Genomic DNA, 57671 nt, shown 5'->3' on the forward strand with positions numbered 1-57671 from the left:
AGCTGGAAGAGATACTCAAAAGGATATTGAATATGTAAACGCTCTCTTGCCTAATATTATACAGAAAAGTTCTGGAATTAAGACTAAAGTTTATTTACAGTATTCAAACCAGGAATACACCTACAAAGCCCATATAAAAGATTTGGTCAAGGATTTGGAGCAAAATAACATAGATGCAACTTTCGAAGTTCTAGATTATAAAAACCACTCGGATGTAGCGCTTTATTTTCCTGCATTTTTATTAAAGACTTTAAAAGATTTATTATAATTCATTATTCATTTGGATAAGTAAAAAATCAAGTCTAGGATCCGGATCCTAGACTTGATTTTTTATTTATAGCTATTTTCATAACATAAAATGCGGTTTTGTACACTTAAATTATTAATCCCGAATTACGGGCAGGATCCACTTCAAGAGTTGGGGAGCCAAAGATAATTCTAAGTAGGGGATGAAAATAACCACAATTGATGGAAGTTTCACTTTATCTTTTCTGCAGTGTGTAAATATGCAGCAATACTAAATAAGTTTCCATTAGTAGGATTTCCTCTTAAATATAACTCTATATAAACATTATTTAATTCATTAAATACTTCCCTATTATAAAGACCCAAAAAGGACAATCTTAAAATATCATAATAATAAGGGTTTTCGTCTTCATTAAAGTAAAGCTTTTTTTCATGGGGTCTATTATGAATGTTTTTTCTTATTTGAGGCGGATTACCATCCTTTATCATTTTTTCAATAATTTTTGATATTCTCCTAAAGTCCTTATCAGATAAAATATTAAAGTCAGCTTCTTCATGGAGGATAAATAAACTATAAATAGTTAATGTGGCATGACTAATATCCTCCCAAGGAAAATTACCCTTTTCATTTTCCCAATAACTCCAATAATAAGAGTCATAATAAGAGTCATATTTCAACAAGGTATTTTTAAAATAGTTCAAGCTCATTTCGATTTTTTGTGTATATTGCTTATCATTAGTCAGTTTATCATAAAGCCCGCACGCTGCCAGATATGTTAAAATCCTATTTGGAACCCCTATTTTATTTGCCTCAGATACGTAAGGTTCCCCGTATGGATGCCCTTTATAAAATCCTTCATCTTCGGAAAAATTTACCCATAAATCTTTGTTATTGTGAATGGCTAAAGCCTTTCCGCTTTCTAATAAGAAACTGGTTGCTACCTTATTATATTTAATTAAATTGTACTTCTCTACTATATCTACAAATCTTAAGATTGGGAGAACAATCATTCCAGTGTGGACAGGGTAAGTATAATTGAATCTTCCTGATGTATAACGAGCACGGTCTGACCAAGCGGGTAAGGATAGTCCTGAATATGAAAAGCTCTCAATTCCCAGTTTTTCATCTGTATGATTCAGAATATACTGTGCCTGTGGAATAAACAACTCTAAATATTTTTCCTGTCCAGTTGCGTGATACATGTCAATTAGAGAATTGGCAGTATAGCCCCATCCCCATGCATATTCATTAGCGCTAAATTTTCTTTTTTCATTAGGAGGGAATTCTTCTATTGACCAATTTGATTGTTGAAAATACCATTCATCGTATAACCCTTTGGTGATAATTTCGTTTGGGTTTAATCCATCTGTTGCCTTTATTTGAAACAATCCTAAATGCATAATTAAAGTGATCGAAAATACTAGGATGAATTTTCTTAATATCATGGTTGCTCCTTTTATTATTTATACTTTGCTAAGTGAATAATGAGGAGTTTAGTGTTGTTAGTGAAAAAATATTAGTAAAGTCTAAATACTTACTGCTACTGTTTCTCTTTCTCTTCCTGGAAACCCGTAGGGGAGTTTATGTATTTCTTAACCGTTTTAGTGTCCACTCCCTCCCATTTGGTACATATCCTTGATCATAAAGTATTCCTCTCTAGTCTTCACGAACCATAGCTCATCTCAACAACTATGGTTCTATTTTAGATGAGGAATTTTATTCCGGCTATAATGGGGATTTAACATCCACTTTCACAATATTATTTATGGATTAAGTTTTTTTTCGTTTCCTAATTACTGCTTTTACATCCATCTCTTTCATCAAACGATACACCATAATGGAACTGACAAGAATGTTGTATTGGTTTTCCTCTCGATTGTAATTCTGCGGCAACCAAAAACGCCTTTTCGGTTATTTTAAATCTCCTTAATTAACTTTTTTAATCTTACTAATTTTTCTGCTTCAACTTGCTTTTTTGATCCCTTTTATTTTATTTATAATAACTAAAAGGCACTACACTTAGTATACGGCATGATTTTACAAAAGAATATTTATCCTTTAATTTCATTGATGGTCAGATATTTACATATAACTCCCTGTTTAGATTGTTTAAATACTTTTTTAAATTTTATTCTCCATTTCTAGTTCTTTGATCCGTGCGTCTTTGTCCATAGCAGTTAAAAATATAGCCACCTGCCAACAGTATATCTAGTTCTGTAATAAAGATTCTTTATAGCGATAACTATCGCCGTTGAAAACTACCAGATGAGAATGATGGATCAGTCGGTCAATGACTGCTTCCGTCAAGATGGGATCGCCAAAAACATGGTTCCATTGACCGAACTGAAGATTAGTGGTAATAATGATGCTTTTTGCCTCATAACACATTGAAATATCTTGGAATAATAACTCTCCACCTTGTTTATGTAGAGGAATGTAACCCGGCTCATCGAGAATTAATAAATCCAGCTTTTCAAGTTGCTTGAATAATTTCGGCAGAGTGCCTTTTTCATTCGCCTCAAGAAGCCTATTTACTAATCCTGCCACTGTGTAGAACTTTACCGATTTGCCAAACTTATGTATGGCATTCAAGCCGATTAGCGTAGCTAGGTAGGTTGTTTGCCGACTCCTACTCCTCCGTAGAAAATAAAATTCTCTTGCTTTTCCATGAACTCTCCATTTAAAAGGTTGTCCTTTGTCATTCCTGGCGGAACCTGAACCTCATTCCAATCAAACGGTTTTCCTTTCAGCGTTGGAAGGGTAGCCTGGGTTAACAGGAGATTTAGCCTGCGCTCTTCACGCTGCCGGATTTCGGCTTCAAAAAGTTTGAGTAAATACTCTTGGTTACTCGACGCTTCTACTTCATCAAAATGCTCTTTGATCCAACTCAGCTTTAACCGTTTAGCATAAGACTTTATTTGGTCATTCATTATGCATCCACCTCTTTATGGAGTTGGTCATAATCATCTAAGCCTCGCGTTGCTTCCGGCAGTTGAGGCAGCGACCTTTTAGACCTTAGGTCACTTCTGATTCCACGGCCGTTAATAAGTTGATAGAATACTTGTTTAATCGCATCTACGGAAGGATGCCCATGTTCAGAAGCGATGACCAGGGCTTTGGTAATAACGCTGAAATCGTGATCCTTTAAGATCGTCGATAATAGTTTCAGTGCCTCTGGCTTTTCAGCTACAGTACAGGATCCAAAATAGTTCTTCAGGAAGTCGGGTGCCTGCCCCCACATACTTTAAAGTATTAAAGGGTAGGAAAAATAGTAAAATACGGTGCTGGTTTTAATAATGGCACCGTATTTCCCTTGGTGTATGAAATTTAATTCAAAAGATCTTCATAGAAAAAAGGAAATCCTTTTGCTATTTCTTTGTATGTGCCTGCTGTTATTAGTAAATCTTCGTTACTATCATAGCATTCTTGATGTGAAAGGGTATAACTGAAATCTAATAGCACGTATTCAGATTCTTTAATTCTTCTTTTACATGTAGGACATAAAACTTCAGAAAGCTGGATTGACATTTATAAAGTACCTCCTTTCAGCTATATATAATAGTCTAAAAGGAAGGTGCCAGCTACCTGTATTCTTTAAGATTGCCTTTATTGACAAATGTGAACGCTAAACTAGAATCAACAGTTTTCAACAATTAACTACTTGACGGTTACATAGGGTTATTAACTAAAAGAAAAAGCCTTTTTTCTTTTTTAGAAAAGAATAGCGTGAATAGACTATTGACTCATAAATTGGATGGTAGTGACCCAATCCAGTGAATACTTATTCGCTTTTGAACTCTACTTAAAAAGATCTTTTTTACTCATTCCAGTAGATTCCCTATTATCATATATTACATGGTAACGCTGGTAGTCTCTTTCTCTTCTTTCTTCACAGCTATTGGCCCACTATTTTGAGATCCTAATATCACCCCAGAACCAATGAAGAGAAACCCTATAATTTGTAAAACCAAGATAGGCTCATCCAATACCAATACTGAAGTAATGGCTGCAACTAGGGGAATTCCGTTCATAAAAATGGCGCATTGACCGGGACCAAGGATGCTAATTCCTCGATTCCACAGCATATTTCCTATCCCTGTAGGAAATACACCGACATAGATCAGCATTACCCAGAGTAATAAACTCGTAGGCAACTCACTCCAACCTTTCATCGTTTGTTCCCAGATCACCATGGGGAAGTAACAGATTGAAGAAAGGGAGTAGGCGTACAAACTGATGATTGCCGGTGGAAACTTTATGTCAGTTGCTTTTTTTATAAATATGAAGCTAACACTAAAAGTTAGTAAGGCTCCAACGATATACAAATCACCAATGTTAAAAGATAAATTAATTAAGTTTGTGATTGCCCCTTCCAAGACTACCAGCGAAACACCAAAAAAGCCAAGACTAATACCAAGCATTTGCTTCCAGTGTAAAGGAACACTAAAGATCAAATACGAAATCAAGGCAGTTGCTAAAGGGGTTAATCCCATGATGAGTGAGGCATTGGTGGCTAACGTATATTTTAGCCCCATTTGAAAGAAAGCATTGTTAATAACAACACCAATAACAGAAGCACCTAAAACATAACCCCACACCTTCTTATTTCCTGGCACAATAAAAAGGAATTTTCGAACAACCCAAATCAGCGCAATAGCAGCAAAAAGGTTCCGAAAGAATAATAAAGTCCAAAAAGAGAAACTTTCAAGCAATATTTTTGTAATGACGAAATTGCTTCCCCACATTAAGATTACGAGTAACAAAATCCATTTTATGCGTGTTTGATTCAAATTTTCATCTTCTTTCAACGTTAGTCTATTTACATCTATTTCACCCAACATCAATACTTTTTAGACATTTTTAAGAATTATTAAATCACAGTAATTTAGCTGGCGCTAAATCTCTTGGCAAAAGTGATTGTTCTTCTAATATTAATACTTGTTGTAATGGAAATAAACAATAAATTTAGAATATAGGTGGTTCTACGCCAGGAATGAATAAGTTTAATTGGCAAGATAGGGGGGAAATAATATCCTTCCTATTTTTACAACCATAAGAAAAAGAGAAGAAGCAGCCAGAAAAAGGCAGTACGAGCGGTATGGAAGAGAAATAGGCAACAGCAGAGTATCCTATGACACACTATTGAAAACAAGCCCCTTAACACCTGAATAGCAGCGGACTCTGGAGCAGTTCTCCTATAAAAAGGAGTTGAGCAATCGCACCCAGATTAAAATTATTCGTTTAGCACGGACCATATCGGATTTGCAGGAGAGTGTAGGGATTACAGATCAAAGTTTATGGGAGGCCGTTAAGTTGAATAGTTTGGTTGAGAAGAATGTAACTCGAAAAAAGGTGAATGGCAGTTAACTAAAATAAAATCAAGAATAATAAATAAGTAATTAAAAGCCAAGGGAATGAATCCCTTGACTTTCAACATTACTTGCTCGGAATAATTGGTAATATGATATGTGATGGGTGTTCCGAGTCGTGATAGATCATATTTTCTGCAATGATGGTTTCAGAGTCCGTTCCCCACTTGTTTCCTGTATTAGGGTTATTATCAAAGCGTGGGTAATTACTGCTTGAAACGTCAACACGAATACGGTTGCCTTTGTTAAATATATTACTGGTGGTGCCTAAATCAATGGTAAATTCATAGATTTCACCAGGATTTAATAGTGTCTCTTTTTCCCGGGATTCACGGTATCTCGCCCGGATAATGCTATCCTGAATAATAATGGATTTTCCATCCGGGGAGACCTCGGTTAGTTTTACAGCAAAATCTGTATCTTTTGCAGAAGAGGATGCCCATAGCTTCACTTCAATTGGGCCCGTTACTTCCGTATCCTCTTTAAGTGCATCAGTTGTAAAGGTTAATACACCCTGCTCAATTTCCTGCTGGTCTTGTGGGCCGCGTTTTGGAGCTGGAGTTGTTCCAGATAAATTTCCTCCGACTGTTTCAACAGGGTTATCAGGATCATAAGTATAGGCATCAGGTTTTTCGTTTGCTTTAGGTTTTTCAGGAGACAGTACCCCGTCATTTAAGGAATCAATGGTTCCTGACTTCCCATCTCGCAGGTAATACTTCGTGTACTCAGTACGCGCTAATGGCCACTCCTTCTCTGTGCGCCAGTATCCGCTATTTTCTTCATCCATCACATACAATTTTACAGGGTCTTCGTTCATGACACCGTTTTCAATTCCTTTTAGCCAATAATCAAACCAGCGCAGCTGCTCCAGGCGCCAATTTTCAGTTCCATTTGCTCCACTATGAACATCGCTTAAATCTGCTTCTGGAAATACATCTTCTCCTACGTCTTTAGTCGGATATCCATGTGTCCAAGGGCCAATCATCAGCTTCTGGCTTTCACGGATATTAACTGGTTTTCCTATTGTTTTTAACTTTCTTTTCTCAGGACCATTTTCAGTGATTCCTATATAGTTGTTTGAGGTTCCGCTAAGTAAAATATCATACCAGCCGCCAACATGGTAAGTCGGCACTGGCCAGGAATCATGCCACTCCTGGGGAGAAATCTGTTTCCAATAAGGTCCATACTCAGGGTTTTGGAGTGCTTCTTGCCACCAGCCCTGGAGTTCATTTAATAGGGTGATTCCGTTTCTTGGGGTATAATTTAACAGCTCCTGGTAGTTTACATTTGTCAATTGCTCCTGATAATAAGTATTTCCATTTTGTTCATCCATGCGTCTTGCTGTATCGTGCGATTGCCCTAAAGTCCAAGAGAGATAGCGGTCCAGCTGCATGGCTCCGCCTGTAAAGAATACTTCCTCGGCGAAATTGCTCGCTCCTTCCAGTGGAATCATAGTAACAAGGTGCGGCGGTTTTGATTTAGCTAATACGTATTGGGTATAAGCCATATACGAAAGACCCATTGTCCCGACTTTCCCATTGCTAAACTCTTGTGCTGCAGCCCATTCGATAAGATCATACCCATCATTTGCGTCATCAAAGATAAAATCCCATTCTCCTTCTGATTTGAACCTTCCTCTAGTATCCTGTACAACAACAGCATAACCCTTTTGGGCAAAGAAAGGTCCCTCTGCCCCGCCATAAGTATCCTTGTTATAAGGAGTCCTTAAAACAAGAGTGGGAAAACCTTGCTTCTCCTCTTTTTTGCTCGTAGGAGCTGGTAAGTATAGATCTGTTGAAAGCTTCACTCCGTCTCTCATCTCAACCATAACATCTCTCACTACTTGATAATCATAATCCTCGCCATTTTTCACTTGCTTACCTGATACTAATCCTGTAAAAAGAGACATGACCAGGACAGTAGTCAGCAGCAAAGAAAAAAGTACCCTTAACTTCCCTTTCATTCACAACCCTCCAGATAATTTAGAATATTCAAACATTTATAATTGTATCCATGCAGGAATTTTTTGTAAATGGACTGAATTTCCTATATACGCTATCGTTTCTGTGAGATATGCCTTAATCCTATATCAAATTTGCTGGGGATGTTGGGGAATTCAGATTTAAATATATGGGTGGCAAGGAAGTGGAATAGTTTTTTGCAAGGCAAGTTGTATGTGGAGAATGAATATAGAATGCTTGTAAACGATCATTTCAAATACCCTTTACCAGAATTCAACTAATCGTAATAATTTTCAAATATATATTGAAATTTCTGAATATATATATTATTCTAATTATGTTGATTGTCGACAAAAGACATTTGATTCCATGAAAAGTGAGGAAAAAGGAGGGGTTCTAGTTGGATGTATATAAAAATTTAGAAGAATTAGAAATTACACTTCCAGATGCTTATAAACCTGTAGCAGAATATGTTCCTGCCAAGACTTTTTTAGGTAAGCTTGTTTATACTTCAGGACAAGATGCCAGAAAAGATGGGGTGCTACTCTACAAAGGTAAAGTAGGAGGAGAAATTGGTCTTACAATTGAACAAGGTTATGATGCTGCAAGACAAACGATGATAAATTGTCTAGCAGTATTACATCAAGAGATTGGAAATTTAAATAAAGTGAAGCAAGTTGTAAAAGTATTAGGATTTGTAAATTCTGCGGATGGTTTTGTGGAACAGCCGTATGTCATGAATGGAGCTTCTGAATTACTTGTACAGGTGTTTGGTGAAAAAGGTAGACATGCCCGGAGTGCATTGTCTTCAAACGAATTACCATTTGATACTCCAGTGGAAATTGAAATGATTGTGGAACTAGAATAGTAAATTAAAAGAATAATATATTGGAGTAGAAAATATCAATGAGTAAAGTACAATCCGTTGATAGAGCATTAGATATACTTAATATACTTACACAATATCCAAATGGAATTGGAGTTACTGAACTTTCACATAAGTTAGGTGTTGCGAAAAGCACTACCTTCAGATTACTTCATACATTACTAAAACAAAATTTCGTTATGAAGGACGCACTAACAGATAATTATAAGTTAGGTACTCAAATTCTATATATTTCAAATTTTGTACTTGAAAACTTTAATATCAGAGATATTGCTAAGAAGAAAATCGAAGAACTATCACGTGTAACAAATGAAGCAGTACACTTATGTGTTCATGATCGTAGTGAGGTTGTTTATGCTGACAAAGTTGAGTCAAACCAGACAATAAGAATGCATTCTAGGATTGGGAAAAGAGCACTCATGCATTGTACAGCAGTAGGTAAAGCAATCCTGGCATTTTTGGATGAAAAAGATGTAGTAGACATTTTAATATCCAAAGGAATGGAAGCATATACAAAAAACACTATTACGGACATCGAACATATGAAAAGGGAATTAGAGACGATTCGAAAAAATGGCTATTCTATTGATAATGTAGAGAATGAAGATGGAATCAGATGTATAGCTTCACCAGTTTTTAATCACAATCAAGTGCCAATTGCTGCAATCAGTATATCTGGACCTGAATCTAGAATTACAATGGATAGAATTAATTCTGAATTAATCGATTTCATTACGAAAACATCTCAACAGATTTCAAAAGAATTAGGCGCTTAAAGTAGGCCTGATTGTTATCTTATACCAAATATGCGGAACATCGTTCCACTATAAGAAACAGGAATTTTTATTAGTTAAAAGTTATAACAATATTCCTCAAAAAGGGAACCTATTTATTAATATCAAAGTTGAAACCGTACCTACATTAAAGTAACCAATATATTTTTTTATAAAAAACACATGGAACAGTGTTCCGTATTCAGGAACAAAGGGGAGGAAATACAATGAAAAAGTTTTTATTGCTAATAATAACGATGTTCGTAGTAGTGTTTGCTGCAGCTTGTAGTAGTAATACAAGTAGTTCAGATAATACAGATAAGTCAGATGGTAAAGCATCAAGCTCGGGGTCAGGCTACCAAGGTGAATCCTATGAATGGAAAATTGGATTTAACACACCTGAAGATTCTGTGCGTGGGGTAGCAGCTCAAAAGTTTAAAGAAGTTTTAGAAGAAAAGACGGATGGAAAAGTTACAGTAAAACTATTTGCTGGTGAAATTTTAGGTTCTGAGCAAGAAATGCTAGAGCAAGTTCGTTCAGGAGCATTAGATATGCAGCTTTCTGGTGGTGGCGGTATGCAAAATATTGTCCCAGAATATGCAGTTTTAGCTCTTCCCTTTATGGTTGAAAACTACGAAGAAGCATATGCAGTTTTAGATGGCGAAATTGGAGATGAGCTCAAAGAAAAGGCAGCAGCGAAAGGATATAAAGTATTAGCACATACAGACCTGGGTTTTGCCCAAATTACAAATAGTAAACGTCCAGTAAAATCACCAGAGGATTTAGAAGGATTAAAGATTCGAAGCCCACAAGAACCAACTTCTGTAGAAACCTTCACTCAGCTTGGCGCTTCTGTTACAACAATGGCATTTACTGAGGTTTACATGGGATTACAGCAAAATGTAATTGATGGTCAATTCAACCCATTAGATGCAATCTATGAAAACAAATTCCATGAAGTTCAAGAACACCTGACAATGACAAACCATTTTTATTACCATGTTAACTTTATTATGAATAATAGCTTATATGAGGGGTTAGATCCTGAGCTGCAAGCAATTGTAGATGAAGCAGCGAAAGCAGCACAGGAGGCATCTCGCGAATATACACAAAAGAAAAACGGCGAAATGCTGGATGTTTTATCATCTGAACTAGAAATTGTTAAGGAGCCAGATTTAGAAGCATTTAGATCAAAAATTGATTATGCACCATTCTACGAATTTGTTGGTCAAGAATTCTTGGAAAAAACACAAAAATTTATTGAAGATTACCGAAATAAGTAAAGCTTGTTTTAGCCGGGTGGATGTTTCATCCGGTTAAGCACTTTTTTAGGGGGGAAGAAGATGGGTTTAAAAAAACTTCAAGATTATGCACTTAAATCTATCACCGGCGTATCTAATGTCTTTCTAGTGACCTTGACAATTATTGTAACAATGGAAGTAATTGCGAGAAAACTCTTTGATCATTCATTTACATTTGTTAGTGCATTAACAGCATTTGTTTTCCCGTGGCTGGTGTTCTTGGCCATTATCAGTGTTACAAAATACAATGATCATATTGGCGTTCAGTTTTTTCTTGAAAAGTTCAAGGATCCTTATAAAAAAATAGCCCTTATTTTTAATAGGGTTATCATGCTATTTTTTTCATTATTTATGCTTATGTCAAGCTATGAATTGACAGAAGGTGTCGTGGATATACTGGTTCCGATTTTAAACATATCACGTGCATGGTTATATGGCTCTATGGTCGTATCTTTTCTTGGAACTTCTATCGTATTGATTTTTCAAATTATTTCGATAATAAAAAATGGTTATGTCATAAAAAGTGAGTATGAAGGAGTTGATAATAATGATTTGGGTCATGGTGCTTAGCTTTTTTGTCTTAATAATTCTGGGAACTCCCATAGCCTTTGCGATGGGTGCATCCTCTCTCTTTTTTATATTAGTCGAAGGTATTCCTCTTTCGACAATGGCTCAACGGTTCTTCTCAAATACTCAATCCTTTGCATTTTTAGCAGTACCCTTCTTCATTCTTGCAGGAAACTTGATGGTGCATGGGGATATTGCTAGAAGACTAATTAATGTTGCAAATTCGATGGTAAGGCATCTGCCTGGTGGACTAGGCTGCGTATCTGTTGTAACGAGTATGGGAATGGCCGGGGTTTCAGGATCTTCAGTAGCAGATGCGGCTTCAGTTGGAAGTGTCTTAATCCCAGAAATGAAAAAGAAAGGGTATCCTTCTTCTTTTGCTGTAGCGATTAATGCGACAAGTTCTGTGGTCGGAATTATTATTCCTCCAAGTAGTACGATGATTATCATTGCCTGGTTAGCGAATCTCTCGGTTGCAGAAATGTTTTTGGCAGGTATTATTCCTGGTATTCTTATCGGACTTACATATCTAGCAACAACGATCATTATTTCGTTAAAAAAAGAGTACCCTCGTGAAGAAAGACCAACGATTATGGAGTTGGTTAAGAGCATCACAAGTGCATTTTGGGCATTAATGCTTCCAATCGTTTTATTATCAGTAATTGTTTTTGGTATTGCGACAGCAACTGAAGCGGCAGCGGTAGCAGCAGTTTATGCGTTTATCATTGCATTACTTGTTTATAGAACGTTGAGTTGGAAGGGCTTTTTAGCGGCACTAAAAGAAAGTGTTTATTCAACTACATCTGTTATGATGATCGTTTGCTCTGCTTCTATATTTACTTGGGTTTTAATACAAGAAGGAGTGCCGCAACAATTATCTGAACTATTATTAAGTTTTGGTTTACCAAATTGGGCACTTTTACTGCTTATGGTTTTAGTGATGTTCTTTTTCGGTATGGTAATGGATTTAGTTCCAAACCTGTTTATCTTTATTCCGATTTTCCTGCCAATGGCTATTAATATGGGGATGGATCCTATCCATTTCTGTCTAGTTATGTTATGTACGCTTGCACTTGGGTTATTTACACCTCCTGTAGGTACAACTCTATTTATTTCATGTTATATCGCAAAATTAGATATGGATAAAACTATTAAAGATTTGATCCCATTTGCAATTACTGGGGTTGCAGTGGTTTTACTTATTGCCTATATCCCGGCATTAACGATGTGGATTCCAAGTTTACTTAAATAGGATGAAGGGAATGTGATCTGACTTGATAACACCATACGTAAAGATAGATTTTAACCAAGTTAAAAAAAATATCCATTCAATGGCCGGTTCTTTATCTGAATTTAATATTTCACACCGACCACATGTAAAGCCACATAAAAATGTAGAGTTCGCAAAGCTGCAAATTGAAAGTGGAGCCGTTGGTATAACATGTGCGACGCTAACCGAACTTGAAATCATGGCACAGGGCGGCATTGAAAATATTCTACTGGCAATGCCATTGATTGGAGAAGATCAGTGGGATCGTTTAGGGGATATCTTAAGTAAATATAGCTTTACATTTACGACTTTGGTAGATAGTGAAACAGGACTAAATGGGTTGGCTAAAATAGGTAAAAGAATCAATAAACCAATAAATGTTCTAGTAGACATAGATAGTGGAGGCCACCGGGAAGGGGTGCAGCCTGAAGAAGCAGTCAAATTTGCAAAGAAGGTTCATCAAAATGAGTGGTTAAATTTAAAAGGCTTGTTTACGTATTATGGCCATATCTATCAATATGAGCTAGCAGAACATCCAGAAAAGGCGGCGGAAGAAGCAGCTATTTTACTAGAACAAAAACAGAAATTAGAGCAAGAAGGTATCTCTGTTGAAGTTCTTTCTGGAGGCTCCACTGTTTCTTCCATGCATCCCCGACAATTATCAGGAATTACAGAATCTAGAGCAGGTAACTATATTTTTTACGATATGAATGCTGTTCATTTAGGGATTGTGGATATCGAACAATGTGCATTACGAGTTGTTGCGAAAGTCATTAGTATTCCAACGAAGGGCAGAGCGACAATTGATGCAGGATCAAAGGCAATGACAACAGACGGACCCCTCAGCGGTAATCAGTTTGGATATATTGTGAATAATCCAGAATTAAAGATTACGAAATTAAATGAAGAGCACGGATTTGTCGAATATGACCCGGAGAAAGTGGACGTGAAAATTGGTGATATTGTTGAAATTATTCCGAACCATGCCTGCGTCGTTCCAAATCTATTTAATCAGGTTTTCTTATTCGATGGAGATCGCTTATTGAGATCAATCAATGTGGATGCAAGAGGTCGAAATTATAAATAGGGGATGAAGTGAGATGAGTAAAGTACTTGATCAATTACAAGAAGTGTTTCAAGAGGAAGAGCAGATTGCTATTTTTAGAGAATTGATAAAGGTTCCCAGCGAAAACCCTGGAAATTACGAAGAAGATATAGCTTTGAAAATTCAGGAAATCTTAAAAAATGAAGGGATCGCTTCTCGTTTAGAGTATGTCGATCAAAAGAGGCCAAATCTATATGCAATCCTTGAAGGAGAAAAAGAAGGGAAAACCCTTTTATATAATGGTCATCTAGATACAGTGCCTGCTGGTGAAGGCTGGGAACATAGTCCATTTAGCGCCTACGAGGATGAAGAAGGGTATATTTACGGACGAGGTACTTCCGATATGAAAGCTGGAGTTGCCTCTATGCTGTATGCTGCCATTTGCTTGAAAAGAATGGGGTATCCCAATGAGGGGAAAATCATCCTCTTTTTCAATGCAGATGAGGAGATTGCCAATTTAGGTATGAAACAGTTTTTAACAGAGGAGATTACGGCTGATTTTGCAATTATTAGTGAACCGACTGATCTAGATATTGCCATTGGGCACAGAGGGTCCTCAAGATATTATGTGAAAACAACAGGTGTAGCTGGTCATGCTTGTTATATAAAAGAGCCAGACAACGCAATTGAAAAAATGAATAAATTGCTTCCGTCCCTATTCAACTGGGGAGTAGAAATCAAAAAACAGAAAACAAATGACTTCCTTGGAAGTGCATTAAGTAACGTGACGACTATTAAAGGTGGCATTGCCGGAAATATCATTCCGGATGAATGTGTTGTTGAAATAGACCGCAGATTATTACCAGGAGAAACAAAGGAACAAGTGTTACAGGAATATAAAGAATTGCTTTCAAGTACTGATATTGAGTATGAAATTGAGAACTATACGTTTTTACCTGCTAGTTTAATAGAAAAAGACCACTTTCTTGTGGAGTCTGTGAAAGAAGTTAGTCAAAAGTATAAAGAAGGCTCTCAAATTAAATCCTTTGAGGCTACTTGTGAAGCAACATTTTTCTCTGTAAACAAAGGGATTCCAACGATTATCTTTGGACCGGGAACATTGGATCAAGCACATGTGAAAAACGAGCGTGTTCACAGATCGCAGGTTGTTAAGGCAGGGAAAATCTTTGTAGAGGTAGGCTTAAAACTATTAAGTGAGTAAGGATTTGATCATATGGCAACTCAATATTCTTTAAAGTGCATTAATTGTGAAGCTGCTTTTGAAGCAAAACCAGCATACAAATGTCCGAAATGTAAAGGGATTCTACAAATTGAATATACTTTTGACGGAACAGACTTTAGGTCTGATCAGGATGTAAATCAATTAAAGGAAAAATTAATCTTTCACGATGATGAAACGAATAGTCTGCTAGGTGAGGGAAACACCCCTTCTATAGAGCTTAAAAAGAGTGCAATCAAGCTCGGACTTAGGGGGCTGTATGGCAAAAGTGAATTTTTAAATCCAACAGGATCTTTTAAGGACCGGCCTGTTGCGGCAGGAATTAAAAAGGCAATAGATTTCGGATACAACAAGGTAATTGTGGCTTCTAGCGGAAATGGAGCTGCAGCAGTAGCTGCCTATTCTGCTAGACATAATTTGGAATCAATTATTCTTGTACCGGAAAGTACTCCAGCGGAAAAAGTGAAACAATCACAGTTCTTTGGAAGTAAGGTTATTAAAGTGAAGGGCCCTTACAGTAATAGCTTCGATCTAGCGTTAAAAATGAGTGAAATGGGGGAGTTATACAACCTCACAACGACCTTTATTAATCCTTATACAATTGAAGGCGATAAAGGGGTAGCTTTTGAAATTCACAGCCAGCTTGATGAATGGCCAGATTATATAGTTGTTCCGATTGGCGCTGGTCCTTTATTAGTAGGAATCTACAAAGGGTTTAAAGAGCTAAATGAACTCTTCAGACTTGAACGCAAGCTTCCGAGAATGATCGGCGTGCAAGCAACAGGCTGTTCGCCAATCGCTAAAGCGTTTAAAGAAAATGCTCGTCATGTATTCGCAGAAGAAAATCCTGAAACGATAGCGGGAGGAATTGGCGACGGACTTAACGGGTATTCAGAGGATGGTACATTCACGTTGGATATCATTCGAAAATCGGATGGGGTATGTGTAGATGTAACTGACGAAGAAATTTTGTTAGCGCAAAAGGAGTTAGCTGCAGATGAGGGATTATTTGTTGAACCATCATCGTCATCGGCACTGGCAGGATTAAAGAAAATTATTAAAGATAAACCATTAGAAGACCAATCAGTCATGCTCCTATTAACTGGTCATGGACTAAAAGATATGAAAAGTATTTCCACAACTGAGGAAGAAATTCCATGTATCAACCCAAGTGTTGATGAGCTAAGGAAATTACTTTAGGAGGATCTATCATTGCTGGGTCAAAACTTAACGATTCCTAATCTTGAAGATATTAAGAGAGCAAAAGCTCGAATGCAAAAAAATATAAATTTGGAAACCAAAGTGGTCAACCAGGAAACCCTTAACAACAAATATGGATTTAATATTTATATAAAGCCAGAAGGTTTACAGCCAACAGGGTCATTTAAAATTCGCGGGGCATTTAACAAAATGCTCGCTTTAAAGGATAGTAAATCAGTAAAGCAATTTATTACAGCTTCAGCTGGAAATCATGCGATTGGAGTGGCTTATTCGGGCCAATTTATTGGAGTTCCTGTGACAGTTGTCGTTTCGGAAAAAACGCCTCAAATTAAAATTGATACGTGCAGAAACATGGGGGCGAATGTCGTTATTCATGGTCAAAATTATGACGAAGCCTATGAAGAGGCGAGACGACTTTCAGAAAAGCATCAATACGTATACATTCACCCCGTAGCAGATTGTGAAGTGGTTGCAGGTCAGGGGACAATCGGTTTGGAGATTCTTGAGGAAATTCCGGATGTAGAACAAGTCATTGTTCCAATCGGAGGGGGCGGACTTATTTCTGGTATTGCCATCGCGATAAAATCGGTAAAACCCGATGTGAGAATCATTGGTGTACAGCCTGAAGGGTCGAAAGCTTATTATGAGAGCTGGAAGAAAGGGACATTAACCAAGATTGCAAGTTCGACTACGATCGCGGATGGCTTATCCTTAAAAAATCCAGAGCCTTATTTGTTCGAGTTAATGAAAACATGGGTAGATGACGTTATTTATGTTAAGGAATCAACGATAAAAGAAGCAATAAATGATTTTCTGTTTTTCGGAAAGCTCTTAGTAGAAGGTTCAGGAGCTGTAACGCTTGCTAGCATCATTGAAAATCAAGTTGATAAACAGAAAAAAACGGTTATTCTTGCAAGCGGATCTAACATTGATAAAAGTAGGTTAATGGAATCAATTGAAGGGGAGTAGCAACAGTTTATGGGGGTGTAAATATGAAAAAATTAGACGTGGTTACAATTGGAGAAACAATGGTGATACTTAACCCGATACAAGATATGCCTTTTACAGACTCACATTTTTTTATGAAACAAATCGGTGGAGCTGAATCCAATTTTGCGATTGGACTAAGTCGTTTAGGGCATAAAGTTGGCTGGATCAGCAGATTGAGTGATAATTCGCTGGGGTATTATATCCACAATCTATTACGAGGAAACGGTGTCGATACTAGTTTAGTCGAATTTGATGAAGAAAACCCAACAGGATTATTAATTAAGGAACGTCTTTTCCAAAGTCAAGTGAATATCCACTATTATCGTCATAAAACTGCAGCAAGTTTTATGACGAAAGACATTATAGATGAAGACTATATCTCCCAGTCTAAATACTTGTTTATTACAGGAATCACGCCAGCATTAAGTGAATCGTGCAGGGAAATGATTTTCGAAGCCATTAAGGTTTCAAAACAAAATGGACTAAAAGTAATCTTTGACCCTAATCTTCGATTTAAATTGTGTAGTGATAAAACTAAATATAAAGAGATGATAAACGAGATTGCAAGTTTATCAGATTATTTTTTACCCGGAGAGCAGGAAGCAAAGTTCCTATGTGACTATGATGCTCCTGAAGATATCGCAAACGCTTATTTAACGATGAATCCATCTTTAACATTAATTTTAAAGCTTGGCAGTGAAGGCTGTTTTTATGCAAACAGTAAGCAGCAGGGATATGTGAAAGGAATCAAAGCAGAAAAAATAATTGATCCAATTGGTGCTGGGGATGCATTTGCAGCTGGATTTGTAGGTGGGTTGCTAGAAGGGAAAAACATAGAGGAAGCATTGCATCAAGCCAATATACTTGGTGCTATTATTGTTCAAACGAATGGCGACATCGAAGGCTTTCCATACCGGAAGCAATTATATGAGTTTAAAGATTACCTGCTAGAGCCTTCGCAAGAAGAGGTGAATCGTTAATGAGAAATCAGTTACAACGAATTGCAGATAATCCAATTATTGCAGTAATCAGAAATGTACCAGAAGAAAAAGCAATAAAGGTAATAGAAGCCTTATTTTTAGGTGGCATTAAAGTGATGGAAGTAACCTTTGGCAGTCCAAATACAGAAGGTGTTATTAAAAAGGCAAAAGATACGTTTGGGGACGAGGTTTTAGTTGGAGCTGGGACCGTCCTAACCGAGAAGCATGTCAATAGCGCTGTTCATGCTGGTGCAGAATTTATCTTTTCACCTAATTTTGATGAAAAGGTTGTTAAATTATCACTTCAACATGATGTTATCTCTATACCTGGTGTAATGACACCCTCGGAAATTTATAAAGCATATGAAGCAGGAGCACATGCTGTTAAGATTTTCCCTGCAAATGTAGTAGGACCAGGATTTATTAAGGATATTAAAGGTCCAATGCCTTTTATTGATATCATCCCAACTGGCGGCATTAATAAAGAAAATATCACTAGCTTTTTAGAAGTGGGATCCTTAGCTGTGGGGATGGGTGGATCACTTATAGATAAACAATTGATTCAAGAAGGAAATTATAAGCAACTGACTCAGAATGCAAGTGAATTAGTGCAAAAAGTAGAAGCAATGAAGATTATTTAGGGGGTGTAATAATGGTACATATCAGTCAGAGGGATATAATTAAAAGAAACGGTATAAGAGAAATTATGGAGTTAGCCATGGAAATGGAAGATGTGATTCAGCTGCAAGTCGGAGAACCGGTTGTTGATACACCAGCTTTTATTAAAGAAGCTGCCGTTCAAGCCATTCATAATAATTATTCACGTTATACGGCAAATGCCGGGTTGCCATCTTTAAGACAGGCAATTATCAACCGAATGAAGGCTAAATATGATGTTGAACTAGGCTTGAAAAATGTGATCGTTTCACCTGGTGCAGTGGCTGCTATAAATATTGCACTGCTTTCTACTGTTGATGTTGGTGAAGAAGTGCTAATTCCTGACCCATCTTATCCAAATTATGACGCCTTAATTCGAATCCAAGATGCTGTTCCAAAGTATTATCCGACTGATCCTAAAAATGAATACTTACCCGATGTGGGTAAACTGCGAGAATGCATTACTGAAAAAACGAGAGTCATTATCCTTAATTCTCCTAACAACCCAACAGGGGCTGTCTTAACGAGGGAAAAGTATCAGGAAATTATTGAAGTTGCAAAGGAAAATAATATTTATATTATTTCAGATGAAATCTACGATGACCTCATATATGACCGCGAGCACATCAGTGCCTTATCCGTAGACCCAGACTATAACGACCATATCATTGCAATTTATGGATTCTCCAAATCTTTTGCAATGACTGGTTGGAGATTAGGATATGCCATCATCCCAGAACACTTATATGGAATCACAACTAAATTGCAAGAACCAGTCACTACATGTGCCTCTTCTATTTCGCAAAAGGCAGGTGAAGCGGCATTAACTTCCCCCCACTCTGAACCATTTATTGAAGAGATGAAGGAATTGTATAAACAAAAACGTGACCTAGCTTGTCAGCTTCTAACGAAATATGAAATGGATTATGTGAAGCCAAACGGAGCCTTTTATATCACGATTGATATCTCTAAAACAAATATGAATTCAATGGACTTTGCAAAGCAATTATTAGTAGAGGAGAAAGTGGCTATAGCTCCGTGCACAACATTTGGTCCTTCAGGAGAAAAAATGATCAGGCTATGTTTTGCTGGAGATGATGAAAGATTAAAGAAGGGTATCGAAATACTTGGCATGTTTTATAAGAAAAGGTTGATAAAAGATGGTCAACATGAACAAGCACGCTTATAGTGATTATACGTCTTATGAGCTAAAGGAAATGATTAATAAAGAGAACCCGATTGTCATAATTCCTGTTGGTGCAACAGAACAACATGGTCCACATCTGCCGTTAAATACAGATGCGGACATAGGATACAGTGTTGCTATAGAAATGGCGAAAAATTGTAAAGAAAAAGTAATCGTAACCCCTCCAGTATGGACGGGTTTTTCACCACATCATATGGATTTCTGCGGAACGATTACCCTAAAACAGTCAACATTATTTCACTTAACTGTTGATATTATTGAGAGCCTGCTATCTCATAAGGCACAGAGGATTGTATTGATGAACAGTCATGGAGGCAACATTTCCTTATTAAAAACGGTCGCAGACGAAATGACCATGAAACATAATATCCCTATTTTATACTTCACCTATTGGCACTTGCTCGCAGACCAAATCCCATACATAAGACAATCTTCCTTAAATGGAATGGCACATGCGTGTGAGCTGGAAACGTCGTTAAAGTATTATTTTCATGCTGATAAAAGCGACGTAAGAGAGAGCTTGATAGAAGATGTGATGGTCCCTATTAACCCCTTTCAAAATGTAGATATGTTTGCACCGAATAAAATAAATGTTTATAGAAAGTTTAAGGAAATCAGCCCCACAGGGACGATAGGGGCACCTTCAAAGGCTTCTAAAGAAACAGGTGAAAAGCTAGTTAATGCGCTTGTGAAAGAATTTAATAGCTTAGTAGAAAGTTTTTGGTAAGGGGTTTTCTAAAAGGTATTTACTATTTGGTAGGGATGGAATGATAAGGGGTTATATTATAAATCACTCATTTACAGGAATCATTCCAACGTATATTACCCCGTTAGATGACCAAGTAGATCAAGCTACAATTAAAGTAATTATTAATAGAATCTGAGGCAGATGGCTTTTTTTCAGGTAGTATGGGTGAATTTAGTCAAGTAAACGAGACATATGAAATGAATAAAGGAACCTAAAACGAGCTTGGGATTAACCCGAAGCTCGTTTTTAATGTGCTTCCTATTGTAATTTTTAGTGCTTTCTTTTTATTTTTTCCCAAAATGGAGCCGGCTAAAAACAACTACCCTCTTTATTTACCGTTTTCCCTGTATTATTTTACGATTAGTGAAGTTATCCTCAAGGAGCAGCCAATATTACGGGTACGGAAAGCCTAATACCCAGTAGCTGATCCCCCTAAGACCACAATCTTTTACCGCGTCAAATTTGGCCTGGGCACTTTGAGCATCTTCAAACTAGACTTCATGTCCCCGCCCATCTGTATATCTCGGGAAGGAGTATCGTACGGCAAGAATATGACCGGAATACAGAAAAGCTTTATCCATCCAATCCAAAAGGCGTTATAATGAAAAAAGAGGAGATGGAACGGCTGGCAGAACAAAGACACAGGATTTATATGTTATTTAGGATGAAATATACAGCGAGAACACATTCGTGAGACGGCATGTTTCTTTTGCTTCATTAGATGGTAGGAAAGAAAGGACTATTGTGATTAATGTGCACTCCAAGTCCCACTCCATGACGGGCTGGCGTTGTTCCCGGCAGTGCCTTTACACCATACGGGAAGGCTATATACGAATTTCTTACGCTTATTCCATGGAAAGTCCTTCAGGGAGGATTAAACAGACTTGAAAATTTTATTCATCATTACAGGGCAAAGGAGTCTTTTGCATGACACATAACTATTCATTTCAGTCACCAAAGCAGCTGCGGGACACTTTATGTGATCTGGTATCTATCCCAAGTGTTACCTTAACAGAAGGGGAAAAGCATTTTCCGCTGAGAGTGGAACAGCTGTTAAGGGATATTCCTTATTTTAAAAAACATTCATTACAAATAAAGAACCATCCGATGGCGGATGGCAGGTTTGTTCTGACTGCCCTTTACAGGCATGACGAGGCCTGTAAAACTGTTGTCATGATCAGTCACTTTGACGTTGTAGATATTGATGATTATGGCGATTTAAAGCATCTTGCCTTTTATCCGGAAGAGTTAACCAGGGCCATGAAGGAACGTGTTGATCGTCTTCCTGCTGATGTAAGGGACGATCTTAATTCAGGGGAATGGCTGTTTGGAAGAGGCACAATGGATATGAAATGCGGGCTTGTTCAGCATCTGTCGCTCATCGAGAAGGCTTCCAGTGAAGAATGGAAAATCAATCTGCTTTTACTGACTGTTCCTGATGAAGAGGTGAATTCAAGGGGAATGCGGGAAGTGATTCCCAAGCTGCTTGATCTTTCGGAAGAATATGATTTAACGTACACTCTATTCCTTAATTCAGAGCCAATGTTTTCCCAAATTCCTCAGGATGAGAAATACTACTTTTATACGGGATCCATCGGGAAAATTATGCCCGGAGCCCTTTGCTTTGGCCGGGAAACACATGTAGGTGAGCCGTTCTCCGGCATCAATGCGGGGTGGATGTCATCCGTACTCACACAGGAAATGGAATGGAATAAAATGTTTTGCGAAACGGTGAATGGAAAGACCAGTCCGCCGCCGACTCTCCTGCTTCAAAAGGACTTGAAAAAAGAGTATTCCACTCAAATTCCGCACCGTTCTGTCAGCTTATATAATCTCCTATTAATGAAGAAAACGCCTGCTGATGTGATGGAGGAAATGAAGCGTGCAGCTGAAACCGCAGCCAAGAAAATGGAAAATTTCATTATAGAAAGGTATCGTTCATTCAAACTGGAAATGAATGAAGTTCCCGCTATCCGCGTATTTTTCTATGAGCAATTAAGGGATTTTGCTGTTAAGAAGACAGGTGAAGATTATATCGCCATTCTGGAACAGTCCATTGCCAGAGACACGCAAGGCGACATTCGCGAACAAACCATTCAAATTGCCGACCAAATATCCATGCTCTGCCAGGAACTGGGACCCATGATCGTCTTGTTCTATGCACCGCCGTACTATCCGGCCATTAATACAGCTGAGCATAAGGATATCCAGTCTCTATCACACACTCTCGTTCACTTTACCAAGGAGGAGTATGGCAAGGTGCTTCATGCAGTTGATTATTTTAACGGTATTTCAGATTTAAGCTATGCCGGATTACAGGGAGACTTATCTGAAATGGAATGCTATAATTCAAACCTTCCTGGAGGACAGCAGCTGTATTCCATACCTTTTGAAGAAATGGCCCAATTCAAAGCACCGGTTATCAATGTTGGGCCAATTGGCAGGGATGCTCATCAAAAAACAGAGAGGCTGCATATGCCATTTGCCTTTGAACAGCTTCCCAAGATTTTGGAGCATTTGATTTTGGAGCATGAGTCTTCTTAAATTTATAAGGGACATAGAAGTGGGACAAGGGACAGGCCCCTTGTCTTTCTTTCCCGATTCCGGATCCCCGGTTATGAGGACAGAGCTATTGTATACCATTGATGTGACCGATGTTGAAAAAAGATTTTCCTGTTCAAGCTCGTAAACATTCTTTCCGATAAATTCCTCCCCTTTCCTATCTCATACTAGCCGTTTTTTAGAAACGTATATATAACAAGAATACAAATACAAGGGTCATAATCAAAGTATTATAAAACCATAGTGAGCTAAGCCAAACATTTTTAAAGCTAATCCAGAAACTTAATCCTCCTTCGCTTGGAGGAAGCAGAGAATACAAAGAGACCTCAACAAATAACATTCCGCAAGAAAATATCAATAGCAGGATACACAGTATCCATCCCCAGGTTTTTACAATCATAACAACCTCCATTATTTAGTAGGCCAGCCCGTTATTTTCTATATACCTATTAAGCCGGAAACAGACGGGGCAGCATCGTAAACTGGCATCCTCAAAGCCTTTAATTTGCTATTTTAGTAGGAATTATAATCAACACTGGCATACACCTACAACCACGCCTTCTTTAAAATATCCACACCAAGCCTGATTTCATCATAGGAAAGATTGATGAAGCCCATTTTGATAATTGGAGCATCTGTACGATTTTTGACGGATGTAATCCTTTGCCTGACCCCACATCCGGTGAAGTATTATAGACTAGCTTGCCTTTGCTGAGCTAGTTATTTGTTTTTACGGTAAAAAGTTTTATAGGATGATTATTGCGGTTGAATTGAGCCATTAAATGTGAGGTTGGGAGCCACTGTTATCTTAATAGCCATCAGAGACTAATAATGCTCTGATGGCTGTTTTTTTACTTGTTCATCTAAATGTTGTTCTATAATTTGAATTGTTATTTTCATAGGTTTATCCTTATCTAATTCCTCTTCATCTTAAACCATCAGGCACAATGGAGGAATTAAGTTCGCTCAGCACCTCTTCCGGCAAAAATCGGATGCAGGAATAGACGTCTATTTGATGGTCTGCATCTATAAGAATCAACCCGAGGCCGCCAGTCCTTGTCGGAAGATAAGTCAGATTATAATAATAAATCAAAATAATATTTGTTGTAAGCGCTTTAAGAAATTGTTTACATAGTGAAAACCCCATGTTATGATATATCTCAAAAGTAAGAATTTTTACTTTTTTATTAAAAGAAGTTATTTTTACTACATTTTATAAAAAAGGTGGGTAAGAAATGAAAAAATTTAAATCGTTAGCAATTCTTACGGCAGCAATGTCACTCTTTTTAGGAGGCTGTGGAAGTGGAGGGTCAAATAGCGCAGCAAATGGTTCAGCTGCAGAAAAATTTCCTGAGGAACCAATTAAGATTATAGTACCTTTCGCAGCAGGTGGTAGTGCTACCACCACTGCTAGACTTCTGGCGGAATATTCTGAGGAACCGATGGGTGAATCAATCGTTATTGAAAACCGTGAAGGAGGCGGAGGAACAATTGGCCAACAGTATGTTTCTACTGCAGAACCAGATGGGCATACATTGCTTTTAGCAACTACATCGATTGTAACAAGTCCGATTTTTAATGAAACTGCTTTTACTCATGAAGACTTTGACCCTATCTTACAGGTTGTCAGCGATGTTTCTTATTTATATATAAGTACCGATGCGCCTTATGATGATATTGATTCACTTATTGAATATACGAAAGCAAACCCTGGAAAAGTAACAATTGCTACATCTGGGGCACAAGCATCTGATACGATTGCCGCTAAAGAGTTTATTGAAGCAGCTGGTATTGATGCAACTGTCATTCCTTATGATGGTGCTGCTCCGGGTGTTGCCTCTGTTGCTGGAGGACATGACTCAGCAGCCATGAGCAGTTTTGGCGAATCAGAAGGTCAGGTTCAGGCAGGGAAAATTAAGCCAATTCTTGTTTTCAGTGAAAATAAATCGACTAAATACCCTGATGTCCCAACATCTTTTGAAAAAGGATATGAAATATCAGATGAGTCATGGCGCGGTATTGTTGCACCAGCAGGTACTGATCCTGAAGTAATTCAGTATTTACAAGATGCATTTAAAGCAGGCTTTGAAAATCCAGAGTTCAAAGAAAAAATGGACAACCAGGGGATGGATCCAGTATACAAAGACAGTAAAGAATTTAAGCAATCAATTGATAATGTATATAAACGTTTCAGTGAAAATAAGTAAGGGGAAAATTGGTGCGTAGCCCTCATACAGAGGGCTACCATTGGTTTTTCAAAAGATATACAGGAGGTTTGAAATGGCAAAAGTTAATCGTTTATTTGCAGGTGTAATGATTCTCCTGGCTTTAGCTTTTTATTTAATGAGCAATGCACTTTCTGAAGATGCGGCAAAATGGCCCCAATTTTTTGCTATCATCTTAATCATTCTTTCCATTGGATTAATTGTTGACACGTTTATAAAGCCAAACAGAGAACAAGCAGAAAAAGAAGAAAAAGAAGAGAAGCCAGTTAAAGATCGCAGTGTCCTGTATACAATTATTTTAACGTTGGCTTATTTATTATTGATGAATTTCATTGGCTTTTTAATTTTGACGCCAATATACGTGTTTGTTCTTCTTTGGTCGATTAACTATCGTAATACTTCAAGATTAATCGCTTTGTCAATCTCTGCAACAATTGTTATAACAATTGTTTTTCAATTTTTACTTAATGTCCCGATTCCTCAAGGTATTTTGGAAAATCTTTTTTAGGAAGGAGAGAAGCAATTTTGGATATGTGGCTTACTGCTGTAGGAACAGTGTTTTCGATGTCAACTCTATTATTAATATTAGCAGGGACTATTTTTGGAATCATTATGGGATGCTTGCCTGGCATGAGCTCTACAATGGCAGTTTCAATCATCATTCCTTTTACATTTACGATGGATCCGGCTACAGGTATTATCCTGCTTGCCGCTATCTACTGCTCTTCTGTTTATGGTGGTTCTATATCAGCTATATTGCTGAATACTCCTGGAACACCTGCAGCTGCCGCGACAGTCTTAGATGGTTACATGATGACAAAAAAAGGAGAGAGCGGGAAAGCGCTGGGCATATCAGCTATCGCCTCGGCGATTGGCGGTATTATTAGTGCCATTATTCTTTCCACAACAGCACCCTTTTTAGCGGAGCAAGCTTTGCGCTTTGGGGCACCTGAATATTTTGCGGTTGCTATTTTTGGTATTTCGGTTATTTCGAGTCTGAGTGGCGTTAATCCTTTTAAAGGGCTGATTGCCGGTGCTTTTGGTATTTTAATTGCTACAGTTGGTATGGATCCGGTTAATGGCTACCCAAGATTTACTTTTTCAGATCCAAACCTCGCTGGTGGATTATCTCTAGTCCCTATGTTGATCGGTCTGTTTTCCGTTTCACAAGCTTTTGTGCTAATTAAAGAATCAGTTAATTCAAATGGGGAAACCAGGATTTTATCCGTTTCAGGAAAAATACTTCCTACTCGTAAAGAATTTACAAGATTAATGCCGAATATTACCCGGTCATCAATTATCGGCACATTTATCGGCATTATCCCTGGAATTGGGGGATCCTGCCGCATTTATGGCTTACAACGAAGCGATGCGCTGGTCGAAACATCCTGAAAAATTCGGAACAGGCATTATGGACGGAATCGCAGCACCAGAAGCTTCCAATAATGCGGTAACGGGTGGGGCAATGATTCCGCTATTAACACTCGGGATCCCTGGTAACACGGTGACAGCTATCTTAATTGGAGGGCTGCTAATTCACGGTCTTAGACCCGGTCCAATGTTGTTTCAAGAGAATGGGGATGTTGTTTATTCTTTGTTCTTGAGTTTAATTGTCAGTAATCTTTTATTTTTAATTATTGGGCTTGCATGTACAAAATATTTCTCCGCAATCTTGAAAGTGCCTGGCATTATTCTAGGCCCAATCATCTTAATTTTAAGCTTTATAGGCTCTTATGCTATTCATAACAATTACTTTGATATTTGGATAGCGTTAGCATTCGGATTAATCGGCTACATATTCCGTCTCATTAAAGTACCTGTCACCCCTATCGTACTTGCAGTAATTTTAGGTCCGCTTGCAGAGCAAAGTTTTAGACAAGCAATGCTGCAATCTGGAAATGAAGTAAGTGTTTTCTTTACACGGCCAATTAGTGCGGTATTTCTAATTATAGCCATCATTACATTCTTAACTCCTTTTATGAGAAGCTATCTAGTCAAAAAGAAGTAGTCATCTGGGAAATATTTTTTAAATGCAAAACATTTCCTTCTTATGAAAAGATCAGATGTTTTCATTTTATTAAGGAGGTTTTTCTATGCTGGAGTTAAAGCATAATAATGTGCATAATTTTTCGAGTAGACAATTAAAATTACTTTTAAATGAAAGAGAATATCGATATTTAATTGAGTTTTTATTAGTGGAAAATACAAAAGGTGAAAATGGCTTATTATTTAAGACAATTATAGAAAACTGTTCAAAGATAGAAGAAGAGTTCGTAAAAAAAGAAATAGATAAAATGAACGAATCCGCAGGCGAGATCCATGTTTGGAAGGAGCCCGCGCTAGAGAAATATAAAGGGTTTAAGAAGGAATATGAAAAGTTATTTAAACAAACCGCAGATGATTCAATTGTTATAACGCTATTTATTTTAATGACTTTGAATTATGCTTTTATATCTTATAAAAATACCCATTTTAGAAAGTTTTTGAGAGTGAAAAAACGTGGTCTTTTTAGTAGATCCAAAGTGAGTTCCTAAATTCTTAGTTCTTGTGGCTAATATCACAATGTATTACTCATTACTCTCTTAATCTAAAAAACTCATAAGGTTATATCGCTTTGAAGGCAGTCAAATTATTAAAAAATAGGGAAGTGTATAAATTGAATTTTACAGCGCCACTTTTATCTGAAGAAGTGATCGAACGGGCAAAAAAATTAAATTCAACATTAATCTCAGATGCAATGGGGTGCACTGGTTCAATGGATCATAAAGTGAAACCAGTAGCAGCAGGAATGAAAGTAGTGGGAACGGCTCTGACAATTGATATGAGAGCAGGAGACAATCTCTTTTTACATCAGGGAATTTATAGCGGTGGAGAAGGATATGTAATTGTAGCTGATGGAAAAGGGCATTCGGAAAATGCGTATCTTGGTGAATTAATGGCGGGAGCTGCAAAAGCAGTTGGACTTGAAGGAATTGTCATTGATGGTCTTGTCCGTGATAAAGAAATGCTTGGTAAAATTAGACTTCCCATTTTCGCGAAAGGATTCATTCCGAATGGTCCATTCAAAAATGGTCCGGGAGCAATTAATACAACCATTTCCTGTGCAGGTGTAGCTGTTCATCCTGGTGATCTAATTGTCGGTGATGAAGATGGAGTAGTTGTTATCCCAAAAGAGAACATTGAGGAAGTACTTCAAAAAGCAGGAGGAAAAACTTGAATATGAAGAAAAGCGTTTGCAGACCATTGCTAATTATGAGGAAGAGCGCAAACGTGGGAACATCGATGGAGTCAGCATTGCACCACCTTGGCTGGAAAATAAAATCAAGGAATTTGGATATTAATAGGAGGTGGAAAAAAGATGCATTTAGGATTTATCGGATTCGGAGAAGCAGCATTTGAATTAGCGTCAGGTTTGAAACAGTATGGACTAAAAAACATTACGGCATATGATCCACTTTGGAATATTGAGGCTTACAGTGACCTAGTATTAAATCGAGCTGCAAAAGCAAATGTGGAACTCGTTGAGTCACCAGAGAAAGTTTTACAGGTAGCAGATGCGGTTATCGTCGCAGTGCCAGCTGACAAAGCACTGGATGTAAGCAATCAGCTAAAGCCGTATTTACAAAACGGCTGCGTATATATTGATGTATCTGCTTCCAGCCCAGATATAAAACGAAAAGCAGCTGCAAATGTTAATGAACATGGCGGGAAATTTGTCGATGCAGCTATGATGGGACCACTTCCAGTTTACAAACATAAAGTCCCTATTCTTGCGAGTGGTAACGGTACTGATGCTTTTTTGGAATTAATGACTGCCTTTGAAATGAATATTTCAAAAGTTAGTGATGTTCCTGGAGAAGCGACAGCGGTTAAATTAATTCGAAGCATCCACATGAAAGGAATTGCTGCCTTGTATTTGGAATTACTAGAAGCCGCTCATGAATTTAATGTTGATAAACTTGTTATTGAATCAATAAGTGAAACCATGAATAGACACACATTTGAAGAAACAATGAACCGTCTCGTGACAGGAACATCCATCCATGCATTAAGACGATCAATCGAACTTGGTGGTACCATTGAAATGTTAGATTCAGTCAACATTGATTCAGTGATGTCTCAAGCAGCAAAAGCGAAGCTTGAAAGTCTTGCCAAAAGGAATTTAAGAGATACTTTTAAAGGTACAAAGCCAGATCATTGGCTCCAAGTAATTGAAGCATGTAAAGCAGCAAATTAGTCACCAACATTAACTTTGCAGCTAATTTGGCAATAAAGGCTTCCATAGAATATAACCATCCGGTGGACTCTAATCAATTTAGGTCTGCCTTTCTTCTTTTATAAGGGGGATAATATTGAATAAAAAAAGGCTTGACCGCTATTTAGTATTTATGTGTACATGTTTATTTACGGTCAGTATAGCTGGCAGTCGACCACTTATCCCGTTATATGCGAAACAATTGGGGGCGGAGAATATTCAAATTGGTGTGATCATAGCCCTGTTCTCCATGCTGCCTTTATTGCTGTCTATTAAAACTGGGACAGTGATTGATTCCACTGGTGTAAAAAAACCACTCATTTTTAGTATTGTCTTAGGAAGCATTTCCATGTTCATATTATCAGTTTCAAGGGACTATATAGGAGTCTACATATCACAAATTTTTGCAGGATTTGCTCATTTAGTATTCGTCCTCTCTATACAATCATATGCAGGGCACTTTTCAAAAAATAAGCTAAGAGAATATTATATTGCCGTTTTTAGTATCGCGGTGGCATCAGGAAGCTTTGCTGGACCGGTGATTAGTGGATTTCTTACGGATACAAACAGTTATTCTTACGCTTTTTTAGTATTAGGAGTAATCATTTTAATTGCACTGCCCTTATCGTGTTTATTTAGAAAAATAAAGATAAAATATCCAAAATCAATTGAACCACATGAGAAAGCTGAAAAAGCATTTCGATTGTTGCAGGATCCGAATTTGCGAAAAGCGATATTAATTAGTTCGATTGTATTACTTGTAAAGGATGCTTATATTGCATTCTTTCCATTGCTGGCAGCAGAAAAAGGAGTTTCCACTTCGGTCATTGGTGTGATTATTTCATTCAATGCAGCCGCGGGTATTTTAATACGCAGTATTTTGCCGTGGATTGTCCAGCGTTATAAGCGGGAAATGATTATTATCATTTCAATTGTCATGGCTGGATTCATATATATGATCAATCCGTTTGTTGATCATGTGATATGGCTAAGTGTCCTCGGCTTTATTCTTGGTTTTTGTTCGGGGATAGGACAGCCACTGTCCATTTTCGTTACCATTACAGCTCTTCCCAAGGATCGGATAGCAGAAGGTCTTGGTCTTAGACTTATGTTTAATAAAGTTACCCAGGTGGTGGCACCGTTATCATTAGGTGCAGTTTCTGGGATTGGCGGAATGTCGGGTGTATTTTATTTATGTGGCGCAGTTATTTTGGCTGGAGGCATTCAGCCATGTAAGTCTCTTTTTTACAAAAAATATAAAAGGTGATATTATTACTTTAAAGATAATAGGCGTAAAATTTACAACAAATCGTGTTTGTATGGAGAGATTATATGGAAAATCCAATAGTAAAGCTGCAGCAGAAAATATCGGAATTGACAGAAACACAGCGTAGAGTTGCAGACTACATTATAAAGCATCCACTGGATGTTGCTTTTTTAACAGTCGATCAACTTGCTGCTATTGTCGGAACAAGTACAACCACCATCATGCGACTGACATTCAGTGTTGGCTATTCAGGATATACTGAATTTCAAAAAGGTCTTCAAGAAAATCTGCGTCATCAGGCTGCACCTCAAACAAGATTGGAAGCAAATATAAAAGGGATAAGTGGTAATAATTTGTGGAGTCGCTATGCAGAAAGTCAAATTAACAGTATACAAGATACAATCAATATGACTTCACCAGAATCACTTGAACAGGCAATGGATATGATTACTTCTGCGAACCGAATTATTTGCACAAGTGTTCGAAGCGGATTGCCAATAGCACAGTATTTAACGCACGGATTGAACCGTCTTTTCGGAAATACTCAGCTGGTTATCGCAGATGTTAGTGATTGGGCCGACAGTGTTGTGAATATGAATTCAAATGATTTGCTTATAGCAATAAGCTTTCCACGATACGCTAGAAGAATCATTGACTTTGCTGAAATAGCGAAAGATAACGGAGTGAATGTTTTATCCATTACGGATAGTTATTCCTCTCCGCTTGTGAAGCATTCTGATAAGATTCTCCTTTGTAACTCTAGCAGTATCGCTTTTCATAATTCTGCAGTATCGTCTATGTTTATAGCCGATTATCTCATTAGCGCACTTGCGATCAATTCCCCAGAGAAAACCAAGGAACGTTTAGATAAGGTAAACTCAATTTTGACAGGTATGAATTATCACCATTTAAATTGATGCTAAAAAAGGGACCTCAAAAAGGGGTCTGTGGACTGATTCCAAAAGTTAAACAGAGATAAGAGAATATTAAGTTTTGCAAGCTGGTGCCTTTATTCCACAGGTGCCAGCTTGTTTGATTTTAACTGGCAGCGTTCAAGATTATAAAAATGAATATACTCCCGAATAGCTACTATAAGCTCTCCTTCCCTTTGTGGTTGATCCTCTTGAGAAGTGCATAAGAAAAGACCTCTCGCAATAAGAGGTCAACTCCAGCTAACTTTGTTTCATTTTTAGTTCGTTCATACGAAGGCTACCGAAAAATACCGCATAACTAATCATAAGAATAATAAATGGAATACCGCCATCTCTATTAGTGAAAAATAGATAGAAGGAATATACTAATAAAGAAATGGAATAAATTTGAAACAATATAATCCATAATTTATTTGCCGGGGTTTGGTCCAGTTCATCTGCTTTAGTCATTTGTTACCCTCCTCAAAAGTAAATATTTTAATGCTAACGCTAAAGATGGGTCTTATCATAGCATTGACGTTTTGCCGTGATACAATGCACTTTTAATGAGTAAAAATGTTTCATTTTGATTCATTAAAAGGCAACATATACAATTGCTAAATTACCTCAATTTCACTTTCTTGGATTAATTCATTAGGAATATTTACTAATCTCAAAGATAGATTTGTGAATTCTGATTTGCTTATCATATAAAAAACCAGAAATATAATTATGGATAAAGGTTGGAAAAAGTTTTTCTCTAGTGTCAGAAAAAATTAATTAAATTGATTAGAAAAAAGAATTTCTTTAATGATAACTGCAATCCTGGAAAATGAATGGCAGAAATTAGCCCAAGATTATAACGTTTTTTATAAAAATTAGACAAATTTTAATATTTTTTAAGAATAATCAAAAAAAAGAAAAAGTTTATTCTAAAATAATTACTTAGGTATTTTTTTAGAATAAACAATTAAGATTTTAATTTAATAAAACAAATAATAACCTGATTATCTAAGCCAAAATAGTATTAAAGGCTTAAATAATCGGGTTATTTTTTAGAATTTCATATTTTTTTTATTTATATAAAAAGGAAAACGTGTGAGGATCATGTGAATTCGACTTAAATATTCGTATAGCGGAAACGTTTACAAGGTATTAACATGTATTTTAAGAAAGCGTTTTCTCTATTGAGTATTATTTATAAACACTGAAAGGGGAAGTTGAATGATCAGTCCTCCAATTATAACTTTAATTTTCTTAATTTTCGCTGTTATCATGTTTGCTTGGGAAAAAATACCTCTATCCATTACAGCGATGATTGTGGCTGTTGGCCTAACTCTTACTGGAGTTCTCGATGCGTCAGAAGCGTTTGCTGGTTTTGTAGACGGGAATGTCCTTCTCTTTATGGCGATGTTTATTGTTGGTGCTGCATTTTTTGATACTGGTATGGCACAGAGAGTAGGAGGAGTTGTTACTAAGTTTGCGAAAACCGAAAGACAGTTAATAATTGCTGTAATGGTTATTACAGGTATCATGTCTGGATTTCTTTCTAACACAGGAACAGCAGCGGTTCTTATTCCAGTTGTTTTAGGTATAGCAGCAAAGTCTGGATTTGCAAGGTCTAAACTTCTTTTGCCGCTAGTTTTAGCTTCAGCAATGGGGGGGAATCTTAGTTTAATTGGTGCCCCGGGTAATATGATCGCTCAATCGGCCCTTCAGGATATGGGGCTGGAGTTTGGGTTCTTTGAATATGCAAAGGTAGGTTTACCGATGCTTATTATTGGGATTATCTATTTTGGTTTGTTTGGATATAAGCTTCTCCCGGATAGAAAAGATGATTCTCTAGACGCTGATTCTGTTTATAGTAAGGAAGTTGATTACTCTAGCGTACCGAAATGGAAACGCAACATGGCACTCATTATACTAGTGCTTACAATTGCCGCAATGGTATTTGAAAAACAAATTGGCGTAAAGCTGTATATATCCGCATGGATTGGAGCTTTGGTTTTAGTCGCTTCAAGGGTTATTTCAGAGAAGAATGCAATGAAATCAATAGATATGAATACAATCCTTTTATTTGTAGGTTCACTGGCGCTTGCTCAAGCCATGGTGAAATCGAAGGCGGGAGACCTTTTAGCAAATTCTATAGTAGGAGCTTTGGGCGAAAATCCCTCCCCATACGTTTTATTATTTGTCATCATTGTGCTCTCTGCAGTAATGACAAATTTCATGTCCAATACAGCAACAACTGCATTATTGGTTCCAATAGGTCTTTCTATTGCAAGTGTCATGGGCGCATATCCAAAGGCGGTTTTAATGGCAACAGTAATTGGGGGCTCATGCGCTTATGCAACACCGATTGGAATGCCCGCAAATACGATGGTATACAGTTTGGGAGGATATAAATTTAGAGATTATGTAAAAGCAGGTGCCCCATTAATTGTTATTTCCATAATAGTAGCGATGATTTTGCTGCCAATTTTATTCCCATTCTATCCATAAAAAAATTAAAGGAGAGTTAACTATGACGACGAAAGTATTGGAAAAAGAAAAAATGACAGATATCATGTCAAAATTTGTATCACTTGTTAGCTATAAGCTTCCTAAAGATGTAGAAGATAAATTGAAGGAATTAAAAGATGAGGAAACAAATCCACTTGCTAAAATCATCTATGAAACTATGGAAGAAAACCAGAAGCTAGCTTATGAGTTAAAGAGACCATCATGTCAGGATACAGGAGTTCTTCAGTTTTTCGTAAAATGCGGAGAGAACTTCCCGTTAATCGGACAACTGGAGAGTATTTTAAGAAAAAGCGTCTATACATCCACAAAAGAAACCCCTTTGCGTCACAACTCTGTAGAGACATTTGATGAATACAATACAGGAGAGAACATCGGAAAGGGTACACCTAGTATCTTCTGGGAAATTGAAGAAGACAGTGATAAGGCGGAAATCTATACGTATATGGCAGGCGGCGGATGTACACTTCCAGGAATGGCCACAGTTCTGATGCCAGGTGAAGGCTATGAAGGCGTAGTAAAGTTTGTACTTGATCGAATGACCAGTTATGGGCTTAACGCATGTCCGCCACTCCTGGTAGGTGTAGGAATTGGCACATCGGTTGAAACTGCGGCGATGAACTCTAAAATGGCGCTGATGAGACCTGTTGGAAGTAAGAACCCAAATGAAAATGCTGCTAAGATGGAACAACTCCTTGAGGATGGAATAAATGCCATTGGTCTAGGGCCACAGGGGCTTAAGGGATCAAAGTCTCTTATGGGTGTAAATGTGGTGAATACAGCAAGACATCCTTCAACGATTGGAGTGGCCATTAATACAGGATGCTGGTCTCATAGAAGAGGAAAAATAACCTTTGACCGTCATTTAAACTATGAAATTGATACTCACGAGGGGGTAACACTATGAGTAAAAAGGTCTTAACTACACCGATAAAAGATGAAGATTTAAAGGATATCCGCACCGGAGATATCATTTATTTGACTGGCACATTAGTCACGTGCAGGGATGTTGCCCACAGAAGACTCATTGAGGAAAAAATTCCGCTGCCGGTGGATCTTAAGGGGAATGCTATTTTCCACGCGGGTCCGATTGTGAGAGACTTAGGAAATGAAGAGTACGAGATTGTTTCCATTGGGCCTACAACGAGTATGAGAATGGAAAAGTTTGAAAAGGAATTCATTGAAGAAACCGGTGTTAAAGTGATTGTTGGAAAAGGCGGAATGGGGAAAAACACCGAAGAAGGATGTAAGACTCACAAAGCGCTTCATGTCGTCTTTCCAGCGGGAAATGCTGTTTATGGGGCAAAGAAGGTCGAACAAATCAAAGAGGTACACTGGAAAGATCTTGGAATGCCTGAGTCTCTTTGGGTATGTGAAGTGAAGGAGTTCGGTCCGCTTATTGTTTCTATTGATGCCGAAGGGAATAACATCTTTGAAGAAAATAAGATTGAGTTCAATAAAAAGAAGGAAGAACAATACGAATTAATCAGCAAGCAGGTACGATTCATCAAGTAGTTGAAGGAGTTCGTATAAAAATGAAGACTTTACAGAAAACACAGACGATCGTTCGCTATCAGAATCACGGTAAAGTATATTTTGGAATGGTTGAGGAAGATGAAATTGCTCAATTATCCAGTAATTTTACTGAGATTGTAAACAATGAACTAAAATATGATGGCGTAACAGTTAAATATAGAGATGTGAAGATTTTGGAACCAGTAGTGCCTTCAAAAGTCGTTAATTTTGGCTGGACATATGCAGAACACGCAAAAGAGACTGGGGGAAAGGCAAATCTTAGAGAGCCATTTCTTTTTTTAAAACCTGCTTCTTCTATCATTCCAGATCAGGGGGAAATCATTCTTCCATCCAGTAATTTAACCAAACAGGTTGAAATGGAGGGGGAAGTAGCACTTGTTATTGGAAAACGCGGTAAAAATATAAAAGAGGAAGAGGCATTAGATTATATCTTTGGCTGTACTGTTTTTAATGATATTACAGCTAGAGACCTTACTAAATCGGATCCCCAGTTTACAAGAGGTAAAGGCTTCGATACTTTTGGACCATTGGGACCATGCATTGTAACAGGATTAGATCCAACAAACTTAAGAATTGTTACAACTTTAAATGGAAAAGTTGTACAAGAGGGCAATACGAATGAGATGTCGCTTTCCATTCCTTTTCTAATCAGTTGGATTTCTCAGGTTATGACACTTGAACCAGGTGATATTCTTGCTACCGGTTCACCTGCAGGAAGCTGTCCAATGCAATCTGGAGATACTGTAGTTGTTGAGGTAGAACAAATTGGTAAACTTTGCAATTATGTGAGGTAGATCATTTTGAAGGCTATTCCAATTGACCGCCGCTAATTTATCTTGTTGCTAAGTATTATTCTAAATGAAATTTCATTATGAAATCAGAGGTTCCATTTGTATCATTATTGCAGGTGTTATATACAAAATTTTCCGTAATTGAGTATATAACGCCTTTTTTGTTATGTTCCTTTTCATCGCTTCTATCTTCATTTTCCGTTTTTTTTCATTTTTCCTCAACACAAACATATCCGAAGTTAAAAAAATTGTATTAAAAACTTAGCATTTAAATGAGCCAGTTATGTTTATTAATTACATAGTGGAAGAGGTTAGAGGGAAAATATTTATATTACCGTATGTTTGGTATAATTCGAACTATAATTATATTCATAAGTGAGTTGGAGCAACGAATGGAACAAATGTATTATACTTGGAAAAACAGCAAAAGAGATATTGATGTTAAGCAGTATGTATACCATATTGGATCCTATCATTATAATTGGCATGATGCTATAGAGCTTTTAATTGTTCTTAAGGGAGAAATTGAAGTTAGTAATAATGGCAGGAACTATATATTAGAAGAAGATGATATGATCATTATAAATACGAATGCAGGGCATGCAACGCTCGCGAGAAAGTCAAATTCTATTGCAATGGTTATTCATCTCCATCCCATTTACTTTAGCTCCTATTATCAAGATTACCAATTACTTGAGTTTGAATGTGTATCTAGTGCTAAGACTAGAAATGATGAACCTTTTAAGAAAATAAGAAAACTCGTTGGAGAAATGATCCAATTTATTGGATGTATCTCACCGGCAGAAAGGCTGTATTTCGAAAGTCTCCTTCATCAGCTTACAGCAAATTTGGTAACCTATTTTCCTCCTAAAGAAATAACATCAACAGAAATGGCAAGTAATAAAAAGAAAAATGACGCTGTGAATAAAATAATACAATATATTGATAAGAATTATAAAAATAAAATCAGTCTTGAGGAGCTTTCCAAAGTATCTGGCTACAATAAGAGTTATATTTCCCAGATTGTTAAGCTTAATCTTGGAATCAACTTTTATGAATATCTGACTAGGATTAGACTAAGGGAAGCAACATATGCCCTGGCTGACTTGGAAGAAAAAATCTCTGATATTGCCCTATCATATGGATTTTCCGATGTGAAATCGTTTAATACAGCGTTTAGAGGGAGCTTTGGAAAAACGCCTTCAGAATACAGAAAACAACTTTCTATTAAAAAGAACGCAAAAAGTCTATTAACCGAAAAAAGATATCTAGAATCAGATGAATATTGGAAATTAATTGAGGATAAAAAAGAAATGAACACATCATCTGAATTTCTGCATCAGAGTAACAAGAAGCAGGAAGAAAAAGAGATATTTGATGAAGAAGATTATCAAATGATTAAAGATATACGAAAGACCCTTGATAGTTCATTAAAAAAGCTTACCAAACTAGAAGGGAAATTTCTCTGATATAAACATGAATTGCCTCATACTTATTAGGTTCTAAAAAACAGAGGTCTCGGAAGCAAACGGGTTCGGACACTGTTTTGGCTATTTTCCAGAGTCCTCATTGTTATATCTCACCAACCAGAAATGAATAGAAGAAACTAAAACGAGCTTGGGATTAACCCGAGCTCGTTTTCTAATGTGATTTCTATTACCAATGGAGCCCGGATACAAGAAACCAACCTCTTTATCTACTGTCTTCCTATATTATCTTATGACTGCTAAAGTTATCCTCGAGGAGCAGCCAATTTTACGGGGACGGATAGCCTATTACCCAGTAGCTGATCCCCCTAAGACCATAATCCTTTACCGTGTCAAATGTGGCCTGGGTCAACGCTTTTTTTTCTAACGAACAAGGGGCGAAGTTATTCCACCTAATGCTGTAAATCTTTTAGTTATGGATGTTATAGATGCTACCATTGAACCGAATACACCCGTTGGAACTACTGAAACTATCAATATAACACTTGACTGCAATGGTTTTTTTTTACTGTATCAGTATGGTTGAAATAAATTGCCCACCATTACCTTAATAATCCTCTCAAAGCAAAGTCCTTACCCGTATAAAAATCCACTAACTTACTTTGATACAATTGCTTTAAGAATTCTCGAATTGAAAGAAGAAAATATGTACATAAGGATGTATCAGAATGTCCGATAAACTACCTTTAGAGTCTAATTTAATTTTCTTATTGCTAAAGGAGTTCTTTAACAAGTCTGCTTATGTTGCCTTTGGAGACAATAGCGACGTAACACTGTCCAGTTAAACCAGCTAATAGAAAGTATAATGATCATCCATGGACGAGGATTTTAGCGGGAGTCCCAATGTAAAAAATCTAAACTCGATCTTTAAGAATCGGGCGCTTTTCTTGAGTAAAGAAAGTGTCCTTTTTCTTGTACTTCAAGGCTTCTCATGGTTCTCTAATTTGTTATTGTCCGCTTTTCTGAAATAAGGAAAGCGTCTTTCTTCGGCCAGATTGTGGAATAAGAAATAGCAGGATGTTTTATAAAAATGAAGAATCTTAACAGAGGTAATTTATTTATTGGGGTTTTTGAAATTCAAAATATTTAAGGAGGAGATGACTTTGAAACGAATGGACTTACTTTTAAGTGTACTAGATTCAACATTCGATGAAGAGAGTTGGTATGCTCCGTTTAAACATGCTATAGAAGGACTTACAGCAGAACAAGCTATCTGGAAGCCATCCGGAGAAGCAACTAAAACCATTTGGGAGAACGTTAATCATCTTATTTACTACAAAGAGAGGCTCGCTGCAAACTTGGAAGGCCGTGAATGGACAAATAATCTCGACGGTAATGAAACCTTTTATCTTACCGAACAATCTAATGATGATAAGGAATGGAAGAAAGTCGTTGAGCGTTCCGAAAACGCTCAACGTAATTTAAGAGAGGTATTGAGCAGAATTTCCGACCGGGATCTTGATCAACATTCACTTGAGAGGAAATTACTGGACATCATGCTTCATGATGCTTATCATACTGGACAAATTATTCAATTAAGAAAAATGCAAGGATCGTGGCCATCAAATCGCTGACTGATCTAAGAGAGATTTTGTTTTTGTAGGAGCTTCAAAGTTATTCTACCTAATTATAGGATGGGGGGAAGCCTAATGAATATACATAATATACTGGTCGCAGGAAACTATGAAAAGGAATTCCAGGAACAGCTGCCAGCTAAAACACCTCAGAGCTTTCGTTTTAAGCAGGTTGATGAAATTACACAAGAGGATTTGTCATGGGCAGATGCCTATGTTGGTTTCAAGCCGTGTCCAGGTTTCCGCTTTGGCGAAATTAAATGGGTGCATTCCTTTAATGCAGGTGTAAATAACTATTTGGAAATTGAGGGATGGAAGGAGCATGATATCCTTCTAACCCGAACGGTTTGCACGTTCGGACAAAGAATTAGCGAGTACTGTTTAAGCTATGTATTAAGAGATCTTCAATTTCATCACTACTTTGGAAAAAAGCAAAGGGAGAAGAAATGGGCTCCAAAAACGCCAAAAATGGTGAAGGATCAAACGATTGTTATATTTGGTACAGGGGAGATTGGTCAGGAGGTTGCCAAGGTATTTTCAAGCTTTGGAGCCGCCGTTTACGGCGTCTCGCAGAGCGGCAAGAAAAAGGAGTATTTTCAAAAGGTGGCGGAAACTAGTTCTGCAAGCACCTTGGCTGCAGAGGCAGATTGGATTATCAGCACATTGCCTTTGACAACTGAAACGAGTAAATTATTTAATCGTGCCTTTTTCAGCAATCTAAACGGCGCTGCTTTTATCAATGTCGGCAGAGGACAGACCGTGGACGAGCAAGCGCTCATTGAAGCGCTAAATTCCCGAAAGGTCCGTTACGCAGTGTTAGATGTTCTTGAAACAGAACCGCTGCCGGAGACGTCCGGGCTTTGGGAAAGAGACGATATCGTCATCACTCCTCATATATCAGCTGTGACAGAGCTGAATGAAGCGATAGCATGCTTTTTGGATACGTTGAAGAGAATCGAAAATAATGAAGTTTTGCCTAATAGGGTGGATTTTTCGAAGGGGTATTAATAATTAAGAACTATTAATATAGAAGCATCAATTTCATCACTGAGGTTTTACTTTAAAAAAGAAGAAGGGTAAGAATAAAGGATTGCGGCAGCAGTCCTTTATTCTTTTTTGACTTCCTCAGCTAAATACGAATTTCTCCCAAATACTCACTCAATCAGGATTTCGCACCCTTGGCTTTTTACTTGCTTAACTGAAAACTTGAATAATAATGGCTCGTCCAACTCATCCCGTTGATTCCACAAGACGGGGTTTTCTTTTTCAAGTAATTATTCTACTATCTGGAATGTGTAGACACGCACTCTAAATTGAACGTGTTTTCAGTGTTGGGGCAAGAATGATGAAAAGGATTGAAAACGGTTTCATACCCATTGAACTGAGGCAGCCGCGAATATATGATACGGATAGAAGGTTAAAGCACCAAAGTATCTCATCAAGATAAAGGGGGCCAATATCAATGAAAAAAGCTTTTGAAAAAGCTCAGCAATTTGGTAAATCGTTCATGCTGCCTATAGCGGTTTTGCCGGCAGCAGGTTTGTTATTAGGAATTGGCGGAGCGCTGTCTAACCCGAATACGGTTGCAGCTTATCCATTTTTAGATATAAGCTGGCTGCAGGCCATTTTTACAATCATGAGTGCGGCAGGTTCGATCGTATTTGCCAACTTGCCGATCATTTTTGCGGTAGGTGTGGCGATCGGTTTAGCCCGATCAGATAAAGCAACGGCTGGATTAGCAGCCATGATCGGTTATTTTGTTATGAATAGCACCATAAGTGCACTGCTTTCACTAACGGGAGACCTGGCGAAGGATAATCTGGCAGGAGCCGGTCAAGGGATGGCTGTCGGGATTCAGACTTTGGAAACGGGTGTATTTGGCGGTATTATCGTCGGGATAGCAGCAGCTGCCCTGCATAATAAATACAATAAAATTCAGCTGCCTCAAGTGTTAGGATTCTTTGGGGGATCTCGCTTCATTCCTATTGTCGTTTCATTTGCTTCGATTTTTGTAGGAGCGCTTCTATTTGTGATCTGGCCTTACTTCCAGGCTTTAATCAATGGGCTTGGGTCAGTGGTTACAGGAACAGGGGAAATCGGAACTTTATTCTATGGATTTATTTTGCGTATGCTCGGACCGCTTGGCTTGCACCACATCTTCTATCTTCCATTCTGGCAAACGGCTCTTGGCGGAACGCTGGAGATTGGCGGAAAACTGGTCAGCGGTACACAGAATATCTTTTTTGCCCAATTGGGTGATCCTTCGACTGAACAATATTACGAAGGGGTATCAAGATTCATGTCAGGCCGTTTTATTACCATGATGTTTGGTCTGCCAGGTGCTGCATTGGCCATTTATCATTGCTCTAAAAAGAAGAATAGAAAAGTGGTAGCAGGAATTTTGTTATCAGCAGCGTTAACATCATTCTTGACAGGAATCACTGAACCACTTGAATTCAGCTTCTTGTTCGTGGCACCTCTTCTCTATTTAGTACATGCCATTTTTGATGGTTTTGCTTTTATGATGGCAGATATTTTCAATATTACTGTCGGGCAAACCTTCTCAGGCGGATTTATTGATTTCATTTTATTTGGAATTCTTCAAGGTGCCGATAAAACAAATTGGCCATACGTGTTAATGGTAGGTATTCCATGGTTTTTCTTATACTACTTTACGTTCAAATTCTTAATCAGAAAAAAGAATTTCAAGGTTCTTGGACGTGAAGACGAGGAACAGGCTACGGAGCAAGTTTCAGCTACAGACCGTGCTAAAACCATAGTAGAAGGACTAGGCGGAACAAATAATATTGATATTGTGGATTGCTGTGCAACTCGTCTTCGGGTAACCGTTAAGGATGAATCCCTGGTAAAAGACGATGTCATTAAACAGACCGGATCAAAAGGAATTGTGAAAAAAGGAACGGGTGTACAAATTATTTATGGACCTCAAGTCACCATTGTTAAAAACGAAATAGAAGAGTATTTAGGTCAGTAATAAATAATAAGGACGTGTTTTACATGCATCAAGTGCTCGAACAGATCAAAAATGGGTTAATTGTTTCCTGTCAGGCTTTAGAAGGGGAACCGCTTCATAGCTCGTTCATTATGGGGCGTATGGCATTAGCTGCAAAGGAGGGAGGGGCTGTTGGCATTCGGGCCAACTCCGTCCCTGATATTAAGGAAATAAAAGAACAAGTCGACCTTCCTGTGATTGGCATCATTAAACAGGTATACAGGGACCATCCTGTCTTTATTACACCAACGATGAAAGAGATCGATGCCTTAGCTGAGACGGGTGCCGAAATTATTGCGACAGATGCAACGAATCGGATCAGGCCAGATGGCAAGGATTTAGAATCGTTTTATCAGGAAGTAAAATCAAAGTATCCTCATATTTTGCTGATGGCGGATGTCTCTTCCGTTGAAGAAGCCATTTTTGCCGATGAGCTGGGGTTTGATATCGTCGCACCGACATTATACGGATATACAGAAGAGACAAAAGGCTTGAAAATCGATGATCATGACTACGCCGTGATCAAACAAATCGTCAAAAAAGTAAAGCAGGCAAAGGTGATAGCTGAAGGAAATGTTTCAACACCGGAAATTGCCCGCTCTGTGCTGGATATTCATGTTCACTCGGTTGTGGTAGGCGGAGCGATTACAAGACCGCAGATCATTACGAAAAGATTTGTAGATGCTATGCAAAAATAAGGATTAGCTGAAAATAACCCAGGGCTCCTGACTGGGTTATTTTTAGCTTTTTGCTTTAGTGGGGCCAGTTTTGGGTATGTCATAGTTTTCAGCAAATTGACCAAAATAAGGTTATCATCCTTTATAATGAGCGTATGGATTATCTAAAAGAGGAGAAAACATATGGAATATCTAGGTGAGAACCTTCTGCATGGCATAGCCTGCACGATGGAAAAATTCACAAGCTCGGAGTCGGAATTAGCAAAATATATTATCGAAAATCCTGATGAAATCAGCCAATTATCGATCAATCAAATCGCGAAAAAAATTCATATTTCCCCGGCTACGATTACCCGATTCTGTCAGAAAATTTCTTTTTCCGGGTTTAATGAATTCAAACACGAATTAAAAAGATATATCGATTTAAGGAACAAACCGAATGTGGCCAGTGACATCAAGGAGATTGATTATTTTTCTAATCTCTATCAAAACCATTTAGAGATTATCGAAACGACTTTTCGGAAAATGACTTATTTAGATATTCAGCAAGCCGTTTCTCTTTTAAAGGAAGCTCAGAAAGTACATGTATATGGCATCGGCAACTCAGGGATTGCAGCCCAGGAGTTCAAATGGAAATTTTTTCGGATTGGAATCCAGGTTGAGTCGATTACAGATCCTCATCAAGCTGTGATGGATGCTGCCTTAAGCTCGGAAAAAAGTCTTGTCATTGGCATTTCCGTTTCAGGGAAAACAAAAGAAGTCATCGATGCGATTAAAATTGCCAAGAAGCAAGGTGCGACAGTTCTGGCCATTACAAGTGACAAAACATCTGAACTCTCCCAGTTAGCAGATTTATCCCTTCTGGTTATGAGTAAAAACAGTATGCATATGGGTCAGAACATTTCTCCAACCCTTCCGCTGTTTCTGCTCTTTGACTTACTATATACAGAACTTGTTGCAAAAGACTATGTTAACCGTATCCAGATTCGGGATAAGACTTTGAGGGCTTTGAAGGATAATTGATGGAGGTCATGCGACTTTAATATTAAATTAGGGAGCCATAGTTATTTTTTATACAAAAAGACGAACCCGCATGGGATTCGTCCTCTATCTATCATCTCATAGCCTGGTTTCCTATACCGTTACGCCAACCTTATTATATCTGGATACCCCAATTTCAGTCGCACCCGGTTTTCCATTCTCAACCACCCACGATGACATCGTAAAGGCTTGTGCATTCGGATCGCCAGGGGAAGAAACCGTACGGAAGTCCGTTTTCCATGAATCATGCGTCAAATCGCAGCGTACATATCCGCGCAGGTCCCCATTAAAGAGCTTAACGTGCGGGTTAGCGGAAAGTGCTGCTTCCACATTGTCTTTCCAACCGCAACCTGAACTGATTGAAGTGCCGACAAGCTCTGTTGCAAGTGTCTCTGAGGAAGGATTCGTAAAGTCCGCCTTCAAGTCGTTGACCCAGCTTGAATGCCAGTCTCCGGCAAGGACAATCGGATTGGAAGGGCGATGCTGTTGGATAAACTTTAAAATCCGATCGCGTTCGGCCGCATAGCCGTCCCATTGGTCATGATTGACACTGATACCCGAACCGGGATCATAATCATATTGAGCCATAATGGTTTGCTGGGCAATGACATTCCAGCGGGCTTTGGACTGCTCCAGATTTTTTAATAGCCAATGCTCCTGTTTTGAGCCCATCATCGTTCTTGAAGGGCTCTGTGCTTCAGGATCCAGCGGTGCGCTTGGAAAACCGTCCCTTAACTGGTCATCCCGGTATTGGCGGGTATCCAAAACATTAAATTCTGCCAAGTTTCCATATGTGAATTGACGGTAAAGAATCATATCAGAGCCATGCGGTTTGGATCGAAGCCGGAGCGGCAGGTGCTCATAATAGGCTTGAAAAGCTGCAGTGCGAAGGGCAAGAAAGTTCTGATTCGATTCTTCTCCATCCGGCTGTGAAATATCATTTGCCCAGTTATTTTCAATTTCGTGATCATCGAAGGTCACGATAAACGGAAACGCAGCGTGAGTCTGCTGCAGGTCAGGAGAAGACTTATAAAGGGCATGCTGGTTGCGGAAATCTGCAAGGGTTGCCGTGTCCCTTTTTTCATATATATAGTCCCCAAGGTGCAGAACAAAATCGAGATCCTGCTGTGCCATGTCACGGTAAGCAGCATAGCGTCCTCCTACCCAGGCCTGACAGGAGGCGAAGGCAAAAGAAAGGCTGTTCACATGTGCTCCCCAAGCTGGAGCCGTTTTTGTCCTTCCGGCAGGACTGATTTCATTTCCCGCTTTGAATCGATAATAATACTCCATTCCCGGCCTTAGGCCATGTACTTCTGCATGGACGGAATGTGCAAGTTCCTGCATGGCAACTTCTGTTCCGTGCTTTACTACTCTTTTAAACTGTTCATCCTCCGCTACTTCCCACTCTACACGGATGTTTTTATCGGGCATTCCGCCTAATCCATCTGCCGCAGCAGGTTCAGGTGCCAGCCTTGTCCATAAGACGACTCCATCCGGCAGGGGATCACCTGATGCTACACCGAGAGTAAATGGGTAGGCGTTAAAGGTAAAAGATGCTTCCACGCCCTTTGCAGACAAAGAATGAGGGATCGTCACGCTAAGTGCGGCAGCAAGAGCTGCTTTGCTGGAGGTGCCTAAAAAAGAACGCCGGGTAATTGTTTTCGAATTGAAATCCTTTAACCATTTTTCATAACTCATTTTTTCCACTCCTTATGTATTTATAAAATGATGTCAGATCGTTCTGACATTTAATAGATAACATAGATTCAGAGAGAAAATGGTGGAATTTACCGAAAGTATAAATAATCTATAACTAGCTAACATTGGCGTAAAATACTGTAAAAAAATTAACAAGCATGGGCTTCAGGAAGGAGAGGGAAGGGGGCAAGGAATCTTCTTTTAAAAAGGTGACGATCCCAATATTCAATATAAAAAAGCCAGCGAATTAGACCGCTGACTCTCTCAATTAAAACTATTTTTTTCAATCAAACGTTTGATTAAAGTCATTTACCTTTAAGGAAGCAAAAGAATAGCATCTGCAATCGGCCGTTTACCTGTCTGGTCAGATGGTCTTGTGACCAGTGTATTGCCGACTGTCATGGCCGTAGAGCCGCCGCCGTCAAGGTTGAGGGCATCGACTGCACCCAGCGATTTCATGATGCTGGCGCTCTCTTCAAAGTTGGCACCGACACTTAGTCCTGGTGCCCGTCCATCTACTGTTACGAAAAGGAGGGTTCCATCCGCTTTCACTCCGGCAAGGGTCCTTGGGTTTCGTCGTTCCCCAAACCGATAATAGAACTCAGGGTTTTCTTCCCAGTGAAAGCCTTCTGCAGCCGCATTGATGGAGATTTTTCCGTTTTCAAGCAATCGCGGGCCGCCGTTGATAATTCCTGAAGTTTGTTTTAATGACAATGACTGTCCATCCGCTGTTACTTCATTTTTGACCTGAACAGTCATACCGACTTGAGCATGAGCTTCAAGCCACTGGGCTGCCTCTCCAGTTCCGGCCAGAACTGAACCTGCCCTTGGGATTTCTCCGCCCAGCTGTGTGCGAAGCTCAATCACTTCTCCTGACTCATTCAGCATTGCTTCAACGCCATCTCCGGCTTCCGTTTCATTGCCAAACACCGGTGAAAAATGGATGAGCTCACTCTCGTCTGTACATGTATAATCATGCTTCGGGTTCTCGGTCGGGGTATCTTCTCCAGTCCCTCCGCAGCCCCGGATCAAGCCTGGTTTCCGGTTTAAACCATCTACTTCCCGTACGGCCCCGTCAGATGATACAGCAGTCTGGGAAGAAGAGACGGAGGCAATATCAGCGTCTGTGTTTGCAGAAGGCAGGATAAGACTTGAACGTCCATTTACCGCCTCACTAACAAGCTTTCCGTCCATAACGGAAATACCGGCAAGATCGCCAGGTGTTCCATCCTTGTTTCCTACCACAAAATAGCCTCCATTGATTCCAGCTAGTGCGTTATTGCGGTTAGCCATCTCCGTGAGGGTTTCTTTGTCCTGGACCTTATCTTTCCCGAGCTCCGGTAAAATGGTTCCGTTAAATGTATCCTGATCGACTTTAAGAACATTTACGACCCACGGGCCGGAAGTCCGCTGTCCGTCTTCGCCGGTATAAACGGTACGCAGGCCTGTATAGCCCTTCTCGGCCAATTTTTGCTGAAGCTCTTTGGCAGCCTCTTCGTTTTTATACTCTCCAACCCGAACCAAGTAGCCAAGAGGGCCTATTTCCTTGTCATCCATGGCCCGATCGGCAATCCGGTCGATACGCGGGTTAAACCCTTCTGATTTCAGCTTTTTTGCCAAAGCCTTGGCCTGTTCATGTGTTTCGGTAAAATCAACATCTACGGTGAAAAAATCCTTTTCAGATTCTTCACCCCTGATGATTTTTGTGTAAGTCACTCCAGGGGCAAGGCTTTCGGTGGTTCTTTGTTCCTTTAAATAGGGAAGGCCAAGCGGCAGCGTTTCTTTCTCCGCTTTCAGTTGCGGCTGACCTTCCGATTTTGCACTGGCCGGCAGCTCCTGAACAGGGCCTGCAAACAGAACAGAGGTTAAACTGATGGATGCAATTGCAGGGATGATGGCTTTTTTAAAGGATTTGTTCAATTTTTTCACTCCTTATATGTAATAGTGGATGCTTTATTGCACATTTATCCACAGTATAAAAAACAGATATTAATCAAGCGTTAATCTATCTTTGCAGAGGTGTTAAGGTTTATTGAGCTTTGTAAAATTAAATCTATTAGGTGGTAATGCCTGCATGCAGTGAAATTTGATAGGTGAAATTCTACGCATATCCCGCATCCGGTGCAGCGGGATGTAAGGCGGTTATAGCAATGAAGGGTTACAAATAAACCGAGATTTTACTGAAAGTCGTGATTAAAAGTCCAATTATGACATAAAAATATTTTTTATTTCCCGAAAAATAATAGTTTTTATCTAATTTTGTAAGCGCCAGTGAACCTGACCCCGGCTGCGTTAGAGACTTGAGCGCTTTTTTTGAAATAAGGAAACCGTCTTTCTTAGGCCAGATTGTGAAATAAGAATAAGCAGGATGTTTTATAAAAATGAAGAATCTTAATAGAACTTATTTATTACTTTAAACTGAAGAAGTTCATTTTTAATTTCTTAATCAAAATAAAGTAAGACACAAAAAAAGGAAAAATAGAAGTCAACCTTCTATTTTACCTTATAAATACAAATTTTATTCGGTTTAAGTTAAACGTACACCCGTTGTAACACAACCTGAATTAAATGGATTGTCACCAAAAGTAACTTGACCTTCAAGAGTCAATGGGATTCTAATGGTTAGATTCCTATTAGAAGGGTGTATATCCATACTTAGTTCACATTCGTTTTCATTATCCACGCAAGAAATAAAAGAATCTACAAGTATGCGAGAACTTAAATTGTAGATAAGGGTTAAACAAACTGGTTGAGTTAACCCTTTTAGAGTACAAGGCATTTTTCCACACCTCCTTTTCTCCTAACTAATATTAGGAAATGTAAGTAGGACAAGTTTGGTGCGGGCAATTGTAGACAGAAGGACAAAATAGATGATAACCCTATCAAGAAAATTTTTATAGACTGACTCTTACCTTAACAATTATTAAAGAGTTAGGGTTTTTTCTTGAACTAAATGCCAACGCTGTAGGTCCGCATGCCTGTGCTTGGGGTCCATAAGCGTGGCATGTAGGTTTTATCTATTTGTTCCTCCTTTTAATAAGATTCTATTTATCTTATGTGTTCAAGGATTGATTCTATGTAATTGAGATATATAAAAAACGCACTTGGAAATAGTAGATTTATTTAGGCTGCCATAGGGCAGTACACATCAACACCAAAATTATTGGGGAAAGCATAGAGAAGATGCAGGTCTAATCTTCCTTCCACTAACTTGCAGGGTGGTTGAAGTTAAGTACACAATATTTTAATCATTTGCCGCCAGTGCCCAAAAGCCTTCATTTATGTAATAAGGTAAGAAATGAATGGCTTATACTGTATTTGTCGAAAATTGATGAACAGTTATAATGGAAAATGTAAGCGTTTTCATCTATAATAAAAACAGGTGGATGGCATGTGTGGCCATCATGGTATTTAGCGAAGGCGGGGCTAATACTGTCATATTTTTCGGTGATGAAGATGACTAGAAAATGATAGAGTATTAGAAAATAAGAAACCTTGTCACATAATTGAGTGACAAGGTCTCTTTTTGTAGAAATAAGAATAAAGGAAATTAAGCGGATAGGCGTTACTTAATGAAGCAACACTGCTGAAGAGGAAAATGATCACTCTCTATCCTCGATTATAGGTAAAATGGAGCGATCGTGCATTTCTATTCTATTAATCATTAGCAGGTTTGTAAAAAAACGTAAGGAAAAAGGCCGAATTTTGTTAACACAATCTTTATTTAGGTATAAATATATCTACATACTAGTTCAACATTCCTTTTCTAGAATATATTTGAATACATATTTTAGATAGGAGATGGAGAAAATGAGCAAAAAATTATTAATAGGAACAGGAATGGCCTTTTCGCTGTTATTTAGCCCGTTCAGTCAGGCGTTTGCTGAAGAGCCAGTATCAGGGGAAAGAAAACAAGTTGATAATGTGGCACACCGTGGTGCAACGGCTTATGCACCTGAAAATACGATTGCCGGTTTTGATCTGGCAGTTGATATGAAAGCCGATTATATTGAAATTGATGTTCAAAGAAGCAAAGATGGTGAATTAGTAGTGATCCATGATACAACAGTGGATCGTACAACAGATGGAACGGGAAAAGTAGGGGATTTAACATTTGAACAGCTTAGGAGTCTTGATGCAGGCAGCTGGAAAGGGGAACAATTTGCAGGAGAACCCATTCCGACATTCGAAGAGATTCTTGCTCGTTATCATGGAAAAGTTGGAATTTTGATCGAATTAAAGGCTCCAGAGCTTTACCCTGGTATTGAGAAACAAGTGGCAGATTCATTAAAAGCACGAAATCTTGATAAACCGCAAAATGAAAAAATCATTATTCAATCTTTTAACTTTGAATCCATGAAAACAATGGACCAGCTTCTTCCTCAAGTTCCAATCGGTGTATTGACTTCTAACCGTGCACATACAACACCGGAAGCTCTACAGGAATTTTCAGCCTATGCAGATTGGTTTAACCCAAGCTATGGAATTGTGACAGAAGAATTAGTGGATCAAGTTCACACTCTTGGCATGAAAATTGGATCATGGACGGTACGCAGTCAAGAGGCAGCAGACTTTCTATTCGAAATGGATGTTGATGCGATTATTTCTGATTATCCGGATTATGTAGATCCTAGAAACTAATATTCTTGTAAAAGAGTTGAAGAAAAGGGGTAGTTGCTACTCCTTTTTTTTGTTTGGAATGATTGATGCGGGTTTTTTTGTTAAGAAATGTATTTAAGGAGACAAATCTCTTGAATCAAATAGGTGAGTATATGATAAAGGCCGCTTGGCTGGATGGTTGCTTTTTTAGTAAAGGACGCGGTTTTACATCAAAGGGGTACGCAACCATCCAGGGTTAATATCTTGCTATTTTGGTGAGATTTGTGAGCAATCGCGGGCAGGGTTATAGCCACGCCTTCTTTAAGAGTTTCACCCCAAGCTGGATTTCATCAAAGGAAAGATTGCTGAAGCCAAGTTTGATAATCGGCTGTTCCGTATGATTATGGATGAAATAAAGAGAAGTAGGATAGACTTTCACACCGCAGCTGGAAGCCTGTTGAAGAAGCCATTCTTCTGTGCGGTTTAAGTGAACTTTAACTAAAACGTACAACCCCGACTGCTCTCCAATAATCGTTAAACATGGGCCGAACTGCTCCTTTAATGCAAATACTAATTCTCCCATTTTTCTTCTATAGACCACTCGCATGCGTTTAATGTGACGATCCCATTCCCCATCCTTCATAAATTCAGCCATTGTGAGCTGATTAAGCAGAGAAGCGGTATTCTCAAAATGAAGGAACTGATTTTTGTAAAGGATTAAAAGCGGCTGGGGAAGCACCATATAGCTTAATCGGATTCCCGGGAGGAAGGACTTTGAAAAGTTTCCGAGATAAATGACTCTTGTTGCATCAATGGAAGCAAGAGCCGGAAATGGCTGCTGCGTATAGCGGAACTCACTGTCATAATCGTCTTCAATAATATATCCTTGCTTCTTGTTCGCCCACTGAATAAGCCTTTGCCGTTGCTGAATGGACATGCTTACCCCGTATGGACTGTGATGTGAAGGAGTTACGTAGATTAATCGTGAAGCCTTTTGTTCTAATTCTGAAAAATCAGCACCTGCTTCAGTAACTGGCAAGGTTTCAAGTGGATAACGGTGGAATTGAAAAGCTGCCCTTGCGCCATCATAGCCCGGGTCTTCGACTATAATGCCCGGAAAATCATTCTTCAGTATATATCCAAGATTAATCAGCATTTGCTGGGTGCTACTGCCTATAATAATAGAATTGTAATCTGTTTTTACCCCACGGGCTTGGAGCAGGTATGCCGCAATTTGTTCGCGGAGACACGCTTCGCCAAAAGGGTTCCCGTATCGAAAGCTTTCCTTAAATGTTAATACTTGATTGGAAGTTCTCCTCCAGGCCTGTAAAGGAAAATGTGTTTGATCTACTGCCCCTGCTTTAAAATCAATCCTGACAGCTGGTGGCGGCTCCGTTTGCTTTGGGCTAATGGAAAGGGACATGTCTTGAAATAAACCTGGTTCCAATTTGTTTACAAAAAATCCCTTTCTTCCTTCTCCGCGAATATAGCCCTCAGCAGCAAGCTGGTCATATGCCATTAAGGTGGTATTGCGGCTTACCTGAAGGGAGTCTGCCAGCTGGCGAATGGAGGGCAATTGTTCATCGGCCGGTATGTCACCCTGCTCAATATAGTTTTTAAACTGCTCATAGATTTGTTTGTATTTAGGGGAATCATCCTTAATGACAAAAATGGTACTTTTCATTGTCATCTCCTTTGACATGCTTAATTATTTAAAATTGTATCTTTTTATATGTCAGTTTGAATATTATTATAATTGTAACAAATATAAATTCTTTCTGGAAAGATTGATTTATTCAAATGGAAAGGAGATTTTTCATGTATATTCCTAAGCACTTTAAGATCAGTGAGGATGAAGCCTTCACTATAATAAAGGAGAATAGCTTTGCGACTCTTATTTCTCAGCACAATGGTCAGCCATTTGCCACTCATTTGCCGTTAATATTGAACAGGGAAAATACATATTTATATGGACATTTTGCCCGTCCGAATCCTCAGTGGAAGGATCTATTGAATCAAACTGTACTCGTTATTTTCCATGGTCCTCATTGTTATATCTCACCATCCTGGTATGAGACCAATAAAGCCGTCCCAACCTGGAATTACACAGCCGTTCATGTGTATGGTGAAGTTGAACTTATTGAAGATGAAAACGAGTTAATGGGTTCACTAGATGATATGGTATTGAAATATGAAGCGCCTGATAGCTCCTATAATTTGCAGGAAATTGACCCCGAGTTTCTCGCCGGCATGAATAAAGGAGTTCAAGGCTTTAAAATAAAGATTAATAGGATAGAAGGGAAGGCGAAATTAAGCCAAAACCATTCCCTGCAGCGGCAAGAGCTCATTGTTAATCAGCTGGAACAGATTTCAAATACTGATGAGCAGCAAATTTCCAATTTAATGAAAGAAAACTTAAAAAGCAAAATTTAATCTTACTGCTGCCAGCCAAGTCAAATAAATATTCGGCTATTTTGCTGATTGGCGGATTCTGCATGAATATCGATCCCATACTTCCTCACCCGCCTCATCAGTAGCGATTGCGTAACGCCCAGCTTCTGTGCAGCTTTCCGCGTTGATTTTTCTATATTTAAAGCGTCAAGAATCATATTTTTTTCAATGTTCTCCAGAAATTCCGGCATGCTGTTATATGGATCAGCCTGTTTCATATAGTCAGGCAAGTGTTGGTTTTCCATCATTTTTTGAGGCAAGTCTTTTTCATCAATAGTTTGGTCAGAAAGAATGACCAGCCTTTCCATCAGATTTTCCAGCTCGCGGATGTTTCCGGGCCAGTTGTAGGATTGGAAGATATCCAATACTCTGGAAGTCATTCGCTTATTGACGTTGTATTTCTGGTTGTAGGTGCCCAGAAAATAGAAAGCCAGGTCCTCGATGACTTCCTTCCTCTCTCTAAGCGGCGGCAGGTTGATGGAAAGTATATGCAGCCGGTAGTACAAGTCTGAGCGGAAGGAGCCTTCCTCAGTCATTTTATCCAGGTTCCGATTGGTGGCGGCGATGATTCGGACGTTTGCCTGTACATATTCCCTTGCTCCAATTGGCAGATAGGTTTTCGTCTGCAGAAAGTGCAATAGCTTTGCCTGGAGATGGGGAGGAAGCTCGCCGATCTCATCGAGAAATAAAGTTCCGCCTTCTGCAGCCTGGATTAATCCTGACTTGCCAGCTGTGTTCGCACCTGTGAAAGCTCCTTTTTTATAGCCGAAAAGCTCGGACTCCAGCAGCTGCTCCGGCATAGAAGCGCAGTTGACTTGCATAAACGGTGCACTATGGCGGTTGCTTAATAAATGGATTCTTTCTGCGGTGGCGCTTTTTCCTGTTCCTGTTTCACCGGTGATTAAAGCAGTCGTATCGACATTGGCAATTTTTCCGATTAGGTCTTCAGTCGAGGGGTGCAAAATGAGTTCTTTCTTTGTCTGATGATCGTTTGTATGGAGGGGAATCTTTAATTTTCTAAGTTCCCGGCTGTATTTCTCGAGCAATTCTTCTGTATCTCTCAGCTTGGAAGAGGTTTTGACGGCTTCAGTAATATCCCTGCAATGGGCGACGATTACAATCACTTCTCCATTTTCATCCTTCACCAGATGGCCGGTCGCGATATATTTCCGGCCGTCTCCTACTTCCTGGACGGTGCTGACATTGCTGTTGGCTTCAGATGCAAGTCTTGTAACAGAAGGGGAAAATACCCTTTCTTTCTCCAAATCTCTCACATTTCTACCGATTAGTTTCTCCCTCGGCACCTGGGTCATGACCTCGCTGATGTGATTGACCCATAGGGTGACTCCGTTTTTATCCGTAATATAGATAGCATCATTAATAGAATTCAGAATATCTATAAAAAAATTTGGGCGCTGATCGGCCAGTTTTAGAAGCTGCTCCATAAAATCCTCCTTTCTGAATTGATTTCGATTCATTTTTATCTGAAGTGTGTGATAAAGGCGAATCGAAGTCAACTCAGTGAGTCGCTTTTAAAAACAATTATAGTAAATATTCTAAAAATTCACAACAAAAACTAGCAAAACCAGCCTTTATGACCCTATTAACTTGGCACGCAATTTGCAAAAGTAATAGGCATGAAGGGAGCGGGTTTAGTGAAACAGCAGCAAGTAATGAATATTAAGCTGGATCGCTTAATGCAAACGATCCAGCAAAGTGCGGAAATTGGCACGCTGCCAAATGGAGGCATCTGCAGGCTTTCCTTGACTGATGAGGATAAGAAAATGAGAGACCTTTTCCTGCAGTGGATGAAGGATTGCGGATTGGAAACAAGGGTTGATGACTTTGGCAATATGTATGGAAGACGGAAGGGCAAAAAAAACGAACTGGCTCCCGTTTTAATTGGTTCCCATCTGGATACACAGCCAAAAGGCGGAAAGTATGACGGGGTACTGGGAGTACTTGGCGCCCTGGAGGTAATCCGCACATTAAATGATCTGGGTGTGAAAACAGGGAGACCTATTGAAATTGTCAATTTTACAAATGAAGAAGGGGCCAGGTTTCAGCCGGCCATGCTTGGGTCAGGTGCCATGGCTGAAATTTTTAACAAACAAACAATCCTGAATTCGAAGGACCAAAAGGGCTTGGTTTTCGGAGAAGAACTGGGGCGGATTGGCTACAGAGGGTTAAAGGAAAACCGCCAGCAGGACCCTTTCTGTTTCGTTGAACTTCATATTGAACAGGGCCCTGTCCTGGAGGATAAGGGTAAATCGATTGGTGTTGTAACGGGGATTCAAGGGATGAGCTGGCTAGAGGCAACGGTTACCGGGATGACCTCTCATACAGGGACAACACCCATGAACCGGAGAAAGGATGCTGTGCTGCTTGCTTCCAAGCTAATTACAAAGATCTATTCACTGGCAGAGGAGATTCCAGAGCTGCTTGTTGCAGTTGGCAGAATCCAGGCTTCCCCGAATGTTATCAATACAGTGGCAGATCAAGTGGTTTTTTCCATCGATATTCGCCACCCCGAGGATCATGTCCGGGAACGTTTTGAGCAGCAGTTAAAGGAGTACTTAAGCACAATGACATTGGTAGAGGAAATGGAGCTGCAAATTAAAGAGCTAGACAAAATTGATACAGACTCTTTTTCAGAAGAAATTATCAAGGTAATGGAAAATGCAGCTGAAAAGCATGGCTTCTCCAATATGAGAATGCTGAGCGGGGCGGGCCACGATGCCAAGTATTTAAACCGGATTGCACCGACAGCCATGCTGTTTATTCCAAGCATCCACGGACTTAGCCACTGTGAGGAAGAGTTTAGTGAAGAATCGGATATTGAAAAAGGCGTTCAGGTTTTATTTGATACTGTTTTGACTTTGGCAAATAAAGAAACCTTATAGGAGTGATAGAGTTGGAAAAAGTGAAAAAGGATGTTCTGGAGAAAGTTTTTGAACAAGTGGATGCTTTGTGGGAAGAGGAAGTTTCCTATCTGCAAAAGCTGGGACGGTATCCGTCTACATTGGGGAATGAAGCGGCGATTCAAGATTATCTCGCTGATTCCCTTGAAAAGGATTTGAATTTGAAGGTTGAAAAAATTATCCCTGATCCGGAAAGGCTTGGTGCTCATCCCGGATTCTCCAAGCCTGAATGGTCTTATGATGGCCGCCCTGTTGTGGTAGGGAAGTATAAAGCACAGGGAGAAAAGAAAGGGAAAAGCATTATTTTTCAAGGGCATATTGATGTGGTCAGTCCGGAGCCGGTATCAAAGTGGAGCTACGATCCATGGGGTTCTGAAATTGTCGACAATAAAATGTATGGCCGGGGCATTGCGGATATGAAATCCGGAGTTACGGCGATGATTTATGCCTTAAAGGCTGTTCAGCAGGCAGGGGTGGAGCTTGCTAATGATGTGACGATTAAGACGGTCACGGAAGAGGAGTGCACAGGCAATGGTGCACTGGCTGCCATCGAAGCCGGATACCGGGCAGATGCAGCCCTCATTCCGGAGCCGCTGGGACAGCAGGCATTAGTCGGGCAGGTTGGCGTCATCTGGGTCCGCATTAAGGTGGCCGGCCTTGGTGCCCATACGGAAAGAGCAGACAAAGCGGTCAATGCCATTGTAAAAGCTTATAAAATGGTAGAAGCCCTTCAAGACTATGAGAAAGAGATTAATAGCCGATCTAAACATAAAGTGTTCGGCGATCATCCGCATCCGCAAAACATTAATATCGGAAAAATCCATTCTGGCGACTGGCCTTCCACGGTACCATCGGAATGTACGGTTGAAGCAAGAGTCGGCTTTAACCCGGGAGTGGATCCGGCAGATGTGAAGAAGGAGTTAACGGAATTTTTGCTGGAAGCGGCCAAAAAGGATGAGTGGCTAAAGGAAAATCCGCCGGAAATCAGCTTTTACGGCTTCCATGCTGAAGGCTTTACCCTTGATCCGGATCAGGAGTTTATCCATACATTGGAGGAAGCCCATCAGATCATTGAGAAAAGCGATTTAAAATATGGTGCCTTTACAGGAACGACAGACGCCAGATTTTATAATCTCTATTACAATATTCCTTCCACTTGCTATGGTCCAACAGGCGCAAACCTGCATGCCCCGGATGAATGGGTAGACCTGGAAAGTGTCAAAAGAGTCACGAAAACCTATGCAGCTTTTCTGTTGAAGTGGTGTCAGTATAACGAGTAGGTTGTTTTCGTAAAGTTTGTTGTTTTTTATTAACTTAGTTTAATTTACTGAGTTGATTGGAGCGTAGGGTGCTTGACTCCTGCGGGAGGAGAGGGAGCGGGAGACCCCACAGGCGAAGCCGAGGAGACTCCCGTTCCTCCCCGCGGAAAGCAAGTGCCCGCAGCGGAAATCAACGGGCTGAATTCATAAGCAAGAACAACAATCTATGAGAAAAGATCCAACGAGTAAAAAATAGAGCGGAAAGGGGCCCATACCCTTTCTCCGCCATCCAAATGGGGGTTGAAATGATGAATCCAGGATTATGGTTATTATTCGGAAACGCGATTGCGACAACTGTTATATCAGCAGGAATTGTCATGTGGATTTTAAAGAAAGAATACTTGCCAACCATAAAAAAGCTG

At 38.9% G+C, this 57671-nt stretch carries 47 protein-coding genes and 2 pseudogenes (2 of these 49 running past the window's edge); 39 read left to right on the top strand and 10 right to left on the bottom strand.

The features are described from left to right. Nucleotides 1-268, top strand: the 3' end of a protein-coding gene (locus AC3ZVC_RS06060) for an accessory Sec system protein Asp2 (RefSeq protein WP_490067092.1). The gene continues 485 nt to the left of window position 1, outside the view; the window shows 268 of its 753 coding nt (coding positions 486-753); its start codon lies beyond the left edge, outside the window; its stop codon occupies nucleotides 266-268. Between the two features lie 209 nt (nucleotides 269-477). Here the strand turns inward: AC3ZVC_RS06060 and AC3ZVC_RS06065 are convergent, their stop codons facing one another. From AC3ZVC_RS06065 to AC3ZVC_RS06080, 4 genes and pseudogenes are all read right to left on the bottom strand, one after another. After that, nucleotides 478-1692, bottom strand: a complete 1215-nt coding sequence (locus AC3ZVC_RS06065) for a hypothetical protein (protein WP_490067093.1) — start codon at nucleotides 1690-1692, stop codon at nucleotides 478-480. A gap of 763 nt (nucleotides 1693-2455) precedes the next feature. Further along, nucleotides 2456-3177: pseudogene (gene istB, locus AC3ZVC_RS06070) on the bottom strand (IS21-like element helper ATPase IstB). Nucleotides 3178-3574: 397 nt separating this feature from the next. Next, entirely contained in the window at nucleotides 3575-3775 is a 201-nt protein-coding gene (locus tag AC3ZVC_RS06075) for a hypothetical protein (RefSeq protein WP_490067094.1), read from the bottom strand. A gap of 323 nt (nucleotides 3776-4098) precedes the next feature. Continuing rightward, entirely contained in the window at nucleotides 4099-5037 is a 939-nt protein-coding gene (locus tag AC3ZVC_RS06080) for a DMT family transporter (RefSeq protein ID WP_490067096.1), read from the bottom strand. Between the two features lie 391 nt (nucleotides 5038-5428). On the opposite strand from AC3ZVC_RS06080, the gene AC3ZVC_RS06085 reads away from it, so the two are divergent. Further along, entirely contained in the window at nucleotides 5429-5614 is a 186-nt protein-coding gene (locus AC3ZVC_RS06085; protein WP_490068850.1) for a magnesium chelatase subunit ChlI family protein, read from the top strand. Nucleotides 5615-5683: 69 nt separating this feature from the next. Here the strand turns inward: AC3ZVC_RS06085 and AC3ZVC_RS06090 are convergent, their stop codons facing one another. Beyond that, nucleotides 5684-7579, bottom strand: coding sequence for a CocE/NonD family hydrolase (locus tag AC3ZVC_RS06090; protein ID WP_490067097.1), 1896 nt, complete (start codon nucleotides 7577-7579; stop codon nucleotides 5684-5686). 398 nt (nucleotides 7580-7977) lie between these two features. On the opposite strand from AC3ZVC_RS06090, the gene AC3ZVC_RS06095 reads away from it, so the two are divergent. The 22 genes and pseudogenes from AC3ZVC_RS06095 to AC3ZVC_RS06200 all read left to right on the top strand — a co-directional run bounded on the left by AC3ZVC_RS06095 (nucleotide 7978) and on the right by AC3ZVC_RS06200 (nucleotide 31688). Further along, entirely contained in the window at nucleotides 7978-8445 is a 468-nt protein-coding gene (locus tag AC3ZVC_RS06095; RefSeq protein WP_490067098.1) for a RidA family protein, read from the top strand. A gap of 38 nt (nucleotides 8446-8483) precedes the next feature. Further along, entirely contained in the window at nucleotides 8484-9239 is a 756-nt protein-coding gene (locus AC3ZVC_RS06100) for an IclR family transcriptional regulator (RefSeq protein WP_490067099.1), read from the top strand. Nucleotides 9240-9463: 224 nt separating this feature from the next. Further along, nucleotides 9464-10519, top strand: a complete 1056-nt coding sequence (locus AC3ZVC_RS06105) for a TRAP transporter substrate-binding protein (RefSeq protein WP_490067102.1) — start codon at nucleotides 9464-9466, stop codon at nucleotides 10517-10519. Between the two features lie 60 nt (nucleotides 10520-10579). Then, complete coding sequence (locus AC3ZVC_RS06110; RefSeq protein WP_490067104.1) at nucleotides 10580-11107, top strand: TRAP transporter small permease; 528 nt, start codon at nucleotides 10580-10582, stop codon at nucleotides 11105-11107. Continuing rightward, a complete protein-coding gene (locus tag AC3ZVC_RS06115; RefSeq protein ID WP_490067107.1) occupies nucleotides 11085-12356 on the top strand; it encodes a TRAP transporter large permease in 1272 nt (423 codons plus the stop codon). Before AC3ZVC_RS06110 ends, AC3ZVC_RS06115 begins: the two co-directional genes overlap by 23 nt. Before the next feature lie 22 nt (nucleotides 12357-12378). Beyond that, the gene (locus AC3ZVC_RS06120) at nucleotides 12379-13461 is read left to right on the top strand and encodes an alanine racemase (RefSeq protein WP_490067111.1); all 1083 of its coding nucleotides are present in this window, start codon (nucleotides 12379-12381) and stop codon (nucleotides 13459-13461) included. A 13-nt stretch (nucleotides 13462-13474) separates the two neighbouring features. Beyond that, nucleotides 13475-14641 (top strand): M20 family metallopeptidase, encoded by a 1167-nt coding sequence (locus AC3ZVC_RS06125; RefSeq protein WP_490067114.1) that lies wholly within the window; start codon nucleotides 13475-13477, stop codon nucleotides 14639-14641. Nucleotides 14642-14653: 12 nt separating this feature from the next. Then, complete coding sequence (gene thrC, locus AC3ZVC_RS06130; RefSeq protein WP_490067119.1) at nucleotides 14654-15859, top strand: threonine synthase; 1206 nt, start codon at nucleotides 14654-14656, stop codon at nucleotides 15857-15859. Nucleotides 15860-15871: 12 nt separating this feature from the next. Beyond that, nucleotides 15872-16849 (top strand): threonine ammonia-lyase, encoded by a 978-nt coding sequence (locus AC3ZVC_RS06135; protein ID WP_490067121.1) that lies wholly within the window; start codon nucleotides 15872-15874, stop codon nucleotides 16847-16849. A 23-nt stretch (nucleotides 16850-16872) separates the two neighbouring features. Beyond that, nucleotides 16873-17850, top strand: a complete 978-nt coding sequence (locus AC3ZVC_RS06140; protein ID WP_490067123.1) for a sugar kinase — start codon at nucleotides 16873-16875, stop codon at nucleotides 17848-17850. After that, nucleotides 17850-18491 (top strand): bifunctional 4-hydroxy-2-oxoglutarate aldolase/2-dehydro-3-deoxy-phosphogluconate aldolase, encoded by a 642-nt coding sequence (locus AC3ZVC_RS06145; protein ID WP_490067125.1) that lies wholly within the window; start codon nucleotides 17850-17852, stop codon nucleotides 18489-18491. Before AC3ZVC_RS06140 ends, AC3ZVC_RS06145 begins: the two co-directional genes overlap by 1 nt. 11 nt (nucleotides 18492-18502) lie before the next feature. Further along, nucleotides 18503-19696, top strand: a complete 1194-nt coding sequence (locus AC3ZVC_RS06150) for a pyridoxal phosphate-dependent aminotransferase (protein ID WP_490067127.1) — start codon at nucleotides 18503-18505, stop codon at nucleotides 19694-19696. Continuing rightward, nucleotides 19668-20441 carry a creatininase family protein gene (locus tag AC3ZVC_RS06155; RefSeq protein WP_490067129.1) on the top strand — a complete coding sequence of 258 codons (774 nt, stop codon included), beginning with the start codon at nucleotides 19668-19670 and terminating at the stop codon, nucleotides 20439-20441. Before AC3ZVC_RS06150 ends, AC3ZVC_RS06155 begins: the two co-directional genes overlap by 29 nt. A 948-nt stretch (nucleotides 20442-21389) precedes the next feature. Next, a complete protein-coding gene (locus AC3ZVC_RS06160; protein WP_490067131.1) occupies nucleotides 21390-23006 on the top strand; it encodes a M20/M25/M40 family metallo-hydrolase in 1617 nt (538 codons plus the stop codon). A gap of 1253 nt (nucleotides 23007-24259) precedes the next feature. Next, nucleotides 24260-25231, top strand: coding sequence for a tripartite tricarboxylate transporter substrate binding protein (locus tag AC3ZVC_RS06165; RefSeq protein WP_490067134.1), 972 nt, complete (start codon nucleotides 24260-24262; stop codon nucleotides 25229-25231). A 73-nt stretch (nucleotides 25232-25304) separates the two neighbouring features. Then, nucleotides 25305-25757: a tripartite tricarboxylate transporter TctB family protein gene (locus AC3ZVC_RS06170; RefSeq protein ID WP_490067137.1), complete on the top strand. Its 453-nt coding sequence runs from the start codon at nucleotides 25305-25307 to the stop codon at nucleotides 25755-25757. Between the two features lie 122 nt (nucleotides 25758-25879). Then, nucleotides 25880-27257 (top strand): annotated as a pseudogene (locus tag AC3ZVC_RS06175) (tripartite tricarboxylate transporter permease). A gap of 85 nt (nucleotides 27258-27342) precedes the next feature. After that, nucleotides 27343-27783 carry a hypothetical protein gene (locus AC3ZVC_RS06180; RefSeq protein WP_490067139.1) on the top strand — a complete coding sequence of 147 codons (441 nt, stop codon included), beginning with the start codon at nucleotides 27343-27345 and terminating at the stop codon, nucleotides 27781-27783. Nucleotides 27784-27905: 122 nt separating this feature from the next. Continuing rightward, entirely contained in the window at nucleotides 27906-28466 is a 561-nt protein-coding gene (locus AC3ZVC_RS06185) for an RraA family protein (RefSeq protein WP_490067142.1), read from the top strand. Between the two features lie 141 nt (nucleotides 28467-28607). Further along, nucleotides 28608-29486: an NAD(P)-dependent oxidoreductase gene (locus AC3ZVC_RS06190; RefSeq protein ID WP_490067144.1), complete on the top strand. Its 879-nt coding sequence runs from the start codon at nucleotides 28608-28610 to the stop codon at nucleotides 29484-29486. Nucleotides 29487-29601: 115 nt separating this feature from the next. Then, nucleotides 29602-30771 (top strand): MFS transporter, encoded by a 1170-nt coding sequence (locus tag AC3ZVC_RS06195; protein ID WP_490067147.1) that lies wholly within the window; start codon nucleotides 29602-29604, stop codon nucleotides 30769-30771. A gap of 65 nt (nucleotides 30772-30836) precedes the next feature. After that, a complete protein-coding gene (locus AC3ZVC_RS06200) occupies nucleotides 30837-31688 on the top strand; it encodes a MurR/RpiR family transcriptional regulator (RefSeq protein WP_490067151.1) in 852 nt (283 codons plus the stop codon). Nucleotides 31689-31943: 255 nt separating this feature from the next. Here the strand turns inward: AC3ZVC_RS06200 and AC3ZVC_RS06205 are convergent, their stop codons facing one another. Then, complete coding sequence (locus AC3ZVC_RS06205; protein ID WP_490067153.1) at nucleotides 31944-32153, bottom strand: hypothetical protein; 210 nt, start codon at nucleotides 32151-32153, stop codon at nucleotides 31944-31946. A gap of 753 nt (nucleotides 32154-32906) precedes the next feature. Between AC3ZVC_RS06205 and AC3ZVC_RS06210 the strand changes: the two genes are divergently transcribed. The 10 genes from AC3ZVC_RS06210 (at nucleotide 32907) to AC3ZVC_RS06255 (ending at nucleotide 44303) form a co-directional block, all read left to right on the top strand. Further along, entirely contained in the window at nucleotides 32907-34184 is a 1278-nt protein-coding gene (locus tag AC3ZVC_RS06210; RefSeq protein WP_490067154.1) for an SLC13 family permease, read from the top strand. Nucleotides 34185-34206: 22 nt separating this feature from the next. Beyond that, entirely contained in the window at nucleotides 34207-35109 is a 903-nt protein-coding gene (gene ttdA / locus AC3ZVC_RS06215) for a L(+)-tartrate dehydratase subunit alpha (RefSeq protein WP_490067155.1), read from the top strand. Next, nucleotides 35106-35717: a L(+)-tartrate dehydratase subunit beta gene (ttdB, locus tag AC3ZVC_RS06220; protein ID WP_490067156.1), complete on the top strand. Its 612-nt coding sequence runs from the start codon at nucleotides 35106-35108 to the stop codon at nucleotides 35715-35717. Before ttdA ends, ttdB begins: the two co-directional genes overlap by 4 nt. A gap of 20 nt (nucleotides 35718-35737) precedes the next feature. Further along, entirely contained in the window at nucleotides 35738-36532 is a 795-nt protein-coding gene (locus AC3ZVC_RS06225) for a fumarylacetoacetate hydrolase family protein (protein WP_490067157.1), read from the top strand. 389 nt (nucleotides 36533-36921) lie between these two features. Then, the gene (locus AC3ZVC_RS06230; protein WP_490067158.1) at nucleotides 36922-37998 is read left to right on the top strand and encodes an AraC family transcriptional regulator; all 1077 of its coding nucleotides are present in this window, start codon (nucleotides 36922-36924) and stop codon (nucleotides 37996-37998) included. 1121 nt (nucleotides 37999-39119) lie between these two features. Further along, nucleotides 39120-39590: a DinB family protein gene (locus tag AC3ZVC_RS06235; protein WP_490067160.1), complete on the top strand. Its 471-nt coding sequence runs from the start codon at nucleotides 39120-39122 to the stop codon at nucleotides 39588-39590. Nucleotides 39591-39665: 75 nt separating this feature from the next. Continuing rightward, a complete protein-coding gene (locus AC3ZVC_RS06240) occupies nucleotides 39666-40598 on the top strand; it encodes a D-2-hydroxyacid dehydrogenase (RefSeq protein WP_490067164.1) in 933 nt (310 codons plus the stop codon). 454 nt (nucleotides 40599-41052) lie between these two features. After that, nucleotides 41053-42585, top strand: a complete 1533-nt coding sequence (locus tag AC3ZVC_RS06245; protein ID WP_490067167.1) for a PTS transporter subunit EIIC — start codon at nucleotides 41053-41055, stop codon at nucleotides 42583-42585. Between the two features lie 23 nt (nucleotides 42586-42608). After that, complete coding sequence (locus AC3ZVC_RS06250; RefSeq protein ID WP_490067168.1) at nucleotides 42609-43301, top strand: N-acetylmannosamine-6-phosphate 2-epimerase; 693 nt, start codon at nucleotides 42609-42611, stop codon at nucleotides 43299-43301. A gap of 162 nt (nucleotides 43302-43463) precedes the next feature. Further along, complete coding sequence (locus AC3ZVC_RS06255; RefSeq protein WP_490067174.1) at nucleotides 43464-44303, top strand: MurR/RpiR family transcriptional regulator; 840 nt, start codon at nucleotides 43464-43466, stop codon at nucleotides 44301-44303. 111 nt (nucleotides 44304-44414) lie between these two features. Here the strand turns inward: AC3ZVC_RS06255 and AC3ZVC_RS06260 are convergent, their stop codons facing one another. Further along, nucleotides 44415-46019 (bottom strand): alkaline phosphatase D family protein, encoded by a 1605-nt coding sequence (locus AC3ZVC_RS06260; RefSeq protein WP_490067176.1) that lies wholly within the window; start codon nucleotides 46017-46019, stop codon nucleotides 44415-44417. Nucleotides 46020-46334: 315 nt separating this feature from the next. Continuing rightward, a complete protein-coding gene (locus AC3ZVC_RS06265) occupies nucleotides 46335-47939 on the bottom strand; it encodes a phosphodiester glycosidase family protein (RefSeq protein ID WP_490067178.1) in 1605 nt (534 codons plus the stop codon). A 1890-nt stretch (nucleotides 47940-49829) separates the two neighbouring features. Between AC3ZVC_RS06265 and AC3ZVC_RS06270 the strand changes: the two genes are divergently transcribed. Beyond that, nucleotides 49830-50660, top strand: a complete 831-nt coding sequence (locus tag AC3ZVC_RS06270) for a glycerophosphodiester phosphodiesterase (protein ID WP_490067181.1) — start codon at nucleotides 49830-49832, stop codon at nucleotides 50658-50660. A gap of 262 nt (nucleotides 50661-50922) precedes the next feature. On the opposite strand, the gene pdxR is transcribed toward AC3ZVC_RS06270, so the two are convergent. Then, the gene (pdxR, locus tag AC3ZVC_RS06275) at nucleotides 50923-52302 is read right to left on the bottom strand and encodes a MocR-like pyridoxine biosynthesis transcription factor PdxR (protein ID WP_490067183.1); all 1380 of its coding nucleotides are present in this window, start codon (nucleotides 52300-52302) and stop codon (nucleotides 50923-50925) included. Nucleotides 52303-52436: 134 nt separating this feature from the next. Between pdxR and AC3ZVC_RS06280 the strand changes: the two genes are divergently transcribed. Then, entirely contained in the window at nucleotides 52437-53051 is a 615-nt protein-coding gene (locus tag AC3ZVC_RS06280) for an FMN-binding negative transcriptional regulator (protein WP_490067185.1), read from the top strand. Between the two features lie 20 nt (nucleotides 53052-53071). Here AC3ZVC_RS06280 and AC3ZVC_RS06285 read toward each other — a convergent pair whose 3' ends face one another. After that, nucleotides 53072-54514 carry a sigma-54 interaction domain-containing protein gene (locus tag AC3ZVC_RS06285; RefSeq protein WP_490067186.1) on the bottom strand — a complete coding sequence of 481 codons (1443 nt, stop codon included), beginning with the start codon at nucleotides 54512-54514 and terminating at the stop codon, nucleotides 53072-53074. A gap of 210 nt (nucleotides 54515-54724) precedes the next feature. On the opposite strand from AC3ZVC_RS06285, the gene AC3ZVC_RS06290 reads away from it, so the two are divergent. The 3 genes from AC3ZVC_RS06290 to AC3ZVC_RS06300 form a co-directional block, all read left to right on the top strand. Beyond that, on the top strand, nucleotides 54725-55972 hold the full coding sequence (locus AC3ZVC_RS06290) for a Zn-dependent hydrolase (protein ID WP_490067188.1): 1248 nt from the start codon (nucleotides 54725-54727) through the stop codon (nucleotides 55970-55972). 20 nt (nucleotides 55973-55992) lie between these two features. Beyond that, a complete protein-coding gene (locus AC3ZVC_RS06295; protein ID WP_490068851.1) occupies nucleotides 55993-57270 on the top strand; it encodes an ArgE/DapE family deacylase in 1278 nt (425 codons plus the stop codon). A gap of 284 nt (nucleotides 57271-57554) precedes the next feature. Beyond that, nucleotides 57555-57671 carry the 5' portion of a hypothetical protein gene (locus tag AC3ZVC_RS06300; RefSeq protein ID WP_181395935.1) on the top strand. It continues 60 nt past the right edge of the window, so 117 of the gene's 177 nt are visible here — the first part of the coding sequence; its start codon is at nucleotides 57555-57557; its stop codon lies beyond the right edge, outside the window.

Source organism: Cytobacillus sp. C11.1 (genome assembly GCF_058145115.1).

Excerpts from the sequence above, each read along its gene's own strand:
- AC3ZVC_RS06065 (WP_490067093.1), bottom strand. The coding sequence starts at position 1,692 with ATGATATTAAGAAAATTCATCCTAGTATTTTCGATCACTTTAATTATG.
- AC3ZVC_RS06075 (WP_490067094.1), bottom strand. The coding sequence starts at position 3,775 with ATGTCAATCCAGCTTTCTGAAGTTTTATGTCCTACATGTAAAAGAAGA.
- AC3ZVC_RS06090 (WP_490067097.1), bottom strand. The coding sequence starts at position 7,579 with ATGAAAGGGAAGTTAAGGGTACTTTTTTCTTTGCTGCTGACTACTGTC.
- AC3ZVC_RS06100 (WP_490067099.1), top strand. The coding sequence starts at position 8,484 with ATGAGTAAAGTACAATCCGTTGATAGAGCATTAGATATACTTAATATA.
- AC3ZVC_RS06105 (WP_490067102.1), top strand. The coding sequence starts at position 9,464 with ATGAAAAAGTTTTTATTGCTAATAATAACGATGTTCGTAGTAGTGTTT.
- AC3ZVC_RS06110 (WP_490067104.1), top strand. The coding sequence starts at position 10,580 with ATGGGTTTAAAAAAACTTCAAGATTATGCACTTAAATCTATCACCGGC.
- AC3ZVC_RS06115 (WP_490067107.1), top strand. The coding sequence starts at position 11,085 with ATGATTTGGGTCATGGTGCTTAGCTTTTTTGTCTTAATAATTCTGGGA.
- AC3ZVC_RS06125 (WP_490067114.1), top strand. The coding sequence starts at position 13,475 with ATGAGTAAAGTACTTGATCAATTACAAGAAGTGTTTCAAGAGGAAGAG.
- thrC (WP_490067119.1), top strand. The coding sequence starts at position 14,654 with ATGGCAACTCAATATTCTTTAAAGTGCATTAATTGTGAAGCTGCTTTT.
- AC3ZVC_RS06140 (WP_490067123.1), top strand. The coding sequence starts at position 16,873 with ATGAAAAAATTAGACGTGGTTACAATTGGAGAAACAATGGTGATACTT.
- AC3ZVC_RS06145 (WP_490067125.1), top strand. The coding sequence starts at position 17,850 with ATGAGAAATCAGTTACAACGAATTGCAGATAATCCAATTATTGCAGTA.
- AC3ZVC_RS06150 (WP_490067127.1), top strand. The coding sequence starts at position 18,503 with ATGGTACATATCAGTCAGAGGGATATAATTAAAAGAAACGGTATAAGA.
- AC3ZVC_RS06155 (WP_490067129.1), top strand. The coding sequence starts at position 19,668 with ATGGTCAACATGAACAAGCACGCTTATAGTGATTATACGTCTTATGAG.
- AC3ZVC_RS06160 (WP_490067131.1), top strand. The coding sequence starts at position 21,390 with ATGACACATAACTATTCATTTCAGTCACCAAAGCAGCTGCGGGACACT.
- AC3ZVC_RS06165 (WP_490067134.1), top strand. The coding sequence starts at position 24,260 with ATGAAAAAATTTAAATCGTTAGCAATTCTTACGGCAGCAATGTCACTC.
- AC3ZVC_RS06170 (WP_490067137.1), top strand. The coding sequence starts at position 25,305 with ATGGCAAAAGTTAATCGTTTATTTGCAGGTGTAATGATTCTCCTGGCT.
- AC3ZVC_RS06180 (WP_490067139.1), top strand. The coding sequence starts at position 27,343 with ATGCTGGAGTTAAAGCATAATAATGTGCATAATTTTTCGAGTAGACAA.
- AC3ZVC_RS06190 (WP_490067144.1), top strand. The coding sequence starts at position 28,608 with ATGCATTTAGGATTTATCGGATTCGGAGAAGCAGCATTTGAATTAGCG.
- AC3ZVC_RS06200 (WP_490067151.1), top strand. The coding sequence starts at position 30,837 with ATGGAAAATCCAATAGTAAAGCTGCAGCAGAAAATATCGGAATTGACA.
- AC3ZVC_RS06205 (WP_490067153.1), bottom strand. The coding sequence starts at position 32,153 with ATGACTAAAGCAGATGAACTGGACCAAACCCCGGCAAATAAATTATGG.
- AC3ZVC_RS06210 (WP_490067154.1), top strand. The coding sequence starts at position 32,907 with ATGATCAGTCCTCCAATTATAACTTTAATTTTCTTAATTTTCGCTGTT.
- ttdA (WP_490067155.1), top strand. The coding sequence starts at position 34,207 with ATGACGACGAAAGTATTGGAAAAAGAAAAAATGACAGATATCATGTCA.
- ttdB (WP_490067156.1), top strand. The coding sequence starts at position 35,106 with ATGAGTAAAAAGGTCTTAACTACACCGATAAAAGATGAAGATTTAAAG.
- AC3ZVC_RS06225 (WP_490067157.1), top strand. The coding sequence starts at position 35,738 with ATGAAGACTTTACAGAAAACACAGACGATCGTTCGCTATCAGAATCAC.
- AC3ZVC_RS06230 (WP_490067158.1), top strand. The coding sequence starts at position 36,922 with ATGGAACAAATGTATTATACTTGGAAAAACAGCAAAAGAGATATTGAT.
- AC3ZVC_RS06240 (WP_490067164.1), top strand. The coding sequence starts at position 39,666 with ATGAATATACATAATATACTGGTCGCAGGAAACTATGAAAAGGAATTC.
- AC3ZVC_RS06245 (WP_490067167.1), top strand. The coding sequence starts at position 41,053 with ATGAAAAAAGCTTTTGAAAAAGCTCAGCAATTTGGTAAATCGTTCATG.
- AC3ZVC_RS06250 (WP_490067168.1), top strand. The coding sequence starts at position 42,609 with ATGCATCAAGTGCTCGAACAGATCAAAAATGGGTTAATTGTTTCCTGT.
- AC3ZVC_RS06255 (WP_490067174.1), top strand. The coding sequence starts at position 43,464 with ATGGAATATCTAGGTGAGAACCTTCTGCATGGCATAGCCTGCACGATG.
- AC3ZVC_RS06260 (WP_490067176.1), bottom strand. The coding sequence starts at position 46,019 with ATGAGTTATGAAAAATGGTTAAAGGATTTCAATTCGAAAACAATTACC.
- AC3ZVC_RS06270 (WP_490067181.1), top strand. The coding sequence starts at position 49,830 with ATGAGCAAAAAATTATTAATAGGAACAGGAATGGCCTTTTCGCTGTTA.
- pdxR (WP_490067183.1), bottom strand. The coding sequence starts at position 52,302 with ATGAAAAGTACCATTTTTGTCATTAAGGATGATTCCCCTAAATACAAA.
- AC3ZVC_RS06280 (WP_490067185.1), top strand. The coding sequence starts at position 52,437 with ATGTATATTCCTAAGCACTTTAAGATCAGTGAGGATGAAGCCTTCACT.
- AC3ZVC_RS06285 (WP_490067186.1), bottom strand. The coding sequence starts at position 54,514 with ATGGAGCAGCTTCTAAAACTGGCCGATCAGCGCCCAAATTTTTTTATA.